The 57,671-nt window shown below is 73.5% G+C and carries 48 protein-coding genes, 1 pseudogene and 1 riboswitch (1 of these 50 running past the window's edge); of the genes and pseudogenes, 29 read left to right on the plus strand and 20 right to left on the minus strand.

Translation table 11 applies throughout. The features are described 5' to 3' along the window. The 6 genes from E1200_RS02010 to E1200_RS02035 form a co-directional block, all read left to right on the plus strand. The coding region (locus E1200_RS02010) for a LuxR family transcriptional regulator (RefSeq protein WP_131950020.1) at positions 1-2,566 on the plus strand (2,566 nt) is incomplete at its 5' end. Between the two features lie 152 nt (positions 2,567-2,718). Continuing rightward, positions 2,719-4,683 (plus strand): histidine kinase, encoded by a 1,965-nt coding sequence (locus tag E1200_RS02015; protein WP_131950021.1) that lies wholly within the window; start codon positions 2,719-2,721, stop codon positions 4,681-4,683. Between the two features lie 75 nt (positions 4,684-4,758). Then, positions 4,759-7,059 carry an HAD-IB family hydrolase gene (locus tag E1200_RS02020; RefSeq protein WP_131950022.1) on the plus strand — a complete coding sequence of 767 codons (2,301 nt, stop codon included), beginning with the start codon at positions 4,759-4,761 and terminating at the stop codon, positions 7,057-7,059. After that, positions 7,056-8,309, plus strand: a complete 1,254-nt coding sequence (locus E1200_RS02025; RefSeq protein ID WP_131950023.1) for a zinc-binding dehydrogenase — start codon at positions 7,056-7,058, stop codon at positions 8,307-8,309. Before E1200_RS02020 ends, E1200_RS02025 begins: the two co-directional genes overlap by 4 nt. Beyond that, a complete protein-coding gene (locus E1200_RS02030; RefSeq protein WP_207933084.1) occupies positions 8,309-9,886 on the plus strand; it encodes a lactate racemase domain-containing protein in 1,578 nt (525 codons plus the stop codon). The genes E1200_RS02025 and E1200_RS02030 overlap by 1 nt, the downstream gene beginning before the upstream one ends. After that, complete coding sequence (locus E1200_RS02035; protein WP_131950024.1) at positions 9,883-10,806, plus strand: lysophospholipid acyltransferase family protein; 924 nt, start codon at positions 9,883-9,885, stop codon at positions 10,804-10,806. The genes E1200_RS02030 and E1200_RS02035 overlap by 4 nt, the downstream gene beginning before the upstream one ends. A 75-nt stretch (positions 10,807-10,881) precedes the next feature. Here E1200_RS02035 and E1200_RS02040 read toward each other — a convergent pair whose 3' ends face one another. Genes E1200_RS02040 through larE form a run of 4 tightly spaced genes read right to left on the minus strand, consistent with a single transcriptional unit; the run spans position 10,882 to position 13,758 of the window. Beyond that, complete coding sequence (locus E1200_RS02040) at positions 10,882-11,619, minus strand: LarC family nickel insertion protein (RefSeq protein WP_131950025.1); 738 nt, start codon at positions 11,617-11,619, stop codon at positions 10,882-10,884. After that, positions 11,616-12,233: a nickel pincer cofactor biosynthesis protein LarB gene (larB, locus tag E1200_RS02045; RefSeq protein ID WP_207933092.1), complete on the minus strand. Its 618-nt coding sequence runs from the start codon at positions 12,231-12,233 to the stop codon at positions 11,616-11,618. Before larB ends, E1200_RS02040 begins: the two co-directional genes overlap by 4 nt. Continuing rightward, positions 12,230-12,904, minus strand: a complete 675-nt coding sequence (locus E1200_RS02050; protein ID WP_131950027.1) for an AIR carboxylase family protein — start codon at positions 12,902-12,904, stop codon at positions 12,230-12,232. Before E1200_RS02050 ends, larB begins: the two co-directional genes overlap by 4 nt. Beyond that, positions 12,901-13,758: an ATP-dependent sacrificial sulfur transferase LarE gene (larE, locus tag E1200_RS02055; protein WP_131950028.1), complete on the minus strand. Its 858-nt coding sequence runs from the start codon at positions 13,756-13,758 to the stop codon at positions 12,901-12,903. The genes E1200_RS02050 and larE overlap by 4 nt, the downstream gene beginning before the upstream one ends. 335 nt (positions 13,759-14,093) lie before the next feature. On the opposite strand from larE, the gene E1200_RS02060 reads away from it, so the two are divergent. After that, a complete protein-coding gene (locus E1200_RS02060) occupies positions 14,094-14,732 on the plus strand; it encodes an HD domain-containing protein (protein WP_131950029.1) in 639 nt (212 codons plus the stop codon). Positions 14,733-14,751: 19 nt separating this feature from the next. On the opposite strand, the gene E1200_RS33495 is transcribed toward E1200_RS02060, so the two are convergent. From E1200_RS33495 to E1200_RS02080, 5 genes are all read right to left on the minus strand, one after another. After that, positions 14,752-14,907, minus strand: coding sequence for a hypothetical protein (locus E1200_RS33495; RefSeq protein ID WP_165950167.1), 156 nt, complete (start codon positions 14,905-14,907; stop codon positions 14,752-14,754). Between the two features lie 111 nt (positions 14,908-15,018). After that, complete coding sequence (locus E1200_RS02065) at positions 15,019-16,209, minus strand: MFS transporter (protein ID WP_131950030.1); 1,191 nt, start codon at positions 16,207-16,209, stop codon at positions 15,019-15,021. Further along, the gene (locus tag E1200_RS02070) at positions 16,206-17,141 is read right to left on the minus strand and encodes an EamA family transporter (RefSeq protein WP_131950031.1); all 936 of its coding nucleotides are present in this window, start codon (positions 17,139-17,141) and stop codon (positions 16,206-16,208) included. The genes E1200_RS02065 and E1200_RS02070 overlap by 4 nt, the downstream gene beginning before the upstream one ends. Positions 17,142-17,281: 140 nt before the next feature. After that, positions 17,282-18,277, minus strand: coding sequence for a ribonucleotide-diphosphate reductase subunit beta (locus E1200_RS02075; protein ID WP_131950032.1), 996 nt, complete (start codon positions 18,275-18,277; stop codon positions 17,282-17,284). Positions 18,278-18,315: 38 nt separating this feature from the next. Beyond that, complete coding sequence (locus tag E1200_RS02080) at positions 18,316-20,610, minus strand: ribonucleoside-diphosphate reductase subunit alpha (protein ID WP_131950033.1); 2,295 nt, start codon at positions 20,608-20,610, stop codon at positions 18,316-18,318. 102 nt (positions 20,611-20,712) lie between these two features. Beyond that, a riboswitch (cobalamin riboswitch) is annotated at positions 20,713-20,933 on the minus strand. Between the two features lie 106 nt (positions 20,934-21,039). On the opposite strand from E1200_RS02080, the gene E1200_RS02085 reads away from it, so the two are divergent. The 3 genes from E1200_RS02085 to E1200_RS02095 all read left to right on the plus strand — a co-directional run bounded on the left by E1200_RS02085 (position 21,040) and on the right by E1200_RS02095 (position 22,984). Beyond that, positions 21,040-21,639, plus strand: coding sequence for a hypothetical protein (locus E1200_RS02085; protein WP_131950034.1), 600 nt, complete (start codon positions 21,040-21,042; stop codon positions 21,637-21,639). A gap of 80 nt (positions 21,640-21,719) precedes the next feature. Continuing rightward, the gene (locus E1200_RS02090; protein ID WP_131950035.1) at positions 21,720-22,430 is read left to right on the plus strand and encodes a YcnI family protein; all 711 of its coding nucleotides are present in this window, start codon (positions 21,720-21,722) and stop codon (positions 22,428-22,430) included. Further along, positions 22,427-22,984 (plus strand): copper resistance CopC family protein, encoded by a 558-nt coding sequence (locus tag E1200_RS02095; RefSeq protein ID WP_243708290.1) that lies wholly within the window; start codon positions 22,427-22,429, stop codon positions 22,982-22,984. Before E1200_RS02090 ends, E1200_RS02095 begins: the two co-directional genes overlap by 4 nt. Positions 22,985-23,106: 122 nt before the next feature. Here the strand turns inward: E1200_RS02095 and E1200_RS02100 are convergent, their stop codons facing one another. Beyond that, positions 23,107-23,700, minus strand: coding sequence for a TetR/AcrR family transcriptional regulator (locus E1200_RS02100; protein WP_131950036.1), 594 nt, complete (start codon positions 23,698-23,700; stop codon positions 23,107-23,109). A 116-nt stretch (positions 23,701-23,816) separates the two neighbouring features. On the opposite strand from E1200_RS02100, the gene E1200_RS02105 reads away from it, so the two are divergent. Together E1200_RS02105 and E1200_RS02110 are read left to right on the plus strand one after the other, a co-directional pair. Continuing rightward, positions 23,817-24,638 (plus strand): SDR family NAD(P)-dependent oxidoreductase, encoded by an 822-nt coding sequence (locus E1200_RS02105; protein ID WP_131950037.1) that lies wholly within the window; start codon positions 23,817-23,819, stop codon positions 24,636-24,638. A 94-nt stretch (positions 24,639-24,732) separates the two neighbouring features. After that, positions 24,733-26,547, plus strand: a complete 1,815-nt coding sequence (locus E1200_RS02110) for an asparagine synthase-related protein (RefSeq protein ID WP_131950038.1) — start codon at positions 24,733-24,735, stop codon at positions 26,545-26,547. Positions 26,548-26,640: 93 nt separating this feature from the next. On the opposite strand, the gene E1200_RS33500 is transcribed toward E1200_RS02110, so the two are convergent. Then, positions 26,641-26,784 (minus strand): hypothetical protein, encoded by a 144-nt coding sequence (locus tag E1200_RS33500; protein ID WP_165950168.1) that lies wholly within the window; start codon positions 26,782-26,784, stop codon positions 26,641-26,643. Between the two features lie 13 nt (positions 26,785-26,797). On the opposite strand from E1200_RS33500, the gene E1200_RS02115 reads away from it, so the two are divergent. From E1200_RS02115 to E1200_RS02135, 5 genes are all read left to right on the plus strand, one after another. Further along, positions 26,798-27,151: a hypothetical protein gene (locus tag E1200_RS02115; RefSeq protein WP_131950039.1), complete on the plus strand. Its 354-nt coding sequence runs from the start codon at positions 26,798-26,800 to the stop codon at positions 27,149-27,151. Positions 27,152-27,279: 128 nt separating this feature from the next. Further along, positions 27,280-29,007, plus strand: a complete 1,728-nt coding sequence (locus tag E1200_RS02120) for an AMP-binding protein (RefSeq protein WP_131950040.1) — start codon at positions 27,280-27,282, stop codon at positions 29,005-29,007. Next, positions 29,004-30,647, plus strand: coding sequence for an AMP-binding protein (locus E1200_RS02125; RefSeq protein ID WP_131950041.1), 1,644 nt, complete (start codon positions 29,004-29,006; stop codon positions 30,645-30,647). Before E1200_RS02120 ends, E1200_RS02125 begins: the two co-directional genes overlap by 4 nt. A 65-nt stretch (positions 30,648-30,712) precedes the next feature. Then, positions 30,713-31,594 carry a helix-turn-helix transcriptional regulator gene (locus E1200_RS02130; RefSeq protein WP_165950169.1) on the plus strand — a complete coding sequence of 294 codons (882 nt, stop codon included), beginning with the start codon at positions 30,713-30,715 and terminating at the stop codon, positions 31,592-31,594. A 302-nt stretch (positions 31,595-31,896) separates the two neighbouring features. After that, positions 31,897-32,538 carry a TetR/AcrR family transcriptional regulator gene (locus tag E1200_RS02135; protein WP_131950042.1) on the plus strand — a complete coding sequence of 214 codons (642 nt, stop codon included), beginning with the start codon at positions 31,897-31,899 and terminating at the stop codon, positions 32,536-32,538. Here the strand turns inward: E1200_RS02135 and E1200_RS02140 are convergent. Next, positions 32,517-33,773: an alanine racemase gene (locus E1200_RS02140; RefSeq protein ID WP_243708291.1), complete on the minus strand. Its 1,257-nt coding sequence runs from the start codon at positions 33,771-33,773 to the stop codon at positions 32,517-32,519. The genes E1200_RS02135 and E1200_RS02140 overlap by 22 nt on opposite strands. Before the next feature lie 84 nt (positions 33,774-33,857). On the opposite strand from E1200_RS02140, the gene E1200_RS02145 reads away from it, so the two are divergent. The 4 genes from E1200_RS02145 (at position 33,858) to E1200_RS02160 (ending at position 37,735) form a co-directional block, all read left to right on the plus strand. Next, entirely contained in the window at positions 33,858-34,679 is an 822-nt protein-coding gene (locus E1200_RS02145) for a polysaccharide deacetylase family protein (RefSeq protein WP_131950044.1), read from the plus strand. 128 nt (positions 34,680-34,807) lie between these two features. Then, the gene (locus tag E1200_RS02150) at positions 34,808-36,121 is read left to right on the plus strand and encodes a sensor histidine kinase (protein WP_243708292.1); all 1,314 of its coding nucleotides are present in this window, start codon (positions 34,808-34,810) and stop codon (positions 36,119-36,121) included. Next, positions 36,085-36,729, plus strand: a complete 645-nt coding sequence (locus E1200_RS02155) for a response regulator transcription factor (protein ID WP_131950045.1) — start codon at positions 36,085-36,087, stop codon at positions 36,727-36,729. Before E1200_RS02150 ends, E1200_RS02155 begins: the two co-directional genes overlap by 37 nt. 94 nt (positions 36,730-36,823) lie before the next feature. Next, positions 36,824-37,735: a hypothetical protein gene (locus E1200_RS02160; protein WP_131950046.1), complete on the plus strand. Its 912-nt coding sequence runs from the start codon at positions 36,824-36,826 to the stop codon at positions 37,733-37,735. On the opposite strand, the gene E1200_RS02165 is transcribed toward E1200_RS02160, so the two are convergent. Then, positions 37,732-38,508, minus strand: coding sequence for an enoyl-CoA hydratase-related protein (locus tag E1200_RS02165; RefSeq protein ID WP_131950047.1), 777 nt, complete (start codon positions 38,506-38,508; stop codon positions 37,732-37,734). The two genes, E1200_RS02160 and E1200_RS02165, sit on opposite strands and share 4 nt — an antisense overlap. 658 nt (positions 38,509-39,166) lie before the next feature. On the opposite strand from E1200_RS02165, the pseudogene rho reads away from it, so the two are divergent. Further along, positions 39,167-40,267, plus strand: a pseudogene (gene rho, locus E1200_RS02170) (transcription termination factor Rho); the annotation flags it as partial. Between the two features lie 73 nt (positions 40,268-40,340). On the opposite strand, the gene E1200_RS02175 reads toward rho, so the two are convergent. Further along, positions 40,341-42,083: a serine/threonine-protein kinase gene (locus E1200_RS02175; protein ID WP_131950049.1), complete on the minus strand. Its 1,743-nt coding sequence runs from the start codon at positions 42,081-42,083 to the stop codon at positions 40,341-40,343. 73 nt (positions 42,084-42,156) lie between these two features. After that, a complete protein-coding gene (locus E1200_RS02180) occupies positions 42,157-43,731 on the minus strand; it encodes an acyl-CoA synthetase (RefSeq protein WP_131950050.1) in 1,575 nt (524 codons plus the stop codon). 214 nt (positions 43,732-43,945) lie between these two features. Between E1200_RS02180 and sigE the strand changes: the two genes are divergently transcribed. Continuing rightward, positions 43,946-44,476, plus strand: a complete 531-nt coding sequence (gene sigE / locus E1200_RS02185) for an RNA polymerase sigma factor SigE (protein WP_131950066.1) — start codon at positions 43,946-43,948, stop codon at positions 44,474-44,476. Between the two features lie 141 nt (positions 44,477-44,617). Continuing rightward, positions 44,618-45,166: a YceI family protein gene (locus E1200_RS02190; protein WP_131950051.1), complete on the plus strand. Its 549-nt coding sequence runs from the start codon at positions 44,618-44,620 to the stop codon at positions 45,164-45,166. A gap of 66 nt (positions 45,167-45,232) precedes the next feature. Here the strand turns inward: E1200_RS02190 and E1200_RS02195 are convergent, their stop codons facing one another. Next, entirely contained in the window at positions 45,233-46,597 is a 1,365-nt protein-coding gene (locus tag E1200_RS02195) for an ATP-binding protein (RefSeq protein WP_131950052.1), read from the minus strand. A gap of 156 nt (positions 46,598-46,753) precedes the next feature. Here E1200_RS02195 and E1200_RS02200 point away from each other — a divergent pair, with 156 nt between their 5' ends. From E1200_RS02200 to E1200_RS02215, 4 genes are all read left to right on the plus strand, one after another. Then, positions 46,754-48,232: a glutamate--cysteine ligase gene (locus tag E1200_RS02200; protein ID WP_131950053.1), complete on the plus strand. Its 1,479-nt coding sequence runs from the start codon at positions 46,754-46,756 to the stop codon at positions 48,230-48,232. Positions 48,233-48,349: 117 nt separating this feature from the next. Further along, the gene (locus tag E1200_RS02205) at positions 48,350-49,066 is read left to right on the plus strand and encodes a response regulator transcription factor (protein WP_131950054.1); all 717 of its coding nucleotides are present in this window, start codon (positions 48,350-48,352) and stop codon (positions 49,064-49,066) included. Then, entirely contained in the window at positions 49,063-50,124 is a 1,062-nt protein-coding gene (locus tag E1200_RS02210) for a HAMP domain-containing sensor histidine kinase (RefSeq protein WP_243708293.1), read from the plus strand. The genes E1200_RS02205 and E1200_RS02210 overlap by 4 nt, the downstream gene beginning before the upstream one ends. After that, a complete protein-coding gene (locus E1200_RS02215; RefSeq protein ID WP_131950055.1) occupies positions 50,121-51,782 on the plus strand; it encodes a DUF4173 domain-containing protein in 1,662 nt (553 codons plus the stop codon). The genes E1200_RS02210 and E1200_RS02215 overlap by 4 nt, the downstream gene beginning before the upstream one ends. Here the strand turns inward: E1200_RS02215 and E1200_RS02220 are convergent. Further along, positions 51,760-52,347 (minus strand): NUDIX hydrolase, encoded by a 588-nt coding sequence (locus tag E1200_RS02220; protein ID WP_131950056.1) that lies wholly within the window; start codon positions 52,345-52,347, stop codon positions 51,760-51,762. The two genes, E1200_RS02215 and E1200_RS02220, sit on opposite strands and share 23 nt — an antisense overlap. Before the next feature lie 64 nt (positions 52,348-52,411). Further along, positions 52,412-53,689 (minus strand): PucR family transcriptional regulator, encoded by a 1,278-nt coding sequence (locus tag E1200_RS02225; protein WP_131950057.1) that lies wholly within the window; start codon positions 53,687-53,689, stop codon positions 52,412-52,414. Between the two features lie 294 nt (positions 53,690-53,983). Between E1200_RS02225 and E1200_RS02230 the strand changes: the two genes are divergently transcribed. Then, on the plus strand, positions 53,984-54,337 hold the full coding sequence (locus E1200_RS02230) for a PRC-barrel domain-containing protein (RefSeq protein WP_131950058.1): 354 nt from the start codon (positions 53,984-53,986) through the stop codon (positions 54,335-54,337). A 95-nt stretch (positions 54,338-54,432) separates the two neighbouring features. On the opposite strand, the gene ccrA is transcribed toward E1200_RS02230, so the two are convergent. After that, positions 54,433-55,767, minus strand: coding sequence for a crotonyl-CoA carboxylase/reductase (ccrA, locus tag E1200_RS02235; protein WP_131950059.1), 1,335 nt, complete (start codon positions 55,765-55,767; stop codon positions 54,433-54,435). A 45-nt stretch (positions 55,768-55,812) separates the two neighbouring features. Next, on the minus strand, positions 55,813-57,671 hold the end of the coding sequence (locus tag E1200_RS02240) for a type I polyketide synthase (RefSeq protein WP_131950060.1). Its footprint extends 4,627 nt past the window's final position; the window shows 1,859 of its 6,486 coding nt (coding positions 4,628-6,486); its start codon lies beyond the right edge, outside the window; its stop codon occupies positions 55,813-55,815.

Consider the following 57,671-nt stretch of genomic DNA (forward strand, 5'->3'; position numbering starts at 1 on the left):
GACGGGGGCGGGCGGCGGGGTCCTGATCCTGCGCGGGGAGGCCGGCATCGGCAAGACCGCGCTGCTCGACCACGCGGAGGCGTGCGCGGCCGGGATGCACGTCCTGCGCGGCGGCGGCATCGAGGCGGAGGCCGAGGTCCCGTTCGCGGCCCTGCATCTGCTGCTCGGCGAGCACGCGGGCCGGCTCGGGGAACTGCCCGTCCCGCAGGCCGCGGCGCTGCGGGCCGCGCTCGGGCTCAGCCGCCCGCGGCCGGAGGACAGGCTGCTGGTCGGCCTGGCGCTGCTGACGCTGCTGTCCGGTCCGCCAGAGCGGGCACCGGTGCGGGGGCCGGTGCTCGTCCTGGTCGACGACGCGCAGTGGCTCGACCGGGAGTCGGCGGACGCGCTGCTGTTCGCCGCCCGCCGAGTGGCCGCCCGCGACGCCGCGTTCCTGTTCGCGGCCCGTGAGGACGCCGCGTGGCCCCGCACGGGCCTTCCCGAACTGCACCTGACCGGCCTCGCCGACGAGGAGGCGCGGCTGCTGCTGGACGAGCGCGCACCGGACACGCCCGCCGCGCGCCGCGACCGCGCGGTGGAGCAGGCGCGCGGCAACCCCCTCGCGCTGCTCGCGTTCGCGGCGGCCGAGTCGGGGCTGCTCGCGCACGTCCCGGCGGAGTTCGCACGGGCCGTCCGCGGCCTGCCGGAGTCCGCGCGGACGCTGCTCGCCGTCGTGGCCGCCGACGACACCGGCGAGCCGGGCGTGGCGGTCCGCGCGGCCGAGAGCCTCGGCGTGCCGTTCGGCGCGCTGGAACCGGCCGAGGACGCCGGGCTGGTCGCCGTCACCCGCACCGCGATCGGCTTCCGGCATCCGCTCGCCCGCGCCGCCGCGTACCAGGGCGTCCCGGTCACCCGGCGGATCGCCGTGCACCGCGCGCTCGCCGCCGCGCACGCGCGGACCGGGGACGCGGGCCCGCGGGTGCGCCACCTGTCCGCCGCCGCCCTCGGGACGGACGAGTCCGTCGCCGCGGAGCTGGAGGCGGCGGCGCACGGCAGCGGCCCGTCCGCCGCGGCCTTCGCCTACGAGCGCGCCGCCCGGCTCGCCGGGGAGCCGGAGGTGCGCGCCCGGCGGCTGGCGGCGGCGGCCGAGGCGGAGCTGGCCGGCGGGCGGCCCGAGCGGGCGCGGGCCCTGGCCGACGAGGCGGCGCGGGCGACGCGCGCGCCCGGTACGCGGGCGCGGGTGGACGTGGTGCGGGCGGGTCTCGAACTGGAGCACGGCGTCCCGGAGACCGCCGGGCGGCTGCTGCTGGAACGGGCCGTGGGCTGCGACGATCCGGAGACCCGTGATCGGCTGGTCCAGGAGGCCGCGTTCCATGCGTGGTCGTGCGGGGACGCGGAGACGGCGGCCCAGGCCGTCGAACGGCACCCCGGCGGGTCGGTCATGGTGCGTGCGTTGTCGGCGCTGCTCGGCGACGACTTCGCGACCGCCCGGAAGGTCCTGGCCGAAGAGCCGGACGGCGTCCCCGACGAGCGGCTGCCGCTGCTCGCCGCCGAGATCGCGCTGCTGGGCGGCGACGACCCGGCCGCCGCCGAGCTGTCCGGGCGGCTCGCCGCGCGCTGCCGCGACGGCGGGCTGCGGGCCCTGCTGCCGCGCGCCCTCGGCGTCCAGGCGTGGGCGCGGCTGTTCCACGGCGCGCACGACGACGCCCGCGCGCTGGCCGACGAGGCGCTGCGGGTCGCGGAGGAGACCGGGCAGCGGCGGCAGGCCGCGGCGCTGCGCGAGATCCAGGCGCGGCAGGCGGCGATGGAGGGCGACGAGGTCCGCTGCCGTGCGCTGTCCGCCGGCGGGCGGGCCGGTACCGCGCTCGGCCTGCTCGCCCTCGGCCTCGGCCGACCGGAGGACGCCTTGGAGCACCTCCAGGACGCGCATCGCGCGCCGGCCGCGCACGCCCCGCCCGCGCTGCTCGCGCTCGCCGACACCGTGGAGGCCGCCGTCGCGGCGGGCCGCCCCGGCGCGGGCGCCGAGCCGATGGCGCGGCTGGAGGCGCTCGCCCGTGCCGCCGCGCGGCCGTGGGCGGACGGGGTCGCCGCGCGCTGCCAGGCGCTGCTGGCCGCCGACGACGCCGAGGCGGACCGGCACTTCACACTGGCGCTCGCCGCCCACCGCGACGGCGGGCGGCCGTTCGAGCGGGCGCGCACCGAGCTGCTGTACGGAGAGTGGCTGCGCCGGTCGCGGCGCCGCGCGCGGGCCAGGTCGCGGCTCGGCGCCGCGCTGGAGGCGTTCGAGCGGCTGGGCGCGGTGCCGTGGGCGGAGCGGGCCCGCGGCGAGCTGCGCGCCGCCGGCCAGGCCGTGCGGCCCTGCGGCCCGCCGGGGCGGCTCACCGCGCAGGAGATGCAGGTGGTGCGGCTGGCGATGACCGGCGCGACCAACCGGCAGATCGCGGCGCGGCTGCGGCTGAGCCACCGCACGGTCGCCTACCACCTCTACAAGGCGTTCCCGAAGCTCGGCGTCGCCTCGCGGGCCGAGCTGCACCGGCACGTCCCGGCCGCCGAGACGGCCGCCGAGACGGGCGCCGAACGCCCCGCGTGACCGCCCCTGACGCCCCGGCCACATAAGTGTTCGGCCCGGTACATCCCTTGATCGGAGGCTCCCGCCGTTTCATCATCCGAGGGGACGGCGTTGGGGGGCCCGTGGACGTGGCGCGATCGGACGGATCCGCTCGCCGGCCGGCGGATTTCGCGGTGCGCGCGGCCGGCCGGGAGGAGGGCTGCCGCACCTGCCGGACCCCGCTGCTCGCCCGGGTGATCACCGGCCTGTACCTCGTGCTGATGCTGCAGACCCGGCTGGTCAAGCAGGCCGAGACCGGGCCGTCCCACATGCTGCTGTCCGCGACCGTCGTCATCACCGGGATCTTCGGCGTGCAGTGGCTCCTCGTCCTGTACGGGCCGCGCTCGCAGCGCCCCCGCCGCTGGGTGATCACGACGCACCTGGCGGTGCAGACCGCGCTGGCCCTGCTGCCACTGGCGGTGTTCGGCACCCACTGGTACCCGGTCGCCGGCGGGTTCCTCGCCGGGGCGATGCTGCTCCTGCTGCGCCCGCCGCTGTCGTGGTTCATGGTCGGGCTCGTCGCCGCCGCCGAGGGCCTGCTGCGGTACTACCAGGGCTGGTCCGCGCAGAACGTGTCGTTCTGCGTAATGGCGACGGTCATGGTCGGGCTGTCGATGTACGCGCTCACCCGGCTGTCGGGGTTCGTCCGGGAGCTGCACGCCACCCGGGAGCGGTTCGCGGCGGCCGCGGCGGCGCGGGAGCGGCTGGAGGCGTCCGGCAGCCTGCGCGCGGTGCTGGGCGCGGCGCTCACCCGGATCGAGGCGGTGAGCCGGCGCGCCCGCGACCGGCTGCCCGCCGACCCCGCCGCCGTCCGCGCCGACCTGGACGAGGTGGCCCGCACCGCGCGCCGCGCCGCGACCGATGTCCGGTCGATCGTCGGCGCCCTGCAGGGCCCCTCCCCCCGACGCGACCGGCCCGGCCGCGTCACGCAGTCGCGGCTGGCATGGACGATCCTCGTGTTCCTCACCGTGGGCTTCGGCTGGCAGCAGGTCGTCTACGTGCACACCGAACCGGGCGGGTCCTGGCGCACGACCGGGGTTGCGGCCGTGGTGGCGGCCGCCATCGGGGCGCTGCAGCTCCGGCACTCCTCGACGGTGCTGCGCGGGACGCGGCCCAGGTTCGGGGCGTGGACGCTGTCCGCGCAGGTCCTGCTGGTCTTCGTGCCGTACGCGCTGCTCGGCCCCGCCTGGGCGACGATGGCGTGCCTGGCCACCGGCTCGGTGCTGCTGGTCTCGCGGGGACCCCGGGCGTGGGTGCTGTTCTCGCTGACCATCGCCATGTGGTGCGTGCCCGCGCTGTGGGCCTCCTACGGCACGCTGTTCTACCTCTACACCGTCGCGATCTCGGTGCAGATCGGCGTGGTCGTGTTCGCCCTCCACCGGCTGCCGCAGCTCGCCCGCGAGGTCGACGTCGCCCGCGAGCGGCTGGCGCGGATGGCGGCGCTGCACGAGCGGCTGCGCATCTCCCGCGACGTCCACGACCTGCTCGGCCTGGGCCTGTCGACGATCACCGTGAAGGCGGAGCTGGCGCGGCGGCTCGTCACCGCCGACCCCGCCCGCGCGGCGGCCGAACTCGACGAGCTCGCCGCGCTCGCCCGGCGGTCGCGGGCGGAGGCCAGCGCCGTCGCCGAGGAGGACAGCGCCCTGTCGCTGCGGGACGAGGCGGTCTCGGCACGCGCCGCGCTGGCCGCCGCGGGCGCCGACGTCCACCTCGACCTGCCGGACGCCGCGGACCTGCCCCCGTCCTCTCCGGTGGACGGCGTGCTGGCGGCCGTCCTGCGCGAATCCGTCACCAACGTCCTGCGGCACGCGCACCCGGAGCACTGCGCCATCACCGTCACCGTCCGCGATGGGATCGTGCGCCTCACGGTGCGCAACGACGGCGTCATCCCCCCGGCGTACACGGGTTCGGCGCCCGGCACCGGCAAGGGACTGGCGAACCTGACCGCGCGGACCCGCGCCCTGGGCGGCCGGCTGTCCGCCGGGACCGACGGGAACGGCGGGTTCGCCCTCGTCGCGGAGATCCCCCTGCACCTGGAGGTCCCGGGGGGCGAAGAGCCCCGTCACATGACGGATTCGCTGCTCCCCTTCCGTGCCTAGCGTCCCTGGCATGACGCAGGACTTCGATCTCCACCGCCGTGCCCGCGTTTCCCCCGTCCCGAGGGGGCCGGCCTCATGAGCGGGAGCGGGCGCGACGGGCTCGCCGGGCGCACCGTCCTGCTGACCGGCGTCACCGGCTTCATCGGGCAGGCGCTGCTGGAGCGGCTGTTGTCCGGGCATCCCGAGACCCGCGTCGTGACGCTGCTGCGGGAGCGGCCCGGCGTCCCCGCGGAGCAGCGACTGGACGAGCTGGTCGCCAAGCCCGTGTTCGCGCCGTGGCGGGAGCGGGTCGGCGAGGACGCGGCCCGCGAGATCGTCCGGGACCGGGTGCGGGTCGTCCCGGCCGACATCACCGAGTCCGTCCCCGAGCTGCCGGACGACGTCGACGCGGTGATCCACGGCGCGTCCATCGTGTCGTTCGACCCGCCGATCGACGAGGCGTTCGCGACGAACGTCGTCGGCACGGTCGACCTGTACGAGGCGGTCCGCCGCGCCGGGGAGCGGTCCGGGCGGACCCCGCACATCGTGCACGTCTCCACCGCCTACGTCGCGGGGTCCCGCAAGGGCATCGTCCCGGAGACGACCCTCGACCACGAGGTCGACTGGCCCACCGAGCTGGAGTACGCCGTCGAGGCGCGCCGGACCGTCGAACGCGACTCGCGGCGCCCCGAGGTCCTCGGGCGGCTGCGCGCCGCCGCGCTCGGCGAGCAGGGCAAGGCCGGCCCGACCGCCGTCGCCGCCGACACCGAGCGCCGCCGCCGCGAGGAGGTCGACGCCCGGCTCACCGACTACGGGCGGGAGCGGGCCCGCAGCCTCGGCTGGCCCGACGTGTACACCTTCACCAAAGCGCTCGGGGAACGCGCCGCCGAGGAGACCGCCCGCGAGCTGCCGCTGTCGATCGTGCGGCCCGCGATCGTGGAGAGCGCGCTGCGGCACCCGTACCCCGGCTGGATCGACGGGTTCAAGATGGCCGACCCGCTGATCCTCGCCTACGGGCAGGGGATGCTGCGCGCCCTCGCCGGCATCCCGGACGGCATCGTCGACATCATCCCGGTCGACATGGTGGTGAACGCGCTGATCGGCGCCGCCGCCCGGGTGCCGGAGCCCGGCGTCCCCGCCTACTACCACGTGGGGTCGGGCGCCCGGAACCCGCTGACGCTGCAGCGGCTCGTCGAACTCGTCCAGGGCTACTTCGCCGAGCATCCGCTGCCCGGCACCGACGGGCGCGGCGCGATCCGGCCCCGCGACGTGACGCTGCTCAGCGACGGCCGCGCCGAGAAGGTGCTCGGCACCGCCGAACGCGCGATGGACCTCGCCGAGCGCGCGCTGCTGATGCTGCCCAGCGGGGAGCGCACCCGCGGCTGGCAGCGCACCCTGCACAAGCAGGGCCGCGAGGTGCGGGCGCTGCGCCGCTTCCGGGACCTGTACGGGGCCTACGGCGCCGCCGAGGTCGTCTACGCCGACACCGCCACCCTCGCGCTCGACCGGGAGCTGCCGGACGGCGCGGGCTGCGACTCGGCGGTCATCGACTGGGACCACTACCTCCGCGAGGTGCACTGCCCCGCCGTGACGGGCGCGTTCCGCCTCGCGCCGCCGCACCGGCCGGAGCCGCGCCCGGCGCTGGCCGTCCGCCCGGCGGCGCCCGCCGTGCGGTTCGAGGAGCGCCGCGACGTCGCGGCCGTGTTCGACCTGGACGGCACGATCGTCGCGTCCGACGTCGTGGAGGCGCACCTGTGGGCGCGGCTGCTGGACGTGCCCGTCCGGTCCTGGCCGGGGACGCTGCTGCCCGTGCTGCGGTCCGCGCCGCGCTACCTGCGCATGGAGCACCGCGACCGCGGCGAGTTCCTGCGCGAGTTCGTCCGCCGCTACGAGGGCGCGAACGAGGCGCGGCTGCGGGCGCTGGCCCGCGAACGGCTCGCGGACGTGCTGCTGCGGCGGGCGTGGCCGCAGGCGATCCGCCGCATCCGGAGCCACCGCGCGGCCGGGCACCGCACCGTTCTGCTCACCGGCACCGTGGACGTCTTCGTGGAGCCGCTGCGGACCCTGTTCGACGACGTGCTGGCGGCGCGGCTCCGCGTCGTCGACGGGCACTTCACCGGGCACTTCGAGCATCCCCCGCTGATCGGGGAGGCCCGCGCGGCGTGGCTGCGCGCCTGGGCCCGCGAGGAGGGCGTCGACCTGGCCGGGAGCTGGGCGTACGGGGACCACTACTCGGACCGTCCCGTCCTGGAGCAGGTCGGCAACCCGGTCGCCGTCAACCCGGACCCGCGCCTGTACCGGCACGCCAAACGGGAGCGCTGGACGATCGCGGACTGGGACGGCGACACCGGAGCCGTGGCCACCCTCCTCGACACCGCTCTGGAGGAGGCCCGATGATCCTGGCGCTGGAGTACCACCGCTCGCCCGCCCGCTACCTCGCCGCGGCGCGGCTGCCCGGCCGGCTCCGCCCGGCGGCCGTGCCCTCGCTGGCGCCGCTGCGGCTGTCGCACCGGCAGCCGCCCGGCCCGCCGGGACCCGGCTGGGTGCGGCTGCGGACCGTCCTGTCCGGCATCTGCGGGTCGGACCTGGCGATGGCGGCCGGGAAGGTGTCGCCCTACCTGGGGCCGCTCACGTCGATGCCGTTCGTGCCGGGCCACGAGGTGCTCGCCGAGCTGCTGGACGACGCCGAAGACATGCCGGCGGGCACGCGGGTCGTCCTCGATCCGGTGCTGCCGTGCCGGGCGCGCGGCACCGGCCCGTGCCCGTCCTGCGCGGACGGCCACGAGAACAGGTGCGACCACGTCAACGCGGGCCGGATCTCCTCGGGGCTGCAGACCGGGTTCTGCGCCGACACGGGCGGCGGCTGGTCGGAGCGGCTGGTCGCGCACCGCAGCCAGCTGCACCGGGTGCCGGAGTCGCTGCCGTCCGAGCGGGCCGTGCTCGCCGAGCCGCTCGCGTGCGCGGTGCGGTCGGTGCGCCGCATCGACGTCCCGCGCGGCACGACGATCGTCGTGGTCGGCGCCGGGACGGTCGGGCTGCTGACCGTCCTCGCGCTGCGCGAGCTGACCGCCGCCGGGCCGATCATCGTCATCGCCCGGCACGCCGGGCAGCGGCGGCGCGCCCGCGCGCTCGGCGCGACCGAGACCATCGACCCGTCGGCGGCGCTGCGCGGGCTGCGCCGCGTCACCGGCGGCTCGCTGGTGCGTCCCGAGCTCGGCCCCGGCTACCTGCTCGGCGGCGCCGACATCGTCGTCGACTGCACCGGCGGGGAGGGGCTCGACACCGCGCTGCGCATCGTCCGGGCGGGCGGGACGGTGCTGCTGTCGGGAATGCCGTCCAAGCCGACCGACCTGACGCCCGCCTGGTACCGGGAGCTGAACGTCGTCGGCTCCTACGCCAGCCGCGGCGCGGACGACTTCCGGGCCGCGCTCGACCTGGCCTCGCACGACGCGCTCGACGGGTTCGTCGACAGCGTCTACCCGCTCACCCGCTGGCGGGACGCGCTGTCGCACGCGCTGTCCGCCGGCCGCTCGGGCAGCGTCAAGATCGCGTTCGCCCCGCAGAACGGCGGCCCGCCCGCGCCGCACGGCGCGGCGTCCGCCGGCGCCGACGGCCCCGACCGTCTCGATCGCGAAGGAGCTTTTTGATGAGCAGACCGGGACTCGTGCTGGAGGTGGACGAGCGGACGCCGCCGATCCTGGTGCACGAGGGAGAGGGGTTCCGGCTGGAGCGCTTCCCCCTCGGCACCCGGGTGATCTACCCGCCGGACTCGCTGCCCGGCCTGCGCGACCTCACCGGCCGGATCCGCGAGGCGCTGCTGAACCCGCTCGGCAGCGAGCCGCTGCCGGAGCTGCTGCGCCCGGGGATGCGGCTGACGATCGTGTTCGACGACCTGTCGCTGCCGCTGCCGCCGATGCGGGCGCCCGACGTCCGGCAGCGGGTGATCGAGCAGGTCCTGGAGCTGGCGGCGGCGGCCGGGGTGGACGACGTCGAGCTGATCGCCGGGAACGCGCTGCACCGCCGGATGACGCCCGCGGAGATCAAGCACATCGTCGGCGAGCGCGTGTTCAACTCGTTCTGGCCGGACCGGCTCCGCAACCACGACGCCGAGGACCGCGACGACCTGAAGTCCCTCGGGCAGACCCGGCACGGCGAGGAGGTCGAGATCAACCGCCGGGCCGCCGAGAGCGACCTCATCGTCTACGTGAACATCAACCTGGTGGCGATGAACGGCGGCGCGAAGTCCGTCGCGGTGGGGCTGGCGTCGTACAAGAGCCTGCGGCACCACCACAACGTCCACACGCTGCGGCACTCCCGCTCGTTCAACGACCCGCCGAACTCGGCGATGCACCACTCCTACGACCGGATGCACGAGCTGCTGTCGGAGTCGGTGCGCGTCTTCCACATCGAGTGCACCCTCAACAACGACCAGTTCCCGTCGCCGTTCGAGTTCCTGAACAAGCGCGAGTGGGAGTGGACGCTGAAGGACCAGGCGAAGTTCCTGGCCGCCAAGCGCGCCAACGACCTCGCCCCGGCGGGTGCGCGGCACCGGGTGTGGCAGGGGATGCGGGCGCCGTACGGGGTGACGGGCGTGCACGCGGGCGCCACCGACGAGGTCCACGAGCGGACCCTCGCGGCCGTCCACCGGCAGCAGCTGACCGAGGTGCACGGCCAGTCGGACGTGCTGATGCTGGGCCTGCCGTACCTGTGCCCCTACAACGTCAACTCGGTGATGAACCCGATCCTCGTGTTCAGCCTGGGGCTCGGCTACTACTTCAACATGTACCGGAACAAGCCGCTCGTCCGGGAGGGCGGCGCCCTGATCATGTACCACCCGATGAGGTCGGAGTTCCACCCGCTGCACCACCCCTCCTACATCGACTTCTACGAGGAGGTGCTGACGCAGACGACGGACCCGGCGACCATCGAGACGAAGTACGAGGAGCAGTACGCCACCGACCCCTGGTACGTCCACCTGTACCGGAACTCCTACGCCTACCACGGCGTCCACCCGTTCTACATGTGGTACTGGGGCGCGCACGCGCTGTCCCACCTGGGCGACGTCATCTGCGTCGGCGCGGACCGCAAGGTCGCGTCCCGGCTCGGGTTCCGCGCGGCGAGCACCCTCGCCGACGCCCTGGAGATGGCGGGCGAGACGGTCGGCCGCAGCCCCAGCCTCGCCTACCTGCACACCCCGCCGATGACGCTGGCGGACGTCCGATGAGCGGGGGGCGGATGAAGCTGGCCGAGGAGATCCGGCTGCTGCGGCGCGGGCGCGACTGGCGCGGCCGGGCGCCGGCGCCGCGGTCGGCGCAGCCCTGGACGGAGGGCCCGCGCGCGCGGCCGTTCCCCACCGAGTGGGCGCGGACGCCCCTCGCCGCGGCGACCCGGACGGTCGCGTTCGACGGCATCCTGCGCACGGTCACCTGGAGCCAGACGCGACCCGAGGTCCACGGCCTCGACCTGCTGGAGGGCGTGCAGGGCCCGGTCGTGTTCGTCGCCAACCACGCCAGCCACCTCGACACGCCGCTGATCCTCGGCTCGATGCCGGCCGCGGTGCGCCGGCGGGTCGCGGTCGCCGCGGCCGCGGACTACTTCTTCGACGCCCGCTGGCGCGCGGTCGCGACCGCGCTGACCTTCAACGCGTTCCCGATCGAGCGGCGCGGCGTCGAACGCTCCCTGGACCTCGCGGCCGAGCTGATCGAGGACGGGTGGAGTCTGCTCCTCTACCCGGAGGGCACCCGCTCGCCGGACGGCTGGGCGCGCCGGTTCCGGATGGGCGCGGCGCTGCTGTGCCGCGAGCACGGGATCCCGGCCGTCCCGCTGGTGCTGCGCGGCACGTACCAGGCGATGCCGCGCGGCGGGTTCTGGCCGAAGCCCGGCCGTCCCGTCGTGTCGGTGCGCTACGGCCGCCCGATCGCCTGCGAGCCGGACGAGTCCACGGGCGCGTTCAACGGGCGGCTGGAGGACGAGGTCGGCCGCCTGTGGGTCGAGCACGACGAGGGCTGGTGGGCGTCGCTGCACGCGCCGGACCGCCGCCGCACCCCGCGCGGCCCGGAGGCGGCGGAGTGGCGCCGCAAATGGGAGGCGACCCGCCCCCAACCCCCCTCAGAGCGCCACCACCGAATCTGGCGCCGCCGCTGACCACTCCGTTGACTTGCGGCGTGTTGTTGTTATGGGACGCCGGATAACAACAACACGCCGCAAGTGAACGGTGGTTCAGCGGGGGGTGGGGGTCTCGCCCAGGACTACCTGGGTCACGTTCGGGAAGTCGCCGAAGATCTTCGTGCCGGCGCCGTAGCCGTTGGACGTGACGGTCATCGTCGGCATGGGGCCGAAGCCGTCCGCCAGCGCTACCAGCAGCGCAGTGCCCGTGGGGGTGGCCATCTCGGCGTCGATGTCGTGGCCCCGCATCGGCGCGCGGGCGCGGGCCAGCAGCTCCACGACCGCCGGGCCCGGGTTCGGGATCAGGCCGTGCCGGCACCGGATGAACCCGTGCCCGACTGGGATCGGCGCGGCCCGTACCTCGTCCACACCGAGGGTCTCCAGCGCGGCGCACGACCCGACGATGTCGACGATCGCGTCGTGGCCGCCGACCTCGTGGAAGTGGACGTCCGCGGGGGGCGTGCCGTGCACGGCGCCTTCGGCCTCGGCGAGCGACCGGAACACGGCGAGGGCCCGGTCGCGCACGCGGCCCGGCAGGGGCGCGGAGCCGACGAGATCCTCGATGACGGCGTGGGTGCGGGAGACCGCGTCGTCCTCGACGCCGACGATCGCGCGGGTCGCCGCGATGCCGCGCCGCATGACCCGCTCGGTGTCCAGGGACCAGCCGGGGACGCCGAGGCCCTTGAGCATGGCGCGGACCTCGCCGAGGTCGGCGCCCGCGTCCAGCAGGGCGCCGAGGGCCATGTCGCCGGCGACCCCGGCGAAGCAGTTGACGTAGGCGATGCGCTTCATGCGAGCAGCCTCCAGGCGAGTACCGCGGCCCCGAGGCCGTCGTCGATTCCGGTGGCGGCGAGGCCCGGCGCACCGGAGGTGAGCAGCGCCGCCAGCGCGGCGAGGCCGCCGTCCGCGCTGCCGTAGCCGACGCTCGTCGGCACCGCCACCACGGGGCGGGACGTCAGCCTGGCCACGGCGGACGGCAGCGCACCGTCCATGCCCGCCACGACGATGAGGAGCCGCGCCTCGTCCAGGTCGTCCCGCACCGCGAGGAGGCGGTGCAGGCCCGCCACCCCGACGTCGGCGGTCAGCGTCGCCGGGAGGCCGAGCGCGGTCGCCGCGGCCTTCGCCTCCTCCGCCACCGGCAGGTCGGCCGTGCCTGCGGAGACGATCGCGACCGGCCGCGGCACCCATGAGCAGGGCCGGGGCCGCGGGCGGGTCAGCACCACGAGCCCGGACCGCGGGTGGTGGACGGCGTCGGGTGCGGCCTCGCGGGCCGCCTCGTACTGCTCCCGCGAAGCACGCCGGAGGAACGCGGCCTCCGCGTCGCGGGCGAGCAGGTCCTTGACGCATTCGCGCACCCGGTCCAGGTCGAGGCCGCCGGCGTCGGCGTAGGCGATCGGGTGGTTCACACGGCCCCCCGCGTGTTGACGAGGTGGGCGGCGTATCCGGCGCCGTACCCGTTGTCGATGTTGACCACGACGACTCCCGGTGAGCACGCGTTCAGCGCGGACAGCAGGGCGGCCTTGCCGGGCAGGTGCCCGCCCGCTGAGGTCGGCAGGGCGATGACCATGCGGTCCACCAGCCCGGACACCAGCGTCGGCAGTGCGCCGCCGGTCCCGTCCGCGACGACGAACACCGCCGGGCCGTCCTGCTCGCCGAGCCAGCCCGGCAGCGCGGCGGGGTCGTGTACGGGCGCGTCGTACCGGCGCACGACGCGGCTGCCCATCGCCTCGGCGACCAGCGCCGCCTCCTCGGCGGCGGGCTCGTCGGCGGGCCGGCCGCAGACGACCTCGACGCGTCCGGTGCCGCGCCGCGCGACCGGAGCCAGGACGGCCAGCCGCGCCCGCTCGTGTACGACCGCCCCCGGGAAGGCCGTGCGCAGTGCGTGCAGGGTCTCGTCCGGCGCGCGGGTCGCCAGCACGTTGACGGCGCCCGCGCCGGTCAGGCTCTCCGCGATCGCGACGACCTCCGCGGTCGTCTTGCCCTCGCAGAACACCGCCTCCGGATGCCCGCGGCGCCGCCCCCGGCCGATGTCGACGCGGGCGAACCCCAGCTCGGCGACGGCGTCCGGCGCGGTCACGAGGCGGCCGCCCGCAGGCGGGGCAGGCCGAGGACGGCGTTGTGGCTGCCCTGCCGGTACGGCTCCAGGTCAAGGGTCACGTAGCGGAAGCCGGCGTCCTTGAGCAGGGCGGCGATCTCCGGGGCCCGCTCGGCGACGCGTCCGATGTCGGCCGCCTCCACCTCGATGCGGGCGAGGTCGCCGCCCTGGTCGCGGACGCGGAACCGGCCGCCGAACCCGGCGCGGCGCAGCGCGTCCTCGGCGTCCTCGACGCGGCGCAGGGCCGCTCGGGTGACCGGTACCCCGTACGCGAGGCGCGACGACAGGCACGCCGAAGCGGGTTTGTCGGACGTCGGCAAACCCAGCACGCGGGCGGCGTCCCGGACGTCGGCCTTGCTCAGCCCCGCGTCCACCATCGGGAACCGGGCGCCCATCCGGCGGGCGGCGCTCTGCCCGGGACGGTGGTCCCCGAGGTCGTCGGTGTTCACGCCGAGCAGGACCGGCCAGTCCCCCGCCTCCGCCGCGACCGCCGACAGCACCGAGACGAGCGCCTCCTTGCAGAACCGGCACCGGTCGGCGCCGTTGGCCGCGTACCGCTCGTCGTCCAGCTCGGCGGTCGTCACCACGCGGTGCCGCATCCCCAGCCGGGCCGCCTGGGCGCGGGCGTCCGCCAGCTCCGACCGGGCCAGCGACGGCGAGTCGGCCGTGACGGCGAGGGCGCGGTCGCCGAGCTCCCGGTGGGCCAGGTAGGCGAGCAGCGAGCTGTCCACCCCGCCCGAGTAGGCGACGACGGCGCCCGGCAGCGCGGCCAGCGACCTGCGCAGGGCGGAGATGTCGGGCGTGTCCGGCGGCCGCGGAACGGGCCTGTCGGCCATGGGGCATCTCCTTCGGCGTAGTCCTCCGGGAGCGACGCTAGGTGCGTGAGGGGAACGCCGAATCCGTCATCCGACGGGCGGCCTGCGGGGAACGCGGCACGGCGCCCGCCGGGCCGCGAGGAAAGGTTCTGAGCACGATCCCGGCCTGGCGGACGCCGCCCTTCCAGGCATACCCACTATTGCAAGGAAGTCGCAGTTGGGTCCAGCGTGCATTTAAGGCCGCAGATCAGCACGGAAACCGGGCATGGAGGGGGTGGCGGCGGGCAGGTGTGCCCGCAGACCGCAGAGGAGCGGCCGGGCCCGCGTGGGCCGGGGCCGCCCGAGGAGGGAGAGGTATGAGCGAGTCGATCGCGGGCGTGTCCGTGCCGGACAGCGCGCTGGCGCGGGAGGCGACCGAACTGGTGCGCGAGGCGGCCTCGCCGCTGCTGTTCGACCACTCCCGCCGGGTGTTCGTCTGGGGGGCGCTGCGCGGCCGGGAGCAGGGGATCGAATTCGATCCGGAGCTGCTGTACGTCGGGGCGATGTTCCACGACCTGGGGCTGACCGAGCGGTACCGCCGCACCGACCAGCGCTTCGAGATCGACGGCGCCGACGAGGCGCGGCGGTTCCTGCACGCGCACGGGGTGACCGGCGAGGCGGCCGACCGGGTCTGGACGGCGATCGCCCTGCACACCACGCCGGAGATTCCGCTGCACATGGCCCCCGAGATCGCGCTGGTCACCCGGGGGGTCGAACTGGACGTGCTGGGCATCGGCTACCAGGCGGTCTCCGCCGAGCAGCGCGCGGCGGTCGTCGAGGCGCACCCGCGGCCGGACTTCAAGAACCGGATCCTGGCCGCGTTCACCGAGGGCATCAAGGACCGGCCCGGCACGACGTTCGGCAACGTCAAGGCGGACGTCCTCGCCCACTTCGTGCCGGGGTTCGTCCGCGGCGACTTCGTCGAGGTGGTCCGCGACTCGCCCTGGCCCGAGTGAGCCCGGGGACCGGGACCGGTCAGTAGCGGCGGCGGCCCGCGCCGCCGCCGCCGCGGAACCTGGACAGGAGCCGGCGGGCCTTGGCCTGGGTGCGCGGGTCGCGGGCCATCCGCTGCGCCTTCATCCTCGTCCGCTGCCCCGACGGGCTCTGCAGGTACCTTCTGATCTTGTTCATGACGGGCATGTTCCGCTCCTGGCTCGGCGTTGACTGTTCAACGTCTGCCCACTGAGAAGAGTTCGGAACCTGTCGGGGCGGCGCCGCTTCGGTGGTCGGCGCGGTCGCGGATCACGCCTTCCGGGCGGCTCGGACGGTCAGCAGGGTCAGCGCGGTCAGGCCCGCCGCGAACCACAGGGCGGCCGTGGTGGACGCGCCGTCCACGATGAGGCCGCCGAACAGCGCGCCGAGGGCGATGGCGAGATTGAACACGACGGTGTTCAGCGCCGTGACGGCCTCGGTGTGCCCGGGAGCCGCCTTGAAGATCCACATCTGGACGGCGACGGGGTAGCTGCCGAACGCCAGCCCCCACAGGACCAGGAGCGCGATACCGGTCCCCTGCGTCACGCCGACGACCGGGAACAGCGCCAGGACCGAGGTGATCAGCACGGCGACGGCGACGAGGGTCGCGCGGACGTTGCGTCCCGCGGCGCTGCCGCCGGCGAAGGTGCCGATGATGCCCGCCACGCCGAACACGAGCAGCAGCGGCCCGATGAGCTTCTCGTCGACGCCGGAGATCTCCTGGAGGATCGGGCTGACGAAGGTGTACGCCGCCAGGTGCCCGGTGATCAGCAGGAACGTGGTGACGATGAGCGCGCGGACGGCGGGGATGCGGAACAGCCCGAACATGCCGGCGAGCCGGATCGGGTCGTCCCCGGGGATCCGCGGCAGGAGGACGAACAGCGCGGAGAGCGCCAGCAGGCCGAGGCCGGCGAAGGTGAGGAACGCGATGCGCCAGTCGGTGAGCCCGCCGATCAGCGTCCCGGCCGGGACGCCGAAGACGTTGGCCGCGGTCGCGCCGCCGAACGCGAGCGAGGTGGCGCGGCCGACGTGCCCTTCCGGGACGAGCCGGACGGCTATCCCGGCGGCGAGCGCCCAGAACCCGCCGATGCTGATGCCGATCAGGAACCGCGCGGCCAGCAGCGTCGGGAAGTCCGGGGCGAAGTACGAGAGGGCGTTGGCCACCACCATCAGCGTGATCAGGCCGATGAGGACGGCGCGGCGGTCCAGCCGTCCGATCACGACCGGGACCAGCAGCGCGCTGAGTGCGGCGACCAGGCCGGGGACCGTGACCATCAGGCCGGCGGTGCCCTTGGAGATCCCGAAGTCGCCGCTGACGGAGGTGAGCAGGCCGACGGGGAGCTGCTCGGCGGTGACGACGAGGAACGTCCCGACCGCGACCGCCACCACGGCCAGCCAGCGCTTGAGGGACACGTGCTCGGGGACGGGCCCGGTGGTCGCGGGGGTTTCGGTGCGGGTCATGGTGCGGGACTCCGTGCTGGCAGGGGGCCGGGCGTGCTGAGGACCGCGGGCCCCGGCGGGGCGGCGGCGGGCTTCTTCGTCTTCGGAGGGATCTGGCCGAGCAGCATCCCGGCGAAGGCGATGACCATGCCGAGGAGCTGCAGCGGGGTGAGCGCCTGGCCGAGCGCGGCCCAGCCGATGACGGCGGCGGAGAGCGGGCTCAGCAGGACGAGGAACGCGACCGAGGTGGCGGGGAGGCGGGAGATGCCGCGGAACCAGATCCAGTAGCCGATGGCGGTGCCGAAGACCGCGAGGTAGAGGTAGCCGGAGACCGCGGCGCCGTCGAGCGCGGGCGGCGCGCCCTCCACCAGCAGCGCCACGGGGACGAGCAGCAGGCCGCCGGCGGTGAGCTGCCAGCCGGTGAACGGCAGCGCGCCCACGCCCTCCGGGTGGCCCCAGCGCTTGGTGAGGACGGTCCCGGCGGCCATGGAAGCGGTCCCGGCGAGCCCGGCGACGATCCCGGTGGTGTCGAGGATCGCGTCGGAGCGCAGCACCACCAGGCTCACTCCGAACACGCCGATGACGCCCGCCAGGAGCTTGTGCGCCGTGGGCCGCTCGGACAGCAGGAGGCCGGCGAGGGCGAGCGTGAACAGCGGGCTCGCCGCGCCGAGGATGGCGGCGACGCCGCCGGGCAGCCGGTAGGCGGCCAGGAACAGCAGCGGGAAGAACACGCCGATGTTCAGCGCGCCGAGCACCGCGGCCCGCCAGACCCACACGCCGCGCGGCAGCAGGCGGCTGATGAGCAGCAGCGCCAGCCCGGCCGGCAGCGCGCGCAGCAGCGCGGTCAGCAGCGGGCGGTCGGGCGGGAGGAACTCCGTGGTCACGGCATAGGTCGATCCCCAGACGATGGGGGTGAGGGCGGTGAACGCGACCGTCCTGGAGGTGCCCGACATCTCGATACCTTCTTGTTGATTATCTTAATGCTAAGATAATCGCCGCCATGAACGCTAGCGTCAAGTAGGTCAACGTTGAGATTTATTCCGGCGGGCACCTCCGGGACGAGCCGACGGCCGGCGGCCCGAGGGTCAGCAGGTCAGAACGCCTCGTCGAGCGCGACCGTCCCCGCCACCCCGATCTGGTAGGCCGAGACCCGGCGCTCGAAGAAGTTGGACAGCTCCTGCACGTCCTGCAGCTCCATGAACGAGAACGGGTTCTGCGCGCCGTACCGGGCCGGAAGCCCGAGCCGGACGAGGCGCTGGTCGGCCACGTACTCCAGGTAGGTGCGCATGTCGCCCGCGCTCATGCCGGACAGGCCGTCCCCGCACAGGTCGCGGGCGAAGCCGGACTCCGCCTCGACGGCCTCCTCCATCATGCGGGTGACCTGCTCCGTCAGCTCCGCGTCGAACAGGCCGGGCTCCTCGGCCCGGACGGTGTCCACCACGGAGAACGCGAACTCCATGTGCATGCTTTCGTCCCGAAAGACCCAGTTCGTCCCGGACGCGAGCCCGTTCAGCAGGCCGCGCGACCGCAGCCAGTAGACGTAGGCGAACGCGCCGTAGAAGAACAGGCCCTCGATGCACGCGGCGAAGCAGATGAGGTTCAGCAGGAAGGTCCGGCGGTCAGCGGCGGTGCGGAGCTCGTCCAGCGCGCCGAGCGAGTCGATCCAGCGGAAGCAGAACTCCGCCTTCGCCCGGATGGACGGGATGTGCTCGACCGCCGCGAACGCCTTGGCGCGCTCGTCCTGGTCGGGCAGGTAGGTGTCCAGGAGCGTCAGATAGAACTGCACATGGACGGCCTCCTCGAAGAGCTGCCGCGACAGGTACAGCCGGGCCTCGGGGGCGTTCACGTGCTTGTAGAGGTTGAGCACCAGGTTGTTCGCCACGATCGAGTCGCCGGTCGCGAAGAACGCGACCAGGCGGTTCACCAGGTGCAGCTCGGCGGGCGTGAGGCGCGCCAGGTCGACGAGGTCGGACGCCAGGTCCACCTCCTCCACCGTCCACGTGTTGCGGATCGCGGCGCGGTACCGCTCGTAGAAGTCGGGATAGCGCATCGGCCGCAGGGTCAGGTCCATACCGGGATCGAGCAGCATGCCGTTTCCTTCCGTCCGCGGTCCTTCGGTCCGCGCGCTCACTGGCACGCCTCGCAGGTCTCGGGGTTCTCCAGGGAGCAGGCCGCGGCCGACTCGGCGGCGACCGTCGTCTGCGCGATCCGGGTCGCCGGACGGGAGCGCAGGTAATAGGTGGTCTTCAGGCCGCGCCGCCAGGCGTAGGCGTACATCGAGGACAGCTTCCCGATCGTCGGCGTCTCCATGAACAGGTTCAGCGAGTGCGACTGGTCGATGTACGGGGTGCGGGCGGCGGCGAGGTCGATCAGCGCCTTCTGCGGCAGCTCCCAGGCCGTCCGGTAGCGGGCCCGCAGTTCCTCCGGGAGGTCCACGAGGCCCTGGACGGACCCGTTCGCCCTCTTGATCGCCTCGCGGACGGCCGGCGTCCAGAGGCCGAGCGACTTCAGGTCGTCCACCAGGTAGTGGTTGATCTGCAGGAACTCGCCGGAGAGCGTCTCGCGCTTGAACAGGTTGGACACCTGCGGCTCGATGCACTCGTAGCAGCCCGCGATGGACGCGATCGTGGCGGTCGGCGCGATCGCGACGAGCAGCGAGTTGCGGAGCCCGACCTCGGCGATGCGCTCGCGGAGCCGCCTCCACTCGGCGGGGTGCACGGGCTTCGCGTCCGGGAAGTGGTCCAGGTGGAGCTGCCCGCGTGCCGTGCGCGTCTTGGCGTAGGCGGGCAGCGGGCCGTGCACCTCGGCCAGGTCGGCGGACGCGGCGTAGGCGGCCAGCGCGATCTCCTCGGAGATGCGGGTGGACAGGTCGCGGGCCTCCGGTGAATCGAAGGCCAGGCGAAGCGTGAAGAACACGTCGGCAAGCCCCATCACGCCGAGCCCGACGGGCCGCCACTTGCGGTTCGCCTTCTCCGCCTCGGGCGTCGGGTAGAAGCCGCGGTCGATGGTGCGGTCCAGGAACCGGACGGCGGTGCGGACGGTGGCGCGGAGCCGGTCCCAGTCCATCCCGGACGGCGTGACGTGCGCGGCCAGGTTCACCGAACCGAGGTTGCACACGGCCGTCTCGCCGTCGGCGGTCACCTCCAGGATCTCCGTGCAGAGGTTGGACAGGTGGACGGTCTCCCCGGCTTCGGCGGTCTGGTTGCAGGCCCGGTTGGCGGCGTCCTTGAACGTCATCCACCCGTTGCCCGTCTCGGCAAGGGTGCGCATCATCCGCCCGTACAGCCTCCGCGCCGGGACCTGCCGGACGTACCGGCCCGCCTTCTCCGCGTCCCGGTACGCGGCGTCGAACGCGTCGCCCCACAGGTCCGCCAGCTCGGGGACCTCCTTCGGGTCGAACAGCGACCACGTCGCGTCCTGCTCGACGCGGCGCATGAACTCGTCCGGAATCCAGTTCGCGAGGTTGAGGTTGTGGGTGCGGCGCGCCTCTTCGCCGGTGTTGTCGCGCAGTTCGAGGAACTCCTCGACGTCGGCGTGCCACGGCTCCAGGTACACGCACGCCGCGCCCTTGCGGCGCCCGCCCTGGTTGACGGCCGCGACCGACGCGTCGAGCGTGCGCAGCCACGGGACGATCCCGTTGGAGTGCCCGTTCGTGCCGCGGATCAGCGAGCCCCGCGACCGGACCTTCGTCCAGGAGATCCCGATGCCGCCCGCGTACTTGCTGAGCCGCGCCACCTGCGTGTACCGCTCGTAGATCGACTCCAGCTCGTCCCGCGGCGAGTCGAGCAGGAAACAGGACGACAGCTGGGGACGGCGCGCGGCGGAGTTGAACAGCGTCGGCGAGCTGGGCAGGTACGACAACGTGCTGAGCAGCCCGTACAGCTCGCCCGCCTCCTCGACTGTGTCGGCGAGGCCACACGCGACGCGCAGCAGGAAGTGCTGCGGGCGCTCCAGGACGAGCCGCGTTCGCGGATGCCTCAGCAGATACCGGTCGTAGAGGGTGCGGAGCCCGAAGTACTCGAACCGGTCATCGGCCGCCTCGTCGACGAGCGCGTCCAGCGCGGGCGCGTTACCGGCGACGAACGCGGCGGGCGCGTCCGCCAGCAGGCCCGCCCGGTGCGCCGCGGCGACCGACTCGGCGAACGTCCGCACGCCCGCGGCCGCCGCCTCCTCCCGGATGCGGACGCCGAGCAACCGCGCGGCGACCCGGGAGTACCCGGGTTCGGCGGGGACCAGCGCGCCCGCCTCGCCGATCGCGAGGTCCCGCAGCGCCGCCGCGTCCGTACCGTCCCCGGCCCGGACCGCGGCCAGCACCCGGCCCGCCGCGACGCCGGGTATCCCTTCGCAGGCGGCCTCGACCTCGGCGGCGACCCCCGCGAACGCCGCGGATACCGCAGGCGGCGCGGCCAGATCCTGTGTCACGTGCTCTTCTCCCCTCGCAGGCCGCCTCGCGGAGGCATGCGAACGGGACGCGAACCGCCCCCGGGGCGCACCGCGCTCCGTCCCGACCCACCCGCGAGGCCCTCGGACGAACAACGCACTGGCAGGTCTTCGGACTCGCGGGCGCCGCCTGCTCGCACAGGCGTCCTACTGGCCGTCGCTTCCCGGGCCCGGATGGCCCAGTGCTTCATGACGGCGGTCGTTCCCGCTCACCGCTGCGGGGCAGTCCCGGATTCGCACCGGGTTCCCTCTCACGTCGCCCCCGCCGCGGACGGCGGGGGCGAACCAGCACGGGATTGAACCCTACATCTAGTTGGCGATCTTTGTGCAACCCCAAGATGTTGGGCGTGTCGAAAGATATGGAAGGGCGGCTGCACGCACGGCGAACCGGGTGGCAGGATGGTGGCCGCCATGTCCCCGCATGCCCCGAACCCGGTGTTCCGGACCGCTCGCGCGGTGGTGTTCGCCACCGTGTGCGTCACCCTTGCCATCGTCGGGCACGTGGTGGCCGCGGGGACGGTCACGGCCGGGCCGGCGGCGACGGGCTTCATCCTCGTCCTCGGCGTGACACGGCTGCTGGCGGGGCACGAGCGCTCGCTGGCGACGATTCTGGGCGGGCTCCTCGGCGGGCAGTTCGCGCTGCACACGCTGTTCTCGGCCGCGTCCGGTCCCGTCCACCACGCGACGCACGGCGCGGACGTCATGGTCCCGGTCGCGCACGGCACCGGCGGCCCGGCGATGACGCTCGCGCACACCGTGGCCGCGCTGATCGCGGCGTGGTGGCTGCGGCGCGGCGAGCGGGCCGCGTGGTCGCTGGCCCGGCGCGTCGCCGCCGCGGCGGACCGCCCGATCCGGCTGCTGCTCGCCCTCCTCACCGTCGAACCCGTCGCACCGCCGCGACGCACCCCGCCGGCACCGGCGGACGCCGCACTCCCAGCCACCGGCCGGGTGCTGCGGCACCAGGTCGTCCGGCGGGGCCCACCGTCCCGTTCGAGGGCGCTCGCCGTCTGAGCCGAGCGCCGTACGTCCCGGGACGCCGGACCTCGGCGCTCCCGTGTCTCCCCCTCGTACGACTCGAACGGAGTTCCGTCATGTCCTTCATTCCGCATGCCCGCCGGGCGGGTGCGGTCGCGTCCCTCGCCGCCATATCCGTCACCGGCTTCGCGACGGCCGCGTCCGCGCACATCACCGCCAACCCGAAGACCGCCGAGCAGGGCTCGTACGCGAAGGTCGCGTTCCGCGTGCCGAACGAGCGGGACAACGCGTCCACGACGAAGGTCGTGGTGCACCTCCCGGCCGAGCACCCGCTGTCGTCGGTGTCGGTCCGGCCCGTCCCCGGCTGGAAGGTGAAGGTGGAGAAGGCGAAGCTCGCCGAGCCCATCGAGGCGCACGGCGGCAAGCTCACCGAGGCCGTCAGCACGATCACCTGGTCGGGCGGGAGGATCGAGCCCGGTGAATTCCAGGAGTTCGACGTGTCCATGGGCCGGCTGCCCACGGACACCGACCGGATGGTCTTCAAGGCCGACCAGACGTACTCGAACGGCGAGGTGGTCAAGTGGGCGGAGGAGCCGCCGGCGGAGGGCGGGGAGGAGCCCGAGCACCCCGCCCCGGTTCTTAAGCTGCTCCCGGAGGGCGGTACGGAGACGGCAGGGCTGACCGCCCAGACGAAGCCCGAGGAGCCCGCCGCCGCGTCCGCCGAGGACGGGACCGCCCGCCTCCTCGGCGGCATCGGAATCGCCGTCGGAGTGATCGGCATCGGAGTCGGCGGCATCGGAATGGCGCGCGCTAGGAGCAAGGCATGATCCGCATGATGAGGATCGCCGCGGCGATGGCCGTGGCGATGGTGTTGGCGGTGCCGTTCGCGGCACCGGCGTCGGCGCACGACACGCTGACCGGTTCGAGTCCGAAGAAGGACGCGACGGTCGAGGCTCCGTCGGAGATCGAACTGACGTTCTCGGCCGCCGTCAGGCTGCCGCGCGTGGTCGTCACGGACGCTTCGGAGAAGCCGTATCAGGCGGCAGATCCCGAGGCGGTCGACAACAAGGTCACGGTGCCGCTCAACGGGCCCATGCCCAACGGCGAGTACACCGTCGCGTGGCGCGTCGTGTCGTCGGATGGGCACCCCATCCAGGGCACGTACAAGTTCACCGTGGAGGGCTCGCCCGCCGAGTCGGCCGCGCCGTCCAGCGCCGCGGCCGAGCCCCCGGCGCCTGAGCCGACCGCGACGAACGCCGCGTCCTCGGAGGAATCGGGCGGCTCGTCGGGCTGGCTGTGGATCGGCCTGATCGCGCTCGTCATCGGCGCGGCGGCCGGCGCGGTCGCCTGGTTCCGCCGCTCCACACCGTCCGAGAACTGACCGATCCGGCCACCGGTCGGGTGATCACAGCACCACAGTGATCATCCGGCCGGTTGGCGCGAACAGCTCCGGCCCTCCGCGCCGCCCTCGATGCCAGCGGCGAAAGCGCCCCAGGCCAGGCTTCAGGGGGTGAAGGCGCGGAGGGTTGCTTCTACCAGTGCGTCGGCGTACTCGGGAGTGAGTGGTCCTGAGCGGTGGAGCCAGCGCTGGTGGAGCGGGGCGTACAGCACTTCCAGGACGAGGTCCAGGTCGGCGTCCTCGGACAGTTGACCGGCCTGCTGGGCGGCGCGGAGGCGCTCCTTCTTAGCGTCGTCCACCGGGGCGGCCAGCTTCTCGCGGTACTGGGCCGCGAGGGCGGGATCGCCGATGATCTCGATGTTGAGCGCCCGGATCGGCGCCTCGAACGCGGGGTCGGCGAACTCGGCGACGGTGGCGCGCATGACGGTCTTGAGGTCGGCTTCTAGGTCGCCGGTGTCGGGGAGCCGGACGCCCTCGCCGGCATCGCTGAGCTCCAGGAACGCGTCGAAGATCACCGCGCCCTTGGCCGGCCACCAGCGGTAGATCGTCTGCTTGCCCACGCCCGCGCGGGCGGCGATGCCCTCGATCGTCACCTTGGCGTATCCGACTTCGGAGACGAGTTCGCGCGCGGCGGCGAGGACGGCCCGGCGGGACCGCTCGCTGCGCCGGGCCGGGTTCGGCTTCCCAGATTGCGACACGCCCGGATCCTAGCATCTTGGCGAGACGAGACGTTCCGTCTTGACAATGCCGCGGGCACGGTTTCATACTCCTCATAACGAGACGGACCGTCTCGTCTCATATGAACGGAGAGCCCATGACAACCGGAAGAGTCTGGTTCATCACCGGCGCGTCGCGGGGCCTCGGCAGGGCGTTCGCCGAGGCGGCGCTCAGTGCGGGAGACCGCGTCGTGGGAGCGGCGCGCGACCTCAGCCCGCTCGCGGACCTGGCCGCCGCGCATCCGGACGACCTCGTGCTCCTGACGCTGGACGTCACCGACCGGGCGGCCGTCCAGAAGGCGGTCGACGAGGCCGTGGCGGCGTTCGGCCGGCTCGACGTCGTGGTCAACAACGCGGGCGCGATGCTGCTCGGCATGGTCGAGGAGGCCACCGAGGAGGAGATCCGCGCCCAGTTCGACGTCAACTTCTTCGGCGCGGTCTGGGTGACGCAGGCCGTCGTACCGCACCTGCGCGCCCAGGGGTCCGGGCACATCATGCAGGTCACCACGATGGGGACCGGCGGCGGCGTCGCGTCCACCGGCTTCTACGTGGCGAGCAAGTCGGCGCTCGACGCGCTCGGCCAAGCGCTCGCGATGGAGCTGGCGCCGTTCGGGATCAAGGTGACGATCGTCCAGCCGGGCGGCTACGGCACGGACCTTTTCACGCTGGGGACCACGATGGCGGAGCCACGTTCCGAGTACGGGGAGCTCCGCGCCCGGCTGGCCGAGATGTGGGGCGAGGACGCGGGTCCCGACCCGCGCACCGCCGCTCCGGTGGTCATGGAACTGGCCGACCTGGCGGAACCGCCGCTGCGCCTGATCGTCGGCGGCGCGTCCTACGACATGGTGCGCCAAATGGAGGAGGCCCGCGCCGCCGAGTACCGCGCCTGGGAGCACCTGAGCCGCAAGGCTCCCGGCTGACTTAGCTGGTGTTCCCGGTGGGGGAGATTGTTCCTGGGGAACATGTCGGTTCGCGTTCATCGGCTGTTCGTGCGGTGGTGGTTGGGTGCCGCGTATGCGCGCTTGCCTGGCCGTCTCCGCACGGGAACCCGATCGGCCGATCCTCCACGAGGTACTGGCGGCTGCCCGGTGGGCCATCGCCGAGGCGGTGCCCGCGCCCGCCGACGGGTGGCGGACCGCCGAATGGATCTCCCCGGACGGCGGAACCGCGCTGCTCGCCTGGTCGAACGAGCCCCGGGAGGACCCCTTCCCGGAGCCGATCCTCACGTCCGGGGGCCGGGTCCTGGCCTACTGCGGCTACCTGGGCGCCAAGGGCGACAGCGACCTGCTGCTGGACGCCGCGGCCCTCGGCGACGACCTCGACGGCATCGGCGGGTGCTTCTCGGTTTTCCGCGCCGGGCCGGACGGCTTCGAGGCCGCGACGTCCGTCACGCGCGCCTGCCCCGTCTACCACGCCGAGGCGGGCGGCCTGCGGTTCGCGGCGTCCCGCGCCCTGCTGGCGCACCTGGCGGCGCGCGCCGCGGCGACCGGGCTGAGCCGCCCGGCGCCCGCCTACGACGTGCCGGCGCTGCAGTCGATGGTGCGGCACGGGTTCTTCGTCACCGACGAGACGCCGTTCGAGGGCGTGCGGGCCGTGCCGAACGCGGCCACGCTCGTCGCGCGGCGCGGCCGGGCCGTCGACGTCGTCCAGCGCCCGCTGCCCGAGCAGGGACCCGTCCCGCGCGGCCGGAAGGAGGCGCGCGAGCGGGTGGAGCCGCTGGCGGAGGCGCTGCTGGCGGCCGTGGAGCCGTTCAAGCGGCACGACCGGCCGATGCGGCTGGCGCTGTCCGGCGGGCGCGACAGCCGGTTGATCGCCGCCGCCTGCCACGCCGCCGGGGTGCCGTTCTTCGGGGCGACCCACGGCCTGGCCGGCAGCCCCGACGTGGTGCTGGCGCAGCGGGTCGCCGAGGTCCTGGGCGTGGAGTGCGAGGTGACGATCGACAAGCAGCGGTCCGGCGCGGTCGTCGTCCGGCACCCGCTGCGGCGCGCCCACGCCCTCGTCCGCATGTGCGAGGGCATGAACTCGGCCTACGAGGGCGTCAACCGGTGGGCGCCCTTCGACCCCGAGCCGCGCAGCTCGGGGTCCGGCGGGGAGCGGCTGCGCGGCGGTTTCCTGTCAGACCAGAAGGACCTGAGCCGCGACGGCGTCCACCGCCGCCTCAAGACCGTCTTCCTGGCACAGAGCGAGTTCCTCAACGCGGACGCCAATGCGTGCGCACAGCGTCTCTACGACCAGTGGGTCGCCCGCTACGACCGGGACGGCGTCGACATCCTCGACAAGCTCCACATGTTCTACAAGACCGGCCGCTGGCTCGCGGGCTCCCACACGGCGACGCTCATGAACTGGGCCTACTACCACCCGTTCCTCGACAACCGCGTGGCCCGCGCCGCGCTGGCGCTGCCCGTGGAGTGGCGGCTGAGCGAGGAACCGCTCGCGCTGGTCATGCACATGCTCGCGCCGCGGCTGCGGGACGTCCCGTTCGACGGCAAGCGGTGGCGGTTCGAGGAGCGGCGGCCCCGCTCGCTGCGCGAATGGCCGGCCTGGCGGCGCCGCGCCACCCCGCCCGCCACGTCGGCCGGCGGGTTCAACTGGCGCAAGTCCTACGGCCCGGAGCTGGCGGACGTGTTCCGCGAGCACATCCTGAACGGGCCGCCCGAGCTGTTCGCCATCCTCGACCGCGCCGCCGTGGAGCGGCGGCTGGCGGAGGTGCCGCCGCGCCGCCCCGGGCAGAGCTGGCACCTGCTCTCGCTGGCCGTCCTGCTCTCGGACGCGTGGCGCGAACCCGAACCGGCCGACCTCCCGGACATCGAGGTCCCCGTCCCAAGATGACCCACCGCCCAGCGCCCCACTGGGACACCCGCACGCTGGACGCTCCGAGCACCCAATAAGATCATCGCGATCTTGGTCGGGCGACGGAACGGTCTACATGCGAGTGCGGTCTTTGCTGGTCTTGCTGCCGTTGGTGACCCTCCTTGGATGCGGGGGCGGCGAGAAGACGGAGGCGGCCGATCCCGGCACGTCGGCGAGCCCGGCGGCGACGCCGGCGAGCCCGGTTGTGGAGAGCACCTCTGCGGCTCCCGTGCCGACGACGTCCAGCCCGGCCCCCACACGCACGGCGGAGCGGACGAGGCCCGCCGCTCCGGTCAGTCACCCGGCCGCGGGCTTCTGGGAGGGCCCCAAGCCGTCCAGCGGCAGCAAGCCGACCATGATGATCGGCAACGACGGCGCCCTGCAGATGCGATCCGACGGATTCCTCTGCAAGGGGAAGGCCACCCCGAGCAGCCGCACGTTCGAGCTCAGATTCACCCAGTGCGTCGTGCCTCTCCCGGTGGTCGTGGCCACCCTCTCCGCCGACGCCCAGAAGATGACGGTCGTCGAGACCAAGAGGGACGGCACGAAGAAGAGCTCGACTTGGCGCCGCTTCAGCGCATGACCGGGCGCCGTTCGCAGGCGTGAAGGGAACGCAAATATTGCGCCGATACCCCCGTTCGGGGGTGGCGTGTGTCACGCGGTATGGCGACGATCCTCGTACGGGTGTCCGTGCGGCTTCGAGGAGAGACCATGCCCGCAGTCGAGTTCCGTGCGGCGCGCGACTTCCTGCTCGCGCATCGCGATGACTACGCGACCGCGTACGAGAAGTTCCGGTGGCCGGTGCTGACCGGCTTCAACTGGGCGCTGGACTGGTTCGACGAGCTCGCGAAGAACAACGACTCCCCCGCGCTGTGGATCGTGGAGGAGGACGGGTCCGAGGCCAGGTACACCTTCGGGGAGCTGTCGCGGCGGTCCAGCCAGGCGGCGAACCTGCTGCGGCGCAGCGGGGTGCGGCGCGGCGACCGGATCATCCTGATGCTCGGCAACCAGGTCGAGCTGTGGGAGACCGTGCTCGCGGCGATGAAGATCGGCGCGGTGCTGATCCCGTCCACGCCGCTGCTGGGCACCGCGGACCTTCAGGACCGGCTGACCCGCGGCGGCGCCCGGCACGTGGTCGTCGGCTCCGACCACACCGGCAAGTTCGACGGCGTCCAGGGCGAGTACACGCGGATCGCCGTGGGCGACCCGGTGGACGGGTGGGTGGACTACGCCGGCGCGTACGAGGAGGCGGAGTCGTTCACCCCCTACGGCATCACCATGTCGCAGGACACGCTGCTGCTGTACTTCACGTCCGGGACGACCGCGAAGCCGAAGCTCGTCGAGCACACGCACGCGACGTACCCGGCCGGGCACCTGTCCACGATGTACTGGCTCGGGCTGCGGCCCGGGGACGTCCACCTGAACATCTCGTCGCCCGGCTGGGCCAAGCACGCGTGGAGCAACGTCTTCGCGCCGTGGAACGCCGAGGCGTGCGTGTTCATCTTCAACTACACGCGGTTCGACGCCGAGCGGCTGCTCGACACGATCGAGCGGTGCGGCATCACGAGCTTCTGCGCGCCGCCGACCGTGTGGCGGATGCTGATCCAGGCCGACCTCGGCCGGCTCGCCACGCCGCCGCGGGAGGTCGTCGCGGCCGGTGAGCCGCTGAACCCCGAGGTCATCGAGCGGGTCAAGGACGCGTGGGGCAAGACGATCCGCGACGGGTTCGGGCAGACCGAGACCACGGTGCAGATCGCGAACACGCCGGGGCAGCCCGTGAAACCGGGGTCGATGGGACGCGCCGCGCCCGGCTACAAGGTTGCGCTGATCGACCCGCTGACCGGGCGGCCCGGGGACGAGGGCGAGATCTGCCTTGAGCTGGAGGACCGTCCACTCGGGCTGATGGTCGGCTACCACGGCGACGAGGCGCGCACCGAGGAGGCGATGGCGGGCGGTTACTACCACACGGGCGACATCGGCTCCCGCGACGAGGACGGGTACATCACCTACGTCGGGCGCGCCGACGACGTGTTCAAGGCGTCCGACTACAAGATCTCGCCGTTCGAGCTGGAGAGCGTGCTGATCGAGCACGAGGCGGTGGCGGAGGCCGCGGTGGTGCCGTCGCCCGACCCGGTGCGGGCGGCCGTGCCGAAGGCGTACGTGACGCTCGCGAACGGCTGGGAACCCGGCGCGGAGACCGCGAAGGCGATCTTCGAGCACAGCCGGGCCCAGCTGTCGCCGTACAAGCGGATCCGGCGGCTGGAGTTCGCCGAGCTGCCCAAGACGATCTCCGGCAAGATCCGCCGCGTGGAGCTGCGGACGAGCGAGTTCGACAAGCACCCCGGGTCGGACCCCGGTGGGGGGACGACCCCCCACACCCCCCGGAACGACATCGGTGATCGCCCGGAGAACGAGTACCGGGAGGAGGACCTGCGATGACGCCGTCCTACGCGTCGGGCGTCTCGGCCGTCCCGCTGCTGGGCGACACGATCGGCGCGAACCTGGACCGGGCGGTCGCCGCGTTCCCCGAACGCGACGCGCTCGTCGAGATGGCCACCGGCCGCCGCTGGACCTACGAGCGGTTCGCCGACGACGTCGAGGCCGTCGCGCTCGGCCTGCGCGGCCGCGGCGTCGCCAAGGGCGACCGCGTCGGGATCTGGGCGCCGAACTGCGCGGAGTGGATGCTCGTCCAGTACGCCACCGCCAAGCTCGGCGCGATCCTCGTCAACATCAACCCCGCGTACCGCGTACACGAGCTGGAGTTCGTCCTCGACCAGGCGGGCATCAGGACGCTGGTCGCGGCGAAGGCGTTCAAGACGTCGGACTACGCGGCGATGATCGAGGAGGTCCGGCCGAAGTGCCCCGCGCTCCAGGACGTCGTGCTGATCGGCGGCCCGGAGTGGGACGAGCTCGTGGAGTCGGGCCGCGCGGACGACCCGTCCGCACTCACGGGGATCGGCCTGACGCTCGGCGCCGACGACCCCATCAACATCCAGTACACGTCCGGGACGACGGGCTTCCCCAAGGGCGCGACGCTCTCGCACCACAACATCCTGAACAACGGCTACTTCGTCGGTGAGCTCTGCGGCTACGACGAGGAGGACCGCGTGTGCGTCCCGGTTCCCTTCTACCACTGCTTCGGCATGGTCATGGGGAACCTGGCGGCCACCAGCCACGGCGCCTGCGTCGTGATCCCCGCGCCGGCGTTCGACCCGAAGGCGACGCTGGACGCGGTCGCCGCCGAGCGGTGCACGTCGCTGTACGGGGTGCCGACGATGTTCATCGCCGTCCTGGCCGAGCCGTCGCTGGCCGACCTGGACCTGTCCGCGCTGCGCACCGGCATCATGGCCGGGTCGCCGTGCCCGGTCGAGGTGATGAAGCAGGTCATCGAGCGGCTCGGGATGGCCGAGGTCGCGATCTGCTACGGCATGACTGAGACGTCGCCGGTGTCGACGCAGACCCGCGCGGGCGACTCCCTCGACCGCCGCGTGTCCACGGTCGGGACCGTGCACCCGCATCTGGAGGTCAAGATCGTCGACCCGGCGTCCGGGACGACGGTGCCGCGCGGCGAGCCGGGGGAGTTCTGCACGCGCGGCTACTCGGTGATGCTGGGCTACTGGGAGGAACCGGAGCGGACGGCGGAGGCCGTCGACGCGGCGCGCTGGATGCACACCGGCGACCTCGCGGTGATGGACGACGACGGCTACGTCACCATCACCGGCCGCATCAAGGACATGGTCATCCGGGGTGGCGAGAACATCTACCCGCGCGAGATCGAGGAGTTCCTCTACACCCACCCCGACATCGTGGACGCGCAGGTCATCGGCGTCCCGGACGAGAAGTACGGCGAGGAGCTGATGGCGTGGGTGCGGCTTCGCGAGGGCGCGCCGGGCCTCACCGCCGGGGAGCTGCGCGCGTTCTGCGAGGGCAGGCTCGCCCACTTCAAGATCCCGCGCTACGTCCACGTCGTGGACGAGTTCCCGATGACGGTCACCGGCAAGGTCCGCAAGGTGCAGATGCGCGACGAGGCCGCCGCGATCCTCGGGCTGGCCGAGCGGCCCGAGACCGGCGACACCTGACAAGAGCGGAGTTTCCGGGCTCCCGGCCCTTTCGTGCCGGGTCCCGGGCGCGGCATCCTCGGGTCATGGGTGCGCCTACGGCGAGCGGCCGTCCCCCCAGGATGTCGCGCGACGACGCGGGTTCCGTCCGGTCTGCGGTGCTGTCGCTGCAGCGCGCGACCGGCCTTCCCGTGGTGTTCGGCGGCGCGGTGCTCGGGGGCGCCGTGCCCGGCGGCGGGCAGGACCGCCTGCGCATCACCGAACTGGTCGGCAACACCACCGACTCGCTGGACGGCCTCGTCGTGCACAGCGGCAGCGGCCTCGGCGGCAAGGCGATGGCGATGGGGCGCCCCCTGTGGGTGAGCAACTATCCGTGCTCGGCGTCGATCAGCCACGACTACGACAAGCCGGTCGGGCGGGAGGGGCTGCTGTCGATCGTCGCGGTGCCGGTCGTCGTCCGGCGGCGGGTCCGCGGCGTCCTGTACGGGGCGCTGCGCGAGCCGCTGTCGCTCGCCGACCGCGTCGTGGGCGCGGCCGTCGACGCCGCCCGCGACCTCGAACAGGACCTCGCGGTCCGGGACCGGGCGGACGAGGCGCTGGCCCGCGCGCGGCCGGGCACGTCCACGTCGCGGTGGGAGGAGGTCAGGGCCGTCCACGCGGAACTGCGGGCCCTGGCGGAGGAGGTCGAGGACCTGCCGACGCGCGACCGGCTGCGGGAGGCGTCACTGCGGCTGGCCGCCGCCGGGCTGGACGAGCCGGACCCCGCCCCGCGCCCCGCGCTGTCGCCCCGGGAGCTGGACGTCCTGTCGTACGTCGCGATGGGCTGCACCAACGCGGAGGCCGCCGGACGCCTCGGGCTGCTCCCCGAGACGGTGAAGAGCTACCTGCGCTCGGCGATGCGCAAGCTCGACAGCCACACCCGCCTGGAGGCGGTCACCACCGCCCGCCGGGCGGGCCTCCTGCCTTGAGGGCCGGAAGGAACCGCGGGGCCGCGCGGCTTCTCGGCACGGACCACGGCCGGCGACGGGGTCAGCGTGGCGTCGGGTGGACGGTGTCCAGCACAGATCGGCCCCCGTGGCGCACTGCCTGGACGGATCGTTCACCAAGCGCCGGCTGCGCCGGGCCTTGGTCGCACGGGCGTCCCGCCTCGTCCGGGTCGGGGACGTCCGGCCCTCGATCTTGCAGTGGAAACCGTAACACCTCTGCGAACAGAGTCGTTCATGTAATTGATTTCCTCGCGGTACCGGCTACCCGTTGGTAGCTTGGCGGCGTGGACTCCGACGGCCTCCCCTCCCTGCCGCGCGGGCGCCATAAGCTGACCCGCGAACAGGTCGCGGCATCGCAGCGGGAGCGCCTGCTCCAGGGCATGACGCACGCGGCCGGGGAGAAGGGGTACGCCCGTACCTCCGTCGCCGACGTGCTGAAGCGGGCGCGCGTGTCCCGCGAGACGTTCTACGAGAACTTCGCCGACAAGCAGGCGTGCTTCCTCGCGGCCTACGAGGCTTCGGCGGAGCGGTACCTGCGCACCGTGGACGAGGCGCTCGCCGCCGACGGGCCGGTGATGGCCAGGCTGGAGCGCGCGCTGCGCGGCTTCCTGCGGGAGCTGGCCGCCGACGCGAGCGCGGCCCGCACGTTCCTGGTGGAGATCTACGCGGTGGGGCCGGCGGCGACGGTGCCCCGGTACCGGGTGCTGGACGGCTTCATCGAGACCATCGACGGGCTGCTGGCGGAGGACGAGCGGTTCCGCGCGCTGCCCGATCCCGAGTTCGCGGTGCGGATGCTCGTCGGCGGGATCGCGTCGCTGGTGACCGCGCAGGTCGCGATGGGCCGGCACGCGTCGCTGCCCAAGCTCAGCGCGCCGATCCTCACGCACGTCAAGTCGCTGCTGGGTCAGAACCACGTCCGGACGTAGTCCACGACGGCGGGGTTCCCGGCGTCGGCGTCGTCCACGACCGGTATCAGCGTCCACTTGTCGAGGGCGGTGCACGGGTGCGAGAGCCCGAGCCGCACCACGTCGCCGACCTCGGCCGAGCCGTCCACCAGGTAGGCGTGCTGGTCGTTGAGCGCGGTCACCCGGGCGCCTTCGAGGGGTTCGGTGCCCCTGCCCCGGACGAACTGCGGCTCCGGCATGCCCGAGTCGAAGGGCAGGTCGCGGCGGCCCGCGTCCAGGATCGCCAGCGCCGGCTCCGGGCGGGACACGACCCGCGTCCACGCGTGCATCGCCGAGCGCAGCCGCGGCCCGCCGCCGTCCGAGCCCCGCGCGAACGGCGAGATGCCCCGGTAGAACCCGTCGTCGTGGACGATGTACGCGCCCGATCGCAGCACGACCCGGCCGTCGAGCCCGCCGAGCACCTCCGCGACCTGGTCGAAGAACGCGCTGCCGCCCGCCGAAACGACGGGCTCGTCGACCTCGTAGTCCAGCCCGCCGTGCAGGTTCGCGAGCCTGCGCAGGTAGGCGTGCACGGTGCGGCGGCCGTCCTCGGACGCGTCCCGCGCGAGGACGCCCTCGTACCCGGCGATCCCCGCGAGCCGGAGGGTAAGGGCGCCGCGGACGGCGTCGGCGACCCGCCGCGCGTCGCCGTCATCGCGGACACCCGCGCGCCCGTTCGGGCCGCCGAGTTCGACGCACACGTGGACCGGGCGCTGCGCGCGAGCCATGCGCAGCGCCTCGTCCATCAGCTCGACCGCGCGCACGGAGTCGACCCAGCAGAAAAACTCGAACCCGGGGTGCAGGTCCTGCTCGGCGGCCAGCCACGCGAGGCCGGCCGGGTCGAGGAGGGCGTTGGCGAGGACGACGCGGCGGACGCCGAACGCGCGGGCGACGCGGAGCTGCGGCAGGTTCGCGAGCGTGATGCCCCAGGCGCCGGCGTCGAGCTGCGCCCGCCACAGCGCCGGGGCCATCGTGGTCTTGCCGTGCGGGGCGAGGTCCAGCCCGGCCTCCGCCGCCCACTCGGCCATCACCCGGACGTTGTGGCCGAGGGCGCCCGCGTCGAGGGTGAGGAGCGGCGTCCCGAAATCGGCCAGGGGCAGCCGCGCCCGGCGGGCCTCGGCGACCGTCATGCCGTGCGCCGACACGGGGATCGCCTTGAACCGCCAGTCGAGCCGCTCCGCATCGAGCGCGTCCACCGCCGTACCGTCGATGCCCACCCGTGACCTCCCGCCGGATCGAGATCCCATAGCAACCTCCTACCCGCGCAAAACACCGATAGCGTTGGCCTTGTGGAGGTTGATGTGGCAGGTGGGACATCCCGCCGCAAAGCTCTATGGCTGCTGGGCGCGTGCGCCGGGCTGACCGCCCTCGGCGCGGACGCCGCCCGCCCGCGGGCCGAAGCCGGGACGGCCGCGGCGAAGACCACCGCCCGCGCCCGGCCGGCGGTCACGCCGACACCGACCCCGACGCCGACGCCGACCCCCCGGCCGGCCCCGTGGACGCCGGCGAAGCTCACCGCGCTGGACAAGCCCGTCAAGGAGCTGTCGCAGCTGTCCCCGGCGCCGCCGCCGAAGTCGATCGCGCTGACCCTCGACGACGGGCCGCACCCGGAGTGGACGCCGCGCATCCTCGACCTGCTGGCCGAGCACGACGTCCGCGCGACGTTCTTCATCGTCGGCGGGCAGGTGAAGGAGCACCCGAAGCTGACCCGCCGCATCGCCGACGCCGGGCACCAGATCTGCAACCACACCGAGACGCATCCGATGTCGATCGCGAGCATGTCCCGCAAGCGGGTGCGCGGGGAGATCGGCGACGCGCACGACCGGATCGCCGACGCGACCGGTGTCGTCCCGCAGTTCTTCCGGTCGCCGGGCGGCGCCTGGTCGAAGACCGTGCTGGACGTGACCGCCGAGCACGGCATGCTGCCGATCGACTGGGCCGTCGATCCGCGCGACTGGGCGCGGCCGGGCGTCCGGCGCATCCGCAAGGCGCTGCTCAAGGGCAAGGACGGCGAGATCCTCCTGTGCCACGACGGCGGCGGTGACCGGTCCCAGACGCTGAAGGCGCTGGCGGACGTCATCCCGAAGCTGAAGAAGCGCGGACTGACCTTCGTCGCCCTCTGATCCCCCGTGGCGGCACGGGCCGGGGTGCACTTAAGTACACCCCTGGTCCGGGTCGGGGGCACACTGTGCTCGTGGGTTCACGCCAGAAGACTGGGACTCCAGACGGCAAGAGACCCGCGGAGGACCCGGTGGACGCTGAACTGTTGAGAGAGACCCGGCTGCAACGGCACATCAGGACGCCGTGGCGCGGCGCCAAGCTCGGGCTGCTCGCCTTCCCCGCGATGTTCGTCGGCGTCTGGCTGCTCACCGTCTTCTCCATGATCACGAGCCTGATCGGGGTGCTGCTCTTCCCGTCCGCGGTGACGCTGCTGCGCAACCAGGCGGACGTGTACCGCGACCTGATCGGCCGCTGGACCGGCGTCCGGATCGAGCGCCCCTACCTCCCCGAACCCGAGTACGAGCCCGGCGCCCACGGCGTGCTCAAGCGCTTCCTCGTGCGGTTCACCGACCCCGCGACCTGGCGCGACTGCCTGTGGATGCTGGCCGACCCGATCGTGGTGATGTTCACCGCGGCACTGCCCGCGATCCTCATCGTGTACGGGCTGTGGGGCTTCGCCCTCGCGGCGTTCGCCGGCGGGGTGATCACCGGTTACGGCGGCAACGAGTGGTACGGGTGGGTCCACGTCCAGCCCGGCTACGAGAGCGACGGCGGCCTCCTGCTGACCACGGTCGTCCTCGCGACGGCCTTCACCGCCACCGGGTTCGCCATCGGGCCGAAGATGATGGCCGTGTACGGGCGCTGGGGCGGGCTGCTGCTCGGCCCGACCAGGAAGTCGGAGCTGGCGCTGCGCGTCCAGCACCTCACCGAGACCCGGTCGGAGGCCGTGGACGCGTCCGCCGCCGAGCTGCGCCGCATCGAGCGCGACCTGCACGACGGGGCGCAGGCGCGGCTCGTCGCGATGGGCATGAGCCTCGGCGCGATCGAGCACCTGCTCGACAAGGACCCGGAGAAGGCCCGGATCCTGCTGGCCGAGACCCGCGCGTCGTCGGCGAAGGCGCTGCACGAGCTGCGCGACCTCGTCCGCGGCATCCACCCGCCGGTCCTCGCCGACCGCGGGATCGGCGACGCGGTCAAGGCGCTGGCGCTCGACCACCCGCTGCGGGTGGAGGTGCGGGCCGACCTGCCGGGCCGGCCGGACGCGCCGGTCGAGTCGGCCGCCTACTTCGCGGTCTCGGAGATCCTCACCAACGCCGCCAAGCACTCCGGCGCGTCCCGCGTCTGGATCGACATGCGGTACGAGGACGGCATGCTGCGGATCTCCGTCACCGACGACGGCCGGGGCGGCGCGACGCTGGACGGCGGCACGGGCCTGCGCGGGATCGAGCGCCGGATCGGTACATTCGACGGGGTCCTCGCCCTGAGCTCCCCGCCGGGCGGCCCGACGATCGTGACCATGGAGCTGCCTTGCGCGTTGTCCTCGCCGAAGACCTCGCCCTCCTGAGGGAGGGGCTGGTCAGCCTCCTCGAATCGCACGACTTCGAGATCGCGGCCGCCGTCGACAACGGCCCCTCGCTCCTGAAGGCGCTGCTCGACCACCGCCCGGACGTGGCGGTGGTCGACGTGCGCCTGCCGCCGTCCTTCACCGACGAGGGGCTGCAGGCGGCGCTGGAGGCGCGCCGGCAGGTCCCGGGCCTGCCGGTCCTCGTGCTGTCGCAGTACGTGGAGCAGCTCTACGCGCGGGAGCTGCTCGCCGACGGCAGCGGCGCCATCGGCTACCTGCTGAAGGACCGCGTGTTCGACGCGGCGCAGTTCGTGGACGCGGTGCGCCGGGTCGCGGCGGGCGGCACCGCGATGGACCCCGAGGTGATCTCCCGGCTGGTGGCCAGCGGCACCCGCGGCACCCCGCTGGGCCGGCTCACGCCGCGCGAGACGGAGGTACTGGAGCTGATGGCGCAGGGCCGCTCCAACGCCGCGATCGCGGAGCGGCTCGTCGTGACCGAGCGGGCGGTGACCAAGCACACCGCGAACATCTTCGCCAAGCTCGACCTGCCGGTCACCGGCGACGACAACCGCCGCGTGCTGGCCGTTCTCGCCTACCTCAACCGCTGACCCGCCCCCGCCGCCTTGCCATTCCGACATATCGGTCTATCCGGTCGGTGCCGGGTGGATTATGTTTGCTCGGCGATGGCGCCGGGAGGGCACGATGACGGTGGTTCTGGTCCTGCTCTGCTTGGCGATCGCCGGGCGGGAGCTGTATCTGGCGTTCGAGCGCAAGCGCACGCCGGGCGCGCTCGAGATCGCCGACATCCGCATCCAGCTCCGCGCATTGAGGGGCACGCGGGACGAGCTGGAGGGCTTCCGCACGTCCCAGCGGGAGCGGCTGGACGCGCTCGCCCGCGAGCAGGACCGCGACCGCGAGGCGCTCGCCGAGACCGACGCCCGGATCCGGTCGCTGATCGCGCAGATCAACGACCGGATGGTGCCCGACGTCAACGACCGGCTGAACCGCCAGCGGGAGACCGCCGACCTGCAGCGCGCGGCGGCGGAGCGGCTGGCCGCCGAGGTCGCCGCGATCCGCGCGCACCTGGTGGCGCGGCTCGACCAGGCCGTCGCGGCGTCCCTCGGCGCCGGGCCCGCCGACGTGGTCGCCGGGTCCGTCACCGCCGAGCCGCCCGCCCGCCGGCACGGGCTGACCGGCCCCTACGAGCGGTTCGCCGAGCGGCACGGGCTGCGCGTGGAGCTGACCGACGGGGACCGCTACTACCTGTCGGGCCGCAGCCCGCGCGCCCTCGAACACGACTTCCTCGAACTCGTGCGGGACCTGCGCGCGGACCCCGCCGCCTCGGCCTCGGCCGACACGGTCCGGCCGCTGCTGGACGCCCTCCGCGACACCGGCCGGGGCGCGGCGCGGCTCGGGCCCCTCGTGCTCGCCCGGACCCCGGAGTCGCTGGTGTGCGGGGTCCTGCCGCTCGCCGACCTGCTCCGCTCCGAGAACGGCCGCCTCCTGGACGACCCGGAGAGCGGCACGCGCCGCCTGCGCCGGCTCCCCGCGGGCCGCGTCTGCGACCTGACCGCCTTCGCCGGCCGTCCCCCGTCCGACGGGGAACGCTCTTAGGGACGGGGGGTGCCGGTCCAGGGGAAGGCGGGGGCGCGGCGTTCGACGAACGCGGAGATGCCCTCCACGTGCTCGCCGCAGGCCGTCATCTCGCCGAGCCACCGGCGGGCCTCGTCCTCGACCGGGCCGCCGGCGGTGATGGCGTCCACGATGCCCTTGGTCGCCTGCTGGGTGAGCAGGGAGCGGGACGCGAGCGTCCCGGTGAACTCGGCGACCCGCCCGCGCAGGCCGCCCGCCGGGACGACCTCGTCCAGCAGCCCGATGCGCAGCGCGTGCGCGGCGCCGACGAGGTCCGCCGAGTACAGCAGGTACTTCGCCGCGGCCGGGCCGACCAGGCGGACCAGGCGGGTCGTCGCGCCCGCCGGGTAGACCAGGCCGAGCTTGGCCGGGGTGATCCCGAACCGGGCGCCCTCCGCCGCGAACCGCAGGTCGCAGGCCGCCGCGAGCTGGCAGCCGCCGCCCACGCAGTACCCCTCGATCGCCGCGATGGTCGGCTTCGGGAACGCGGCGAGCGCCCGCTCGGCGACCGTCGACAGGTGCGACTCGTCGTCGCGGTGGATGTCGGCGAGCTCGGTGATGTCGGCGCCCGCGCAGAAGTTCCCGCCCGCGCCCGTCAGCACCACGACCCGCACCGCCCGGTCCGCGGCGAGATCGTCCAGCAGGCCGGGCAGCGCGCGCCACATGTCCGCGGACATGGCGTTGCGCTTGGCCGGCCGGTCGATCGTGATCGTGCCGACACCGTCGGCGGCCTCGGCGTGCAGCCCGGCGACCATCGTCCGTCCCCCCTATGCTTCGACGCGGCTCATCGTACGAAGCCGCGGCCCCGGACGGACCGCGGGGTGCCGCCGCGGGATCCGAACCCGGCGGCCGGACGGGGAGTCACACCACTCGACACCGTTGCACCGAACCATGATCGTCGGGGACGGGCCGCGCCGGGGGATGCGCGCCGTGCCCGCGGGGGGACCGCCCGCATGAACTTTCCGTTGACCTCCGGGAATGCGAAACCGGCCCGGAGTGCTGTACTGTCGAGACAGCGCCTTCGAGTTGCCGCGCTTCGCGGAGATGGCGTTTCTTCCCCGCCCGGGTCATCTGAGAGCCCGGTGATCTCCCGGTTCGGTGCGCACTGAACGGCGTTCTGGACCGCCGCACGAGGGAGTCGACGTCAGCCCGGTGAACGGAGCTGCATTTCTCACATCTCACTCGCGTACACGACGCGGATTCCGCCGCCGTACGCGGGATTCGACCCCGGGCCGCGCGGAGCTCTCCGTACCGGCCTGAGAAGGGACCCACATGTCCGCTTCCACCCTCACCACCGAACGACCCGCCGGCGAGCGCCGCGGTGCACGCAAGCAGCAGGCGCACGGCGTGTCCGCGCAGGGCGCCCGCAAAGGCGGCCGCCAGGGCCGGCGGCCCGCGGCCGACGAGGGGCCGGTGGTCCCCTTCCACGGCATCCTCGCCGTCCAGGACAAGCACGCGTTCGTCCGCACCTCCGGCTACCACCCCGGCCCGGACGACGTCCACGTCTCGCTGACCCAGGTCAAGGCGAACAACCTGCGTCCGGGCGACGCCGTCGCCGGCACCGCGCGGCCGCCGAAGAGCAGCCGCGACAAGTTCTCCGCCCTCGCCCACGTCGAGACCGTGAACGGGGTGCCGCCCGCCGAGGCCGCGCACCGCCCCGAGTTCGCCAAGCTGACCCCCCTGTTCCCCGACGAGCGGCTGCGCCTGGACACCGGCCCGCTCGCCACCCGCGTCATCGACCTGGTCGCGCCGCTCGGCAAGGGCCAGCGCGGGCTCATCGTGTCGCCGCCCAAGGTCGGCAAGACGATGGTCATGCAGGCCGTCGCCAACGCCATCGCGCAGAACAACCCCGAAGTGCACCTCATGGTCGTGCTCGTCGACGAGCGCCCCGAGGAGGTCACCGACATGGAGCGGTCGATCGACGGCGAGGTCATCCACTCGACGTTCGACCGGCCGGCGCTGGAGCACACCGCCCTCGCCGAACTGGCCGTCGAGCGCGCCAAGCGCCTCGTCGAGCAGGGCCACGACGTGGTCATGCTGCTCGACTCGATCACCCGGCTCGGGCGCGCCTACAACCTCGCAGCCCCGTCCAGCAGCCGCATCCTCGCGGGCGGTGTCGCGACGACCGCGATCTACCCGCCGAAGAAGTTCTTCGGCGCCGCCCGCAACATCGAGAACGGCGGCTCCCTGACGATCCTCGCCACCGCGCTGGTGGAGACCGGCTCGCGCATGGACGACGTGTTCTTCGAGGAGTACAAGGGCACCGGCAACATGGAGCTGAAGCTCGACCGCGGCCTCGCCGACCGCCGCGTCTTCCCGGCCGTCGACATCGAGGCGTCCGGCACCCGCCGCGACGAGCTGCTCATGTCGCCCGAGGAGCTCGCGCTCTCCTGGCGGCTGCGCCGCGCCCTCCAGGGGCTGGACAAGCAGCAGGCCGTCGAGCAGCTCCTGGAGAAGATGAAGGGCACCTCGTCCAACGCCGAGTTCCTGCTGCGGCTCCAGCAGTCCACCTGACGCTCGGGGCACCCGACGCCCAGCTCACCTGACGCTCAGACCACCTGACGCTCAGCTCACCTGACGCCGGCGCTCAGCCGGTCTCCGGGCGGAACGACTCCAGGATCTGCGCGTAGAGGCGCTGGCCCGGCGTCCACCGCCGGTCGGGGGCGTGGAAGCAGAACTCGTATCCCGCGGCCCGGCTGCACAGCACGTGCCGCACGCCGTCCGCGAACGCGGGACCGGGCTTGCCCGTCCAGGTGAACTCCCATTCGGCGGCGCCCGCGATGATCTGCGGCACGCGTTCGAGCCGCAGCCTCTGGTAGCCGGGGTAGCGCCGCTCCGCCACGGCCGCACGCTCCGCGGCGCGGAGCCCGGCGAGGGAGTCCCCGGGCGCCGCGGTGATCCGCAGCCCGTGGCCCGCCTCGGCGTCCTTCCAGTGCATGACGGCGCCGCTCCGCTCGGCCTGCCAGCCCACCGGCACGCGCACCGAGTAGGCGCCCGCCTCCCGGTACTTCGCCATCTTGGCGGTCACGCCCGCCGCCGGGCGCAGCGCGACCGAGTCGCTCTTGCCGACCGCCGTCCAGCGCGCCGTCCAGGTGCCGGCGGTCGCCGCGAGGACCGCCAGCACGGCCACGCCCGCGACCGTGCCCGGCCGCACCCGCCGCACCGCCGCGAACCGCCCCGCCGCCTCCGGGTGCCGCGGAGCCCGCGTGCCGGGGGCGCGCCACCGGTCGCGGAGCCGCCGCGAACCGCACGGGGGTTTCGCCCGGTCGTCGCCGGGCGGCCGTCCGCCGCGCAGCGCCCACGGGACGCGCGGCCCCCGCAGCACGCGCGACCGCGGAGCGCCTCCCGCGTCCGGCCGGCCGGGACGGGTCAGCGGAAGCCGCGCCGCCATCCCGCGGACGCGGTTGGGGGCGGCCGGGCCCGCCACCGTCGCGCCCGGCTCCGGGACGGTTCCGAGCACGTCCCGCAGCAGTTCCGCCGCGTCGCCGGCCGTCAGCCGCTCCTCGGGACGCTGGCGCAGCAGCCCCTCGATGAGGGGGGTCAGCGGCCCCGCCCGCTCCGGCGGCGCGTAGTCGCCCAGCACGACCGCCATCATCGACGCCAGCGCGTGGCAGCGCAGGAACGGCGAGAAGCCCTCGACGGCCATGTACAGCGTCGCGCCGAGCGACCACAGGTCGGACGCCTCCATCCCCGGCTGGCCGTTCACGCGCTCCGGGGAGAGGTAGGCGGGCGAGCCCTCGATCCCGGCGGGCATCGTGTCCACGCCCTCGCGGCCGCCGGCCATGTGCACGGCCAGGCCGAAGTCGGTGAGCAGGATCCGCCCGTCGTCGCAGACCAGGACGTTGCTGGGCTTGACGTCGCGGTGCAGTATCCCGGCGGTGTGCGAGGCGCGGAGCACCGACAGGACCGCCGAGCCGATCTCCGCCGTGCGGCGCACACCGAGCGGGCCGTCCTCGGCGACGAGCCGGTTCAGCGAGCACGCCTCGACGAACTCCATGACGATCCAGGGGCGGCCGTCCTCGATGATGAAGTCGTGGACGGCCACCACTCCGGGGTGCCGCAGCGCGGCGGTGGCGCGCGCCTCCGTGAGCAGGCGCCGCGACATCACCCGGCGCTCGCCCCGGGTGATGCGTTCGGGAAGGCGCACCTCCTTGACGGCGACGTCCCGGTCGAGCATTTCGTCGTACGCCCGCCAGACGGTTCCCATGCCGCCCCTGCCCGCGACAGAGAGCAGGCGATACCGTCGCGCGAGCGGTATCCGCCGATCTCCTTTCATGCAGAAGTTACTCGCCGGTCCGCGCTCAAGGGACGCCCCTTCGCCATCCATCATTTCTTGACCGGTGGCCGCGACGGAAAAACGGCCGGCGCGTGGTATAAGCGCGGGGGGCGTGGTGAATGCGCGGTTAGGCCAGCACGCTCCTGGCCCATTTGTAGTCGGATTTGCCGACGGCCGTGCGCTGGACCTCGTCCACCACCGTGAGCTGGCGCGGCAGCTTGTATCCGGCCAGGCGGCCTCTGCAGTGATCGGTGAGTTCCGCGAGCGTGATCCCGGCGCCGGGACGGGGCGCGACGACGGCCGCGACGCGCTCCCCGAACCGCTCGTCCGGCAGGCCCACCACGACCGCGTCGTACACGTCCGGGTGGTCCTTCAGCGCGACCTCGACCTCCTCCGGGTACACCTTCTCCCCGCCCGTGTTGATGACCAGGGAGCCGCGGCCGAGCAGCACGATCGTCCCGTCCTCCTCCAGCGAGGCGTAGTCGCCGGGAATCGACCAGCGGGTGCCGTCCGGGCCGGTGAAGAACGTCGACGCCGTCTTCTCCGGGTCGTTGTAGTAGCCGAGCGGGATGTGGCCGCTGCGGGCGAGCCGGCCGATCTCGCCGGGTGCGACGGGGGTCAGGTCGTCGTCCAGGACGGTGATCCCCGGCTTCATCGCGAACCGGGCCGTGCCCTCCTTGCCGCCCACGGACGGACCGCACGCGCCCGTCTCCGAGGCGCCGTAGTTGTCGAGGAACATGATGTTCGGCAGGTGGTCGAGCAGCTGCCTTTTCGCGCCCTCCGTGAGCGGGGCGCCGCCGGACGCGATCGCGAACAGCGAGGACGTGTCGTACTCGCCGCCGGCCAGCGCCTTCGCCACCGGCCGCGCCATTACGTCCCCGACGAGCATCAGCACATTCGCCTGCTCTTCGGCGAGCAGCCGCAGCGCCTTGCCGGCGTCGAATGCGCGGTCGGTGTAAAGGACGACTTTGGCGCCGCTGAACAGCCCCATGAACGCGACCCATTGCCCGGCGCCGTGCATGACGGGCGCGCAGTCGAGCACGGCCATCGGCGGCTGCTCGGCGTTGGCGGCGATCTCCTCGGGGCTTCCGATCGGGTCGCCGAGGACGTTTCCGCCGCCGAGGGCGCCGAAGAAGATGTCCTCGCAGCGCCATTCGACGCCCTTCGGGTAACCGGTCGTGCCGCCCGTGTACATGATGTAGCGGTCGTCGTTGGAGCGCGGCGGGAAATCGTCGTCCGCGGCGGCGCCGGCGAGCGCCTCCTCGTACTCGACCGCGCCCGGGATGTCGTCGGACGCCCCGTCCTCCAGCACGACGACGTGCCGCAGTTTCGGCAGCTCGCCGCGGATCTCCTCCGCCTTCGCCAGCAGCGACCGCTCGCCGATGAGCGCGACCGAGTCGGAGTCGGCCAGCACGTGCCGCAGCTCGGCCGCGACGTACCGGAAGTTCACCGGGATCGGCACGGCGCGGATCTTGTACGCGCCGAGCATCGCCTCGATCCACTCGGCGCGGTTGTGGGCGAGGATCGCGACGTGCTCGCCCGGCCGCACGCCCGCCGCCGCCAGGTGGTGCCCGACCCTGCTCGCCCGCTCGTTGAGCCGCGCGTACGTGCGCCGTTCGGCGCCCGCGACCAGCGCGGTCCGCTCCGGCCCGGCCGCGGCCAGGATCTCCAGCAGGTCCGCCGGGTTGTAGCTTCGCACCATGCACGTCCTCACACGTCGGGATGGGTCCGGGCCGGGGACGCTTATTGTAAGGACGTCCAATGATGTCGGGTGCGGCGGCGTCCCCCGTCCGGCCGCCTGAACCCGCCGCCGGATCCGGCCACCCCGGCGGCCTTACACGGCTCTTATCCGGGTACCGGCATGCTTGGCCGTAACGATTAAGTATCAGACGGGGGTAGTGGTGAGCGCAGGCGCGATGGCGTGGACCCCGCCGAGCTGGGAGGAGATCGTCACCGAGCACTCGGGCAGGGTGTTCCGGCTGGCGTACCGCCTGACCGGCAACCGGCACGACGCCGAGGACCTGACCCAGGACGTCTTCATCCGGGTCTTCCGCTCGCTGTCCTCCTACAGCCCCGGCACGTTCGAGGGCTGGCTGCACCGCATCACGACGAACCTGTTCCTCGACCGCGCCCGCCGCAAGCAGCGCATCCGCTTCGACTCCCTCGGCGACGACGCCGCCGAGCGCCTGCAGGGCCGCGAGCCGACGCCGCAGCAGGTCTACGACGACCGCCACCTCGACGCCGACATCCAGCAGGCGCTGGACGGCCTGGCCCCCGAGTACCGCGCGGCCGTCGTCCTGTGCGACATCGAGGGCCTGTCCTACGAGGAGATCGCCGCGACGCTGAACGTCAAGCTCGGCACCGTGCGCTCCCGTATCCACCGGGGCCGCGCCCAGCTCCGCGCCGAGCTGGAGCACCGCCGGCCCGCCGAGGTGACGCAGGGCTGACCGTGGGGCCGGCCGTGGGCCGACCGCTCCCGCGGTGCCGTTCCCGGGGCGGGAACAAGCCGGGATTGACAAGTGTTTGAACCCTCAACTACTGTTGCAGTAGTCGTTGAAGTTTCAAGCACATCTGCCACAGGAGACATCATGAGCATCGCCGCCGTCGCCCCCGAGCTGACCACCGGAACCTGGAACATCGACCCCGGGCACTCCGAGGTCACCTTCGTCATCCGCCACCTGATGACCAAGGTGCGCGGCACGTTCACCGAGTTCACCGGCTCGGTGCAGATCGCCGAGGAGCTGAGCGAGTCGACCGCCACGGCGGAGATCAAGATGGCCTCGCTGGACACCCGCAACCCCGACCGCGACGCCCACGTGCGGACGGCCGACGTCCTCGACGTCGAGAAGTACCCCACCATGACCTTCAACACCACGGGCGTGCGCGCCGAGGACGGCGAGTACTACCTGGACGGCGACCTGACCATCAAGGACGTCACCCGCCCCGTGAGCCTCCGGCTGGAGTACAACGGCGTCGGCGAGGACCCCTGGGGCCAGACCCGCGCCGGGTTCTCCGCCGAGACCACGATCAACCGCAAGGACTGGGGCATCGAGTTCAACATCCCGCTGAAGGGCGAGAAGGCCCTGCTCAGCGACAAGGTGGACATCCAGCTTGAGGTCCAGGCGGTCCGCGCCTGACCCGTCCCTCCCCGCTCGCCCGAGGGCCGTCCGCGTCACCGCGGGCGGCCCTCGCGCATGCCCGGCTCAGGTCCCGTCCGGCCGGTCCGCGGCGAGGGGCAGCCGCAGGGCGAAGCGGGCGCCCGGGGCGTGGTCCTCGATGCGCAGCGTGCCGCCGTGCGCGTGCGCGATCTCGCGGGCGATCGCCAGGCCGAGCCCGGTGCCGCCCGCGCCGCGGCTGCGGGCGGTGTCGAGGCGGGTGAACCGCTCGAAGACCCGCTCGCGGTCGGCGGGCGCGATGCCGGGGCCGTCGTCGGTGACGGTGAGCAGCGCGTCACCGCCGTCCCGCGACACCGCGACCGCGACGGCCGACTCGGCGTGCCCCTCGGCGTTGTCGAGGAGGTTGCCCAGCAGCCGGACGAGCTGCATCCGGACGCCGTGCACCGGCACGTCGCGCTCCAGGTCCAGGGTGACCCGCCAGGTGAACGGATGGCGCCCGGTCTCCGCCTCCGCGAGCGCGGCCAGGTCGAGCCGCTCCTGCACGCTGGTCCCGGTGGTGCCGAGGCGGGCGAGCAGCAGCAGGTCGGTGACGATCGACTCCAGCCGGTCGGTGTCGCGCAGCGCCGACGCGACGACGGCCCGCAGGTCGTTGTCCTCCGGGTGCATCGACGCGTCCTCCAGGTTGGCGCGCAGGCCCGCGATGGGCGTGCGCAGCTCGTGGGACGCGTCGGAGGCGAACTGCCGCTGCCGGCCCACCGCGCGCTCCAGCCGGTCGAGCGTGGCGTTCGCGGTGCGGGCGAGCTGGGCGATCTCGTCCTCGCCGGACGGCTGCGGCACCCGGCGGCTCAGGTCCGTGGCGCTGATCTCGGCGAGCTGCGCGCGGATCGCCTCGACCGGGCCGAGGGTGCGGCCGACGACCCGCCAGGTGATCCACGCGGCCATGGCCACCAGGACCAGGACGATCACGGCGAGCAGCGCCTCCAGCAGCCCGTTCACCAGGTGGGGCGGCAGCGGGGACGCCGCGTACACGACGACGGAGTCCGGCGCGGTCGTCGCGCGGATCGCCTCGATGACGAAGCACTCGCGGTCCGGCCAGCGGCCCCGGCACTCGGTGAAGTCCTGCACCCGCAGGTTGCTCGGCGGCCAGAGTCTGCTCACCGGCGGCTCGTCCCGCGCGGCCGGTGTCGCGTTCGTCACACGGCCGCCCGGCTCGACGACCTGGATCCGGACGCGGCCGTCGGTGTCGTCCGGGATGGGGGCGGGCAGCGTGCCGTCCCGCACGCCGCCGCTGGCGCGCCGCCCCTCGACCTGGGTCTGCTGGAGGATCTCCGACTCGACCGCGCTGCGCACGGCCAGATCTACGCCCACCGCGGTGATGCCGAAGACGATCGCGGCGATCACCGCGGCGACGAGCGTGTCCCTGGCCCGGATGGACCGTGGGCGCAGGCGCATGGCCCCTCCCGGTCGGGGGTAACCGGTTTCCGGACGGGCCCCACGCTACCGCTCGGTCACCCCGGGGTGAGCCCCGATTACGGCGCCTGGTTTTCACCTCCCCTTGCCGGGACATCCCGTTTTATGACGGTTCTCTCGGAGCACAGGGACGGACACATGGGCAGGGACGTGGCTTCGGTCACCATCAGCGGCGAGGACCGCCGTCGGTACCGCGACAAGGTGCGCAGGTGCCTCGACGTGCTGGCCCGCATGCTGGGCGAATCCCAGTTCGACTTCGAGCACCCCCACATCGGCTTGGAGATCGAGCTGAACCTCATCGACGCGATCGGCGATCCGCTGATGCGCAACGCGGACGTGCTCAAGGCCATCGCCGACCCGGCCTGGGCCACCGAGCTCGGCCAGTTCAACCTGGAGATCAACATCCCGCCCCGGGAGCTCGGCGGCGAGAGCACCGGCGAGCTGGAGGCGGAGGTCCGCGACCACCTGCGGCACGCCGACGAGCGGGCCCAGGAGGTCGGCGGCCGGCTCGCCATGATCGGCATCCTGCCCACGCTGCGCAAGAGCGACATCGGCGAGGAGACGCTCTCCGCCAACAGCCGCTACAAGATGCTGAACGACCAGATCTTCGCCGCCCGCGGCGAGGAGATGCGCATCGCCATCGACGGCCACGAGCCGCTGCACATGCACGCCGACACGATCATCCCCGAGGCCGCGTGCACCAGCGTCCAGTTCCACCTCCAGGTCAGCCCCGACGAGTTCGGCGCCTACTGGAACGCCGCCCAGGCCATCGCCGGCCCGCAGGTCGCCATGGGCGCCAACTCCCCCTACCTGTTCGGGCACCGCCTCTTCCACGAGACCCGCATCAGCCTGTTCGAGCAGGCCACCGACACCCGTCCCGACGAGCTCAAGGCCCAGGGCGTCCGGCCCCGCGTATGGTTCGGCGAGCGCTGGATCACGTCCGTGTTCGACCTGTTCGAGGAGAACACGCGCTACTTCCCGGCGCTGCTCCCGCTCTGCGAGGACGAGGACCCGCGCGCCGTCCTCGACGAGGGCGGAATCCCCGAGCTGGGCGAACTCACCCTGCACAACGGGACGATCTACCGCTGGAACCGCCCCATCTACGCCGTCGTGAAAGGCCGCCCCCACCTCCGCGTGGAGAACCGCGTCCTGCCCGCCGGCCCGTCCGTCGCCGACGTCGTCGCGAACGGCGCCTTCTACTACGGCATCGTCCGCATGCTCGCCGAGGAGGAACGCCCGGTCTGGACCCGCATGTCCTTCGCCACCGCCGAGGAGAACCTGCACCGCGCGGCCCGCGACGGCCTGGAGTCCACGCTCTACTGGCCGGGCCTGGGCGAGGTCCCCGCGCCCGAGCTCATCCTCCGCAAGCTCCTGCCCCTGGCCCACGAGGGCCTCCGGCGCTGGGGCGTCGACCCGTCCCGCCGGGACCGGCTCCTCGGCATCATCGAGCGCCGCTGCGTCACCGGCCGGACCGGTGCCGCCTGGCAGATCGCCACCGTCGACGCCATCGAGGAGCACGGCACCTCCAGGCAGGAGGCGCTGCGCATGATGATCCGCTCCTACGTGGACAAGATGCAGGACAACGCCCCCGTCCACACCTGGCCGATCGGCCCCTGACCGCCCGTGGGGTGAGGACGCGGGCGGCGGTGCGCCCGGAGAACCGCTCCGCGAGCTTCACAAGTTCTCCACAATTCATGCTCGTCGCCTACAAAGCGGACTCCTAGAGTCTGGGGCGTGAGCGAGAACGAGACGCGGATCCTCGTGGTCGAGGACGAACCCACGATCGCGCGGGCCGTGGCCGACCGGCTGGCGGCGGAGGGGTTCGGCGTCGCGACCGCGGCGGACGGGCCCACCGCGGTCGAGCGCGCCCGCGAGTACCGGCCGCACCTCATCGTGCTGGACGTGATGCTCCCCGGCTTCGACGGCCTGGAGGTCTGCCGCCGCGTCCAGGCGGAACGGCCCGTCCCGGTGCTGATGCTGACCGCCCGCGACGACGAGACCGACCTCATCGTCGGCCTCGGCGTCGGCGCCGACGACTACGTGACCAAGCCGTTCAGCATGCGCGAGCTCGTCGCCCGGATCCGCGCGGTGCTGCGGCGGGCCGACCGGCCCCCGGTCGGCGCCGCCACCGACGCCGCCCTGTCCGGGGCGCCGGTGCGACTGGGCGAACTGGAGGTCGACCACCGGGCCCGCAGGGTCCGCCGCGGCGGCCGCGAGGTGCACCTCACGCCCACCGAGTTCGACCTGCTCGCCTGCCTCATGCGCAACCAGGGTGCTGTTCTGACCCGCGCCGTCCTGCTCGAACAGGTGTGGGACTGGTCCGACGCGTCGTCCGGCACCCGCGTCGTCGACAGCCACGTCAAGGCGCTGCGGCGCAAGCTCGGGCAGGAACTGATCCGGACCGTCCACGGCGTCGGGTACAGCCTGGAGAGCCTGGAGGGCGCACCGTGACGGCCGCCGGGCGCGGGGCCGCCCACCGGCTGTGGGCGCGGCTGCCCCGCCCGCTGGACCCGCTGCGGTCGATCAAGGTGAAGTTCGGCGTCGTCGTGGTCGTCACCGCGTGCGTCGCCGTCCTGATCGTCCTGTGGGGGTACCCGCTGGGGTTCCGGGCGCGGGAGACGATGCCGCTCGGCCTGCTCATCGCGGTCGCCGTCATCCAGCTCGTCGCGCACGGCATGACCGCGCCGCTGCGGGAGATGACGGCGGCGGCGCGGGAGATGGCGCGCGGCGACTACAGCCGCCGGGTGCGGGCCACCTCGCGGGACGAGGTCGGCGAGCTCGCGCAGGCGTTCAACCGGATGGCCGCCGACCTCGCCGAGGTCGACCGGCAGCGGCGCGAGTTCGTCGCGAACGTCTCGCACGAGCTGCGCACCCCGATCAGCGCGCTGCGGGCCGTCCTGGAGAACGTCGCGGACGGCGTCACGCCCGCGACGCCCGACGTCCTGGAATCCGCGCTGGACCAGACCGAGCGGCTCGGGCGCCTCGTCACGCAGCTGCTCGACCTGTCGCGGGTCGAGGCGGGCGCGGCGGCCCTGGACGCCGCCGACATCGACGTGGCCGCGTTCGTCGCCGACGTCACCGCGGAGGCCGCCGCGAGCCACCCGGACGCGGTGTTCGAGTCCGAAGTCGCGCCCGGCCTGCGCGCCGTCGCCGACCGCGACCGGCTCCACCAGATCGTCGCGAACCTGCTCGACAACGCGGCCCGGCACGGCCCGGACGGGCGGCCCGTCACCGTCACCGCGCGGCCCGGCAACGCCCCGGGCGGGCTCGTCATCGAGGTCGCCGACGAGGGGCCCGGCATCCCCGCCGAGGAACGCGCCCGCGTCTTCGAGCGCTTCTCCCGCGGCGCGGCGACCGGCCCCCGCGCGGCGGGCGGCGGCACCGGCCTCGGCCTGGCCATCGCGAGCTGGGCGACCGACCTGCACGGCGGCGACATCACCGTCCTGGACACCCCGACCGGCTGCCGCATCCGCGTCGTCCTCCCACCGAACACCGGAGAATCCGCATGACGAACCCTCCGCAGGACCCGTCAGCACCGCCGGGAAAGGCCCCCGCCGAGCGGGCGTGGAGCGCGCCGGGCCCGGCGCCCCGCCCCGGCCCGCGGGGGTACCCGCCGCCGCCCCCGGTCGGCTACACGCCCACCAAGCTGGACAAGGCCATCGCGGCCTGGAAGCGGCCGCCGCTGCCGATGGCGCCCGCGCTGGCCGCCGGCGCGGCGATCGCCGGGCTGATCGGCGCCGTCGCGGTCGGGCCGTCGCTGCGCAGCGGGCGGCTCGGCGTCGGGGTCGTCATCACGGCCGCGGCCGTCGCGTACGTGGCGGGGGCCTCGGCCTGGTCCGCGGGGCGGCTCGTCCGGCGCTCCCCCCGCAAGGGCGGCGGCTCCCGGTTCAACCGGACCGGGGCGCTGTTCACGCTGCTCGCCCTGGGTCTGGCGGCGACCGCGGCCGTCCGCGACGCGGAATGGCTCGTCGTCCCGGCGCTGCTGCTCGCCGTCGCCACCGGCTCGTACGCGGTGTGCGGAGGACGCTCCTGGGCGGAGGTCCTCGGCGGCGGGCTCGCGGTGGCGCCGGCGGCCGGCTACACGCTGCCGTGGTCGGCGCGCGGCCTCCACCGCGCGGCGTCGCCGCGCCAGGGCAACGCCTGGCCGGTCATCCGGACCGGATTGATCGTCGTCGTGCTGGTGGCGGTGTTCGGCGGCCTGTTCGCCGGGGCCGACGCGGCGTTCGGCGACCTCGTCGCCGGGCTCGTCCCCGACATCTCGCCCGCCTCCGTCTTCCTGTACGCGTTCGCGGGTGCCGCGACGCTGCTGCTGGCCTGCGCCGCCGCGTACCTCGGGCAGGCGCCGCCGCCGCTGCGGCTGCTGACCCCCGAACCCGGCAAGCCCGCCGGACGCTGGTCCTGGGCCGTGCCGATCGCCGCGCTCGACCTGCTGTTCCTCGTGTTCAGCGCGATCCAGGCGCGGGTGTTCCTCGCCGACGACAAGGACGCGCTGCTCCGCTCGACCGGCCTCACCTACGCCGAGTACGCGCGGCAGGGCTTCTTCCAGCTCGTCGTCGTGACGGTCCTCGTCCTCGCGGTCGTCGCCGTCGCCCACCGGTACGCGCCGGCGGCGGGGCGCGCCGACCGGGTCGCCGTCCGCGCCCTGCTCGGGCTGCTGTGCGCGCTGACCCTCGTCGTCGTCGCGGTCGCGCTGCGGCGCCTCTACCTGTACGAGGAGACGTTCGGCTGGACGCGGCTGCGGCTGTGGGTGCACGCGTTCGAGCTGTGGCTCGGCGCCGTGGTGGTGCTGGTCGCGGTGGCGGGCGTCGTGCGGGGACGGGTGAACTGGCTGCCGCGGGCGGTCGCGGCCACCGGCGCCGCCGCGATGATCGCCCTCGTGGCCGTCGACCCGGACGGGTTCATCGCCGGCCGCAACGTCGACCGCTACGCCGAGACGGGCAAGCTCGACATCGAGTACCTGCGGAACCTGTCGGCCGACGCCGTCCCGGCGCTGGACCGGCTGCCCGAGCCGCAGCGGTCCTGCGCGCTGCGCGCCATCGCCGGGGAACTGGCGGACGACGAGCCGGCCATGGCCGCCAATCACGGGCGGAGCAGGGCCCGCGCCGTCCTGGAGCGCCGTCCCGTCGACGACGGCGCGATGTGCGTCAACTCGTCCTATCCCCAGTGATCGGGGCCTCCCCGGCGGCGGCGTCCATCAGAAGCAGGGCGTAGGCGGCGAGGGTCGAGTCGTCGGTGATCCGGCCCTCCCGCACCAGCGCCCTGAACTCCGCCCCGGACACCCACTTCTGCCGCATGTCCTGCTCCTCGGGCTCCCGGTCGGGCTCCCCCGCCGTCAGGTCGGACGCGACGAAGATGTTGAAGCCCTGCCCGCTCGTCCCGTGCGAGCAGTTCAGGTAGCCGAGGTGGCGCAGCGCCCCGGCGCGCAGGCCGGTCTCCTGCGCGAGTTCGAGGCGGGCGAGCTCCTCGGGGTCGGCGTCCTGCCGTCCGGGGAGGGAGCCCTGCGGGAAGCTCCAGGTGCGCCTCCCGATCGGGTACCGGTACTCCTCCACCAGGTGGAAGCCGTCCCGCTCGACCGGGATGACCAGGACGAAGTCGGGTTTGTCGACGACGCCGTAGATGCCGCGCGAGCCGTCCGGCCGCTCGACCGCGTCCTCCCGGACGATCATCCACGGGTTCTCGTAGACGACCCGCGTGCCGACCCGGCGGACCGCGGGCTCCTCACGTTCCGGCATGCCAGACCCCGCCTCCGATCGTTCCGTCGGCCTCACACCGTACCGGGGCGTTCCCGGCGGCGGCTCAGCCGCGGCGGAAGGTGACGACCTCGCCGGAGTCGCCGACGGCCTCGCGGCGCGGCTGGATCATGCGCTCGCCCGCGTTGTCGGCCAGCAGCGCGCGGGCGCGCAGCACGATCTCCAGGTCGAACCGCAGGTCCGGGTCGAGGAGCTGGTCGCCGAACAGCTCCTCCAGCTGGCGCAGCCGGTAGCGGACCGTCTGCGGGTGGACGTGCAGCCGCATCGCGACCTCGTTGGCGTTGCGGCCCGACTGCAGCCACGCCAGCAGCGTCTCGGCGAGCCGGTCCTGCTGGCTGGGCCGCAAATGCGCCAGCGGGGCGAGCCGCAGGTCCGCGAGCGAGGTGATGAGCCCCTCGTCCTGGAAGAGGATCAGCGTGGACATGTGCTCCACGCTGCGGATCACGCCGCCGTCCGCCTCGATCACGCCGCGCTGGACGAGGCAGAGCGTCTTGCGGGCCCACTGGATCGAGCGCGCCGCCTCCATCAGCGGGACGGTCGGGCCGACGACGGCGAGCGTCCCGGCGAGGGCGCGGTCGACGAGCTTCGCGCGGCCGGGCCCGTCCGGGTCGGGGATGATCAGGCTCGGGGTGCGGCGGGTGAGGTCGGCCAGGACGTCGGGCGGGAACGCGGGCTGCCGGGCGTCCTGGTTGTGCCCCCCGAGGGCCACCGCGGCGACCGTCCGGGGGATCGGCCAGTGCGCGGCGGCGGCGAGGTCGGCGATGGCCTCCTGCGCGGCGGGCGGGTCGGCGAACAGCAGGTCCAGCAGGCGCTTGCGGCGGCGCTGCATCTCGCCGGCGACCGCGGCCTTGGCCTGGGAGAACCCCTCGGCCGCCGCGTGCGCCAGCTCGTTCTGGAACTCCATCATGACCTCGCCGACGGCGCCGAGCGTGCGCGGCGAGACGTCCAGGGCGTCGGCGCCCTCGGTGAGCCGCCGCCACGCGATCATGCCGCCGACGCGCATCGCGCTCTGCATGGCGTCGAGGCTGCGTCCCTCGCCGGCCTCGCCGCGGCCGATCGCGCGGAAGAAGTCCACCACCGAGGCGGGGTCGTGGCCGGGGTCGGCGACCCGGTCCACGAAGTAGTGGAGCACCCGCTCGACGGCGAGGCGCAGTGTCCCCGAGTAGGAGCCGTCGCCCGGACGGTCGTACTCCCTGACGCGCGTCTGGATCTCCTGGATCATGTCGTCCGCCACCTCGTCGAGGTGCGGCCGCATGTGCTCGGCCAGTTCCCTCGGCAGATCGGGCCACGGGCGCCCAGTCGTGGTGGAGCCTTCGTCCGCCACAGAACCTCCCAGCACTCGTTCCCCAGTGTCGCGCGCCATCCACACGGGGTAATTGCTTACTTATGAGTCTAGTGTGGGGCAAATCATGACCCGTGGCATGCCCGGGGGCAAAGTCTAGGTCGAGTTTCGACCGACTTCGGCCGGGTTCATGGCGAGTTGTACCGCGGGTCACCCGGCCGGCCCCGTACCGGCCGCGGCAGCGCCGCCGCCGGTCGGCGCGCGGCATGAGACATATCTGGCGTGAGGCGGGTACCTCCCAGCCGACCGGAGTGCTGACGAACGGCTGGAAGAGACATGTTCGAGATCGAGGACATCCGGGACTGGCGCGGCCGCGAGGTGATCGACGAGGCCGGGAGCAGGATCGGGCACCTGGAGGCGATCTACGTCGACACGGCGACCGACGTGCCGTCCTTTGCCACCATCAAGACCGGCATGCCGACCAGGCAGCGGCTCGTGTTCGCCCCCCTGGAGGGCGCCACGGTCGGGCCGGAGCACCTGCGGATCGCGCACGCGAAGAAGCAGATCAAGAACGCCCCCGCCATCGGGACGGACGGGCAGCTCCTCGCGGGCGACGAGCAGGAGGTCTTCGCCTACTACGACCTCCCCTACGACGCGGCCCCGGACGAGCGCCGCCTCGCCCGCCGCTGACCGCCCGCCCAATGCGTTGACTTGCGGCGTGTTGTTGTTATGGCGAGCCGGATAACAACAACACGCCGCAAGTCAACGGCTTGGCGTTTGCGGGGTCAGTGGCGGTAGAGGTTCAGCTTGTCCTCGCCGATGCGCTCGCGGAGGGCCGGGTCGTCCACGCCCTGCCCCTCGCCCGTGGCGCCGCAGAGGACCGCGACCTTGCCGACGTGCTGGTTGGTCTGCACCGCGCGGGTCGCCTCGCCCGCCTCGTCCAGCGGGAAGACCTTCGACAGCGTCGGGTGGACCATGCCGAGGCTCACCAGGCGGTTGACCTCCACGGCCTCGTGGTAGTTGAACCCGTGCGAGCCGATGATGCTCTTGAGCCGCATCCACAGGAAGCGGTTGTCGTACTCGTGCTTGTAGCCCGTGGACGAGCCGCACGTGACGACCTTGCCGCCGCGCTTGGCGACGTACACCGACGCGCCGAACGTCTCCCGGCCGAGGTACTCGAAGACGATGCCCGGGTCCTCGCCGACGAGGCTGCGGATCGCCTCGCCCAGCATGCGGCCGGCCTTGGGGTGGCGCAGGCCCTGCTCGCCGAGGTTCAGGTCGTTTCGGTTGATGACGTGCTCGCAGCCCTGCGCGCGGACGAGCTCGGCCTTCTCCTCCGACGACACGACGCCGACCGGGATGCCGCCGCCGTTCTTCACGAGCTGCGTCGCGAACGAGCCGAGGCCGCCGGTCGCGCCCCACACCAGGACGACGTCGCCCTGCTTCATGCGGGCGCCGTGCTTCCCGACGAGCATCCGGTAGGCGGTGCCGCCGCAGAGGGTGACCGAACCGGCCTCTTCCCAGGTGAGGTGGGCGGGCTTCGGGATGAGCTGGTTCGCCTTCACGATGCAGTACTCGCCGAGCGACCCGAAGTTCGTCTCGAAGCCCCACGCGAGCTGCGTCTCGCTCATCATGCCGTCGTCGTAGGAGCCGTGGTCCTCCTCGTCGACGTACGACGGTGACAGCACGACCTTGTCGCCGACCTTCCAGCTCTTCACGCCGCTGCCGGTCCGGACGATGACGCCGGAGCCGTCCGAGCCGAGGATGTGGTACGGCAGGTCGTGCCGGGCGCCGTACCAGCCCTGCCGGCCGAACTTCTCCAGGAACGCGAACGTCGGCACCGGCTCGAAGATCGCCGACCAGACGGTGTTGAAGTTGATCGCGGCCGACATCACCGCGACGACGACCTCGTCGGGGGCGAGCTCGGGCATCTCGACCTCGCCGACGTGCATCGAGCGGCGCACGTCCTTGTCGGTCTCGCCCTCGAAGATCCCGACCTCTTCCTTGCGGGTGAACGCCGCGCGGAAGCGGGTCGGCAGGTCGATCTCCTGCAGCTCAGGGCCGCTCGCGCCGGATCGTACGGCGTCGAGCAGGGCGTGGGACGGGCCGGGCTGGGCCATGGGGGTGTCCTCCGTGGAACGACGGGGTTCGTTTCGGGCCGGCCTTCAAGGGGCCGTCGGGGCCGGGACGGCGTCGTGCTCCCGCCGTCCGGTGAGCCGGTCCGCCAGGTGCGCGGCGAGGGCCTCCACACCGGGCGGGTCCAGCAGGTTGAGGTGGTGCGCCCCGGTGATCGTGACGATTTCGAGGTCGGAGCAGAGCCCGCCGAAGCCGTTCGTGCCGTCGAGCACGTAGCGGGCATCGCGGACGGCCCAGGGGGTCTCCTCGGGCGCGTAGTAGAGGATCACGCGGCCGTCGTACGGCTCGGGCTGGTACGCCTCCAGGGATCGGGTGTCCTGGTGGGACGTGAGCTGGTGCGTGAGGGCCGCAGGCGGGATGTGGTCCACGAGGGGGGCCGCACGCTCCATGACCAGCGCGAACTGCGCTTCCTCGTCCAGCCCGGACAGCTCCTCGTAGGTGAGGGTGACGTCCAGGCCGTACGTCTCGTTGATGTAGTCGGCGAACGCGGAGAACCGGCGCGCGAGGGTGTCGGACTCGTCGTCCACCGCGAGCGGGAGGCCCGCGTCGAACAGCGCGACGAACTCGACCTCGCGCCCGGCGGCGGTGAGCTGCCGCGCCGTCTCGTAGGCGAGCACGCCGCCGAACGACCAGCCGCCGAGCCGGAACGCGCCCTCCGGCTGCGCCTCCAGGAGGTGCTCGACGTAGCGGGCGGCGCGTTCCTCGACGGACGGCGCGTCCTCGAACCGCTCCAGGCCGTAGACGGGCTGGTCGGCGCCGAGCAGGTCGACGAGCTGCCGGTAGCAGGCCGTGGTGCCGCCCGCCGGGTGCGCGATGAAGATCGGCCGCCGGTCGCCGGACGTGCGCAGGGGGCGCACGGTCTGCCGCGCGGCCTCCTCGTCGGCGGCCCGGACGAACTCGGCGACGTGCTCCGCCGTGGGCACCTCGAACAGCTCGCCGCGGGTCACCTCGGCGCCGAGTTCGGCGCCGACCCGCGCGACGATCTCGTCCGCCTGGTGGTCCCGCCCGCCCAGCTCCGTGAAGAAGTCGGCGGTGACGCCGACGCGGTCGAGGCCGAGGACGTCCTCGAAGATGCGGACGGCGAGGCGCTCGGCGGCGTCGCGCGGCATGACGTACCCGGCCTCGGCGTTCGAGGCCGCGCCCCCGGCGGCGGGCGCGGGGGCGTCCGCCAGGCCGAGCTCGCCGGCCGCCCACGCCTCGAAGACGTTGACGCTCGCGCCCTGCAGCAGCACCGACGCCGGGACGGTCAGTCCGAGGTCGTGCTCCACGCCGCTCTTGATCCGCACCGCGACGAGGGAGTCCAGGCCGAGGTCGGTGAGCGGGACGGCGGGGTCGAGCCGCTCGGGGTCGAAGCCGAGCACCGCGGCGATCCGGTACCTGACCTGCGCGGCGATCATCCGGCGCGCCACCGCGGGGTCGAGGTCCTTGAGCGCCTCGACGCCGGGCCAGTCGCCCGCGTCGTCGCCGCCCTGCGCGCCGGCCGCCTCGGTCAGCGCGGCGAAGTACGGCATCTCGCGGATCTCGGGGAACAGCCCGACCGCCGTGCCGGGGTCGAAGCGCAGCACGCCCGTCGCGGGCATCCCGTGGACGAGCAGCGCCTCCAGCGCCTCCGCGCCCTCCGCCGGGCTGATCGGGTCGATGACAGTGACCGACGTCTCGACGGCCCCGCCGACCTGCGACCAGGTGCCCCAGTTGATGGTGGTCCCGGGACGCCCGTTGGCACGCCGGTACGCCATCAGCGCGTCGATCGCGGCGTTCGCGGCGGCGTAGGCGGCCTGGCCCGGCGAGCCGAGCAGCGCCGCGGCCGACGAGTGCATGACGAGCCAGTCGAGGTCGAGGTCCCAGGTGGCCTCGCTGAGTCGCCGCGCGCCCTCGACCTTCGCCGTCC

It is taken from the genome of Actinomadura sp. GC306 (genome assembly GCF_004348665.1).
Lineage (GTDB): Bacteria > Actinomycetota > Actinomycetes > Streptosporangiales > Streptosporangiaceae > Spirillospora.

Bases quoted from the DNA above. Each gene is read 5' to 3' on its own strand.
- E1200_RS02105 (WP_131950037.1), top strand. From the start codon at position 23,817: ATGACAACCGGAAGAGTCTGGTTCATCACCGGCGCGTCGCGGGGCCTC.
- E1200_RS02085 (WP_131950034.1), top strand. From the start codon at position 21,040: ATGTCCCCGCATGCCCCGAACCCGGTGTTCCGGACCGCTCGCGCGGTG.
- ccrA (WP_131950059.1), bottom strand. From the start codon at position 55,767: ATGGCCCAGCCCGGCCCGTCCCACGCCCTGCTCGACGCCGTACGATCC.
- E1200_RS02120 (WP_131950040.1), top strand. From the start codon at position 27,280: ATGCCCGCAGTCGAGTTCCGTGCGGCGCGCGACTTCCTGCTCGCGCAT.
- E1200_RS02090 (WP_131950035.1), top strand. From the start codon at position 21,720: ATGTCCTTCATTCCGCATGCCCGCCGGGCGGGTGCGGTCGCGTCCCTC.
- E1200_RS02160 (WP_131950046.1), top strand. From the start codon at position 36,824: ATGACGGTGGTTCTGGTCCTGCTCTGCTTGGCGATCGCCGGGCGGGAG.
- E1200_RS02130 (WP_165950169.1), top strand. From the start codon at position 30,713: ATGGGTGCGCCTACGGCGAGCGGCCGTCCCCCCAGGATGTCGCGCGAC.
- E1200_RS02180 (WP_131950050.1), bottom strand. From the start codon at position 43,731: ATGGTGCGAAGCTACAACCCGGCGGACCTGCTGGAGATCCTGGCCGCG.
- E1200_RS33495 (WP_165950167.1), bottom strand. From the start codon at position 14,907: ATGAACAAGATCAGAAGGTACCTGCAGAGCCCGTCGGGGCAGCGGACG.
- E1200_RS02215 (WP_131950055.1), top strand. From the start codon at position 50,121: ATGACGAACCCTCCGCAGGACCCGTCAGCACCGCCGGGAAAGGCCCCC.
- E1200_RS02165 (WP_131950047.1), bottom strand. From the start codon at position 38,508: ATGGTCGCCGGGCTGCACGCCGAGGCCGCCGACGGTGTCGGCACGATC.
- E1200_RS02040 (WP_131950025.1), bottom strand. From the start codon at position 11,619: ATGAAGCGCATCGCCTACGTCAACTGCTTCGCCGGGGTCGCCGGCGAC.
- E1200_RS02125 (WP_131950041.1), top strand. From the start codon at position 29,004: ATGACGCCGTCCTACGCGTCGGGCGTCTCGGCCGTCCCGCTGCTGGGC.
- E1200_RS02025 (WP_131950023.1), top strand. From the start codon at position 7,056: ATGATCCTGGCGCTGGAGTACCACCGCTCGCCCGCCCGCTACCTCGCC.
- E1200_RS02220 (WP_131950056.1), bottom strand. From the start codon at position 52,347: ATGCCGGAACGTGAGGAGCCCGCGGTCCGCCGGGTCGGCACGCGGGTC.
- larE (WP_131950028.1), bottom strand. From the start codon at position 13,758: ATGGCCGACAGGCCCGTTCCGCGGCCGCCGGACACGCCCGACATCTCC.
- E1200_RS02175 (WP_131950049.1), bottom strand. From the start codon at position 42,083: ATGATGGATGGCGAAGGGGCGTCCCTTGAGCGCGGACCGGCGAGTAAC.
- E1200_RS02190 (WP_131950051.1), top strand. From the start codon at position 44,618: ATGAGCATCGCCGCCGTCGCCCCCGAGCTGACCACCGGAACCTGGAAC.
- E1200_RS02030 (WP_207933084.1), top strand. From the start codon at position 8,309: ATGAGCAGACCGGGACTCGTGCTGGAGGTGGACGAGCGGACGCCGCCG.
- E1200_RS02020 (WP_131950022.1), top strand. From the start codon at position 4,759: ATGAGCGGGAGCGGGCGCGACGGGCTCGCCGGGCGCACCGTCCTGCTG.
- E1200_RS02195 (WP_131950052.1), bottom strand. From the start codon at position 46,597: ATGCGCCTGCGCCCACGGTCCATCCGGGCCAGGGACACGCTCGTCGCC.
- E1200_RS02230 (WP_131950058.1), top strand. From the start codon at position 53,984: ATGTTCGAGATCGAGGACATCCGGGACTGGCGCGGCCGCGAGGTGATC.
- E1200_RS02065 (WP_131950030.1), bottom strand. From the start codon at position 16,209: ATGACCCGCACCGAAACCCCCGCGACCACCGGGCCCGTCCCCGAGCAC.
- E1200_RS02035 (WP_131950024.1), top strand. From the start codon at position 9,883: ATGAGCGGGGGGCGGATGAAGCTGGCCGAGGAGATCCGGCTGCTGCGG.
- E1200_RS02110 (WP_131950038.1), top strand. From the start codon at position 24,733: ATGCGCGCTTGCCTGGCCGTCTCCGCACGGGAACCCGATCGGCCGATC.
- E1200_RS02060 (WP_131950029.1), top strand. From the start codon at position 14,094: ATGAGCGAGTCGATCGCGGGCGTGTCCGTGCCGGACAGCGCGCTGGCG.
- E1200_RS02095 (WP_243708290.1), top strand. From the start codon at position 22,427: ATGATCCGCATGATGAGGATCGCCGCGGCGATGGCCGTGGCGATGGTG.
- E1200_RS02070 (WP_131950031.1), bottom strand. From the start codon at position 17,141: ATGTCGGGCACCTCCAGGACGGTCGCGTTCACCGCCCTCACCCCCATC.
- sigE (WP_131950066.1), top strand. From the start codon at position 43,946: ATGGCGTGGACCCCGCCGAGCTGGGAGGAGATCGTCACCGAGCACTCG.
- E1200_RS02075 (WP_131950032.1), bottom strand. From the start codon at position 18,277: ATGCTGCTCGATCCCGGTATGGACCTGACCCTGCGGCCGATGCGCTAT.
- E1200_RS02200 (WP_131950053.1), top strand. From the start codon at position 46,754: ATGGGCAGGGACGTGGCTTCGGTCACCATCAGCGGCGAGGACCGCCGT.